General features: G+C 71.9%; 54 protein-coding genes, 3 tRNA genes and 1 pseudogene (2 of these 58 cut by a window edge). 27 read left to right on the forward strand and 31 right to left on the reverse strand.

Features of this window, described 5'->3' with window-relative positions:
- On the reverse strand, positions 1–412 hold the 5' end (the start) of the coding sequence (locus tag AB0A74_RS12085) for an amino acid deaminase/aldolase (RefSeq protein ID WP_358248843.1). Its footprint begins 776 nt before the window's first position; 412 of the gene's 1,188 nt are visible here — the first part of the coding sequence; its start codon is at positions 410–412; its stop codon lies off the left edge, out of view.
- A gap of 72 nt (positions 413–484) precedes the next feature.
- Between AB0A74_RS12085 and AB0A74_RS12090 the strand changes: the two genes are divergently transcribed.
- Positions 485–1,765: a D-arabinono-1,4-lactone oxidase gene (locus tag AB0A74_RS12090; RefSeq protein ID WP_358248844.1), complete on the forward strand. Its 1,281-nt coding sequence runs from the start codon at positions 485–487 to the stop codon at positions 1,763–1,765.
- Here AB0A74_RS12090 and AB0A74_RS12095 read toward each other — a convergent pair.
- Entirely contained in the window at positions 1,762–2,394 is a 633-nt protein-coding gene (locus tag AB0A74_RS12095) for an NAD(P)H-binding protein (RefSeq protein ID WP_358248845.1), read from the reverse strand. The genes AB0A74_RS12090 and AB0A74_RS12095 overlap by 4 nt on opposite strands.
- 15 nt (positions 2,395–2,409) lie before the next feature.
- Complete coding sequence (locus AB0A74_RS12100) at positions 2,410–3,039, reverse strand: hypothetical protein (RefSeq protein WP_343933759.1); 630 nt, start codon at positions 3,037–3,039, stop codon at positions 2,410–2,412.
- A 960-nt stretch (positions 3,040–3,999) separates the two neighbouring features.
- Between AB0A74_RS12100 and AB0A74_RS12105 the strand changes: the two genes are divergently transcribed.
- Both AB0A74_RS12105 and AB0A74_RS12110 read left to right on the forward strand, forming a co-directional pair.
- The gene (locus AB0A74_RS12105) at positions 4,000–4,974 is read left to right on the forward strand and encodes a nucleoside hydrolase (protein WP_358248846.1); all 975 of its coding nucleotides are present in this window, start codon (positions 4,000–4,002) and stop codon (positions 4,972–4,974) included.
- A complete protein-coding gene (locus AB0A74_RS12110; RefSeq protein ID WP_358248847.1) occupies positions 4,971–6,260 on the forward strand; it encodes a cytosine permease in 1,290 nt (429 codons plus the stop codon). Before AB0A74_RS12105 ends, AB0A74_RS12110 begins: the two co-directional genes overlap by 4 nt.
- Here AB0A74_RS12110 and AB0A74_RS12115 read toward each other — a convergent pair.
- The 3 genes from AB0A74_RS12115 to AB0A74_RS12125 all read right to left on the reverse strand — a co-directional run bounded on the left by AB0A74_RS12115 (position 6,241) and on the right by AB0A74_RS12125 (position 9,291).
- The gene (locus AB0A74_RS12115; RefSeq protein ID WP_358248848.1) at positions 6,241–8,334 is read right to left on the reverse strand and encodes an AAA family ATPase; all 2,094 of its coding nucleotides are present in this window, start codon (positions 8,332–8,334) and stop codon (positions 6,241–6,243) included. The genes AB0A74_RS12110 and AB0A74_RS12115 overlap by 20 nt on opposite strands.
- A complete protein-coding gene (locus AB0A74_RS12120; RefSeq protein ID WP_358248849.1) occupies positions 8,328–9,026 on the reverse strand; it encodes an SAM-dependent methyltransferase in 699 nt (232 codons plus the stop codon). Before AB0A74_RS12120 ends, AB0A74_RS12115 begins: the two co-directional genes overlap by 7 nt.
- A 182-nt stretch (positions 9,027–9,208) precedes the next feature.
- A tRNA-Leu gene (locus tag AB0A74_RS12125) sits at positions 9,209–9,291 on the reverse strand.
- A 116-nt stretch (positions 9,292–9,407) separates the two neighbouring features.
- Here AB0A74_RS12125 and AB0A74_RS12130 point away from each other — a divergent pair.
- The 7 genes from AB0A74_RS12130 (at position 9,408) to pknB (ending at position 18,878) form a co-directional block, all read left to right on the forward strand.
- The gene (locus AB0A74_RS12130) at positions 9,408–10,556 is read left to right on the forward strand and encodes a DUF3662 and FHA domain-containing protein (protein WP_358248850.1); all 1,149 of its coding nucleotides are present in this window, start codon (positions 9,408–9,410) and stop codon (positions 10,554–10,556) included.
- Positions 10,557–10,606: 50 nt separating this feature from the next.
- Positions 10,607–11,068: an FHA domain-containing protein gene (locus tag AB0A74_RS12135; RefSeq protein ID WP_309110043.1), complete on the forward strand. Its 462-nt coding sequence runs from the start codon at positions 10,607–10,609 to the stop codon at positions 11,066–11,068.
- The gene (locus tag AB0A74_RS12140; protein WP_358248851.1) at positions 11,065–12,450 is read left to right on the forward strand and encodes a protein phosphatase 2C domain-containing protein; all 1,386 of its coding nucleotides are present in this window, start codon (positions 11,065–11,067) and stop codon (positions 12,448–12,450) included. The genes AB0A74_RS12135 and AB0A74_RS12140 overlap by 4 nt, the downstream gene beginning before the upstream one ends.
- A gap of 4 nt (positions 12,451–12,454) precedes the next feature.
- Complete coding sequence (locus AB0A74_RS12145; RefSeq protein ID WP_358248852.1) at positions 12,455–13,918, forward strand: FtsW/RodA/SpoVE family cell cycle protein; 1,464 nt, start codon at positions 12,455–12,457, stop codon at positions 13,916–13,918.
- Positions 13,915–15,381, forward strand: coding sequence for a penicillin-binding protein 2 (locus tag AB0A74_RS12150; protein WP_358248853.1), 1,467 nt, complete (start codon positions 13,915–13,917; stop codon positions 15,379–15,381). The genes AB0A74_RS12145 and AB0A74_RS12150 overlap by 4 nt, the downstream gene beginning before the upstream one ends.
- Positions 15,381–16,820, forward strand: coding sequence for a serine/threonine-protein kinase (locus tag AB0A74_RS12155; RefSeq protein ID WP_358248854.1), 1,440 nt, complete (start codon positions 15,381–15,383; stop codon positions 16,818–16,820). Before AB0A74_RS12150 ends, AB0A74_RS12155 begins: the two co-directional genes overlap by 1 nt.
- Positions 16,821–16,889: 69 nt before the next feature.
- Entirely contained in the window at positions 16,890–18,878 is a 1,989-nt protein-coding gene (pknB, locus tag AB0A74_RS12160) for a Stk1 family PASTA domain-containing Ser/Thr kinase (RefSeq protein ID WP_358248855.1), read from the forward strand.
- Between the two features lie 98 nt (positions 18,879–18,976).
- Here the strand turns inward: pknB and AB0A74_RS12165 are convergent, their stop codons facing one another.
- Positions 18,977–19,621, reverse strand: coding sequence for an aminodeoxychorismate/anthranilate synthase component II (locus AB0A74_RS12165; protein WP_358248856.1), 645 nt, complete (start codon positions 19,619–19,621; stop codon positions 18,977–18,979).
- A gap of 66 nt (positions 19,622–19,687) precedes the next feature.
- Between AB0A74_RS12165 and AB0A74_RS12170 the strand changes: the two genes are divergently transcribed.
- Positions 19,688–21,037 (forward strand): FAD-dependent oxidoreductase, encoded by a 1,350-nt coding sequence (locus AB0A74_RS12170; RefSeq protein ID WP_358248857.1) that lies wholly within the window; start codon positions 19,688–19,690, stop codon positions 21,035–21,037.
- 194 nt (positions 21,038–21,231) lie between these two features.
- Here AB0A74_RS12170 and AB0A74_RS12175 read toward each other — a convergent pair whose 3' ends face one another.
- Together AB0A74_RS12175 and AB0A74_RS12180 are read right to left on the reverse strand one after the other, a co-directional pair.
- Positions 21,232–21,390: a hypothetical protein gene (locus AB0A74_RS12175; RefSeq protein ID WP_343933772.1), complete on the reverse strand. Its 159-nt coding sequence runs from the start codon at positions 21,388–21,390 to the stop codon at positions 21,232–21,234.
- Positions 21,390–23,153 carry a class E sortase gene (locus AB0A74_RS12180; protein ID WP_358248858.1) on the reverse strand — a complete coding sequence of 588 codons (1,764 nt, stop codon included), beginning with the start codon at positions 23,151–23,153 and terminating at the stop codon, positions 21,390–21,392. The genes AB0A74_RS12175 and AB0A74_RS12180 overlap by 1 nt, the downstream gene beginning before the upstream one ends.
- 137 nt (positions 23,154–23,290) lie before the next feature.
- On the opposite strand from AB0A74_RS12180, the gene crgA reads away from it, so the two are divergent.
- On the forward strand, positions 23,291–23,557 hold the full coding sequence (gene crgA, locus AB0A74_RS12185) for a cell division protein CrgA (protein ID WP_121223886.1): 267 nt from the start codon (positions 23,291–23,293) through the stop codon (positions 23,555–23,557).
- Positions 23,558–23,771: 214 nt separating this feature from the next.
- Positions 23,772–24,185 (forward strand): PH domain-containing protein, encoded by a 414-nt coding sequence (locus tag AB0A74_RS12190; protein ID WP_358248859.1) that lies wholly within the window; start codon positions 23,772–23,774, stop codon positions 24,183–24,185.
- Here the strand turns inward: AB0A74_RS12190 and AB0A74_RS12195 are convergent.
- Positions 24,182–25,045 carry a rhomboid family intramembrane serine protease gene (locus tag AB0A74_RS12195; RefSeq protein WP_358248860.1) on the reverse strand — a complete coding sequence of 288 codons (864 nt, stop codon included), beginning with the start codon at positions 25,043–25,045 and terminating at the stop codon, positions 24,182–24,184. The two genes, AB0A74_RS12190 and AB0A74_RS12195, sit on opposite strands and share 4 nt — an antisense overlap.
- A 9-nt stretch (positions 25,046–25,054) precedes the next feature.
- On the reverse strand, positions 25,055–25,612 hold the full coding sequence (locus tag AB0A74_RS12200) for a peptidylprolyl isomerase (RefSeq protein ID WP_343933776.1): 558 nt from the start codon (positions 25,610–25,612) through the stop codon (positions 25,055–25,057).
- A gap of 86 nt (positions 25,613–25,698) precedes the next feature.
- On the opposite strand from AB0A74_RS12200, the gene AB0A74_RS12205 reads away from it, so the two are divergent.
- On the forward strand, positions 25,699–26,331 hold the full coding sequence (locus AB0A74_RS12205; RefSeq protein ID WP_358248861.1) for a hypothetical protein: 633 nt from the start codon (positions 25,699–25,701) through the stop codon (positions 26,329–26,331).
- A gap of 51 nt (positions 26,332–26,382) precedes the next feature.
- Here AB0A74_RS12205 and AB0A74_RS12210 read toward each other — a convergent pair whose 3' ends face one another.
- Positions 26,383–26,925 carry a DUF2020 domain-containing protein gene (locus tag AB0A74_RS12210; protein ID WP_358248862.1) on the reverse strand — a complete coding sequence of 181 codons (543 nt, stop codon included), beginning with the start codon at positions 26,923–26,925 and terminating at the stop codon, positions 26,383–26,385.
- A 144-nt stretch (positions 26,926–27,069) separates the two neighbouring features.
- On the opposite strand from AB0A74_RS12210, the gene AB0A74_RS12215 reads away from it, so the two are divergent.
- Positions 27,070–27,492 carry a DoxX family protein gene (locus AB0A74_RS12215; RefSeq protein WP_358248863.1) on the forward strand — a complete coding sequence of 141 codons (423 nt, stop codon included), beginning with the start codon at positions 27,070–27,072 and terminating at the stop codon, positions 27,490–27,492.
- Between the two features lie 36 nt (positions 27,493–27,528).
- Here AB0A74_RS12215 and AB0A74_RS12220 read toward each other — a convergent pair whose 3' ends face one another.
- From AB0A74_RS12220 to dnaA, 12 genes and pseudogenes are all read right to left on the reverse strand, one after another.
- Complete coding sequence (locus tag AB0A74_RS12220; protein WP_343933780.1) at positions 27,529–28,122, reverse strand: dihydrofolate reductase family protein; 594 nt, start codon at positions 28,120–28,122, stop codon at positions 27,529–27,531.
- A 61-nt stretch (positions 28,123–28,183) separates the two neighbouring features.
- Positions 28,184–28,256 (reverse strand) — tRNA-Ala (locus tag AB0A74_RS12225).
- 35 nt (positions 28,257–28,291) lie between these two features.
- A pseudogene (locus tag AB0A74_RS12230) lies at positions 28,292–28,408 on the reverse strand (DLW-39 family protein); the annotation flags it as partial.
- A 35-nt stretch (positions 28,409–28,443) separates the two neighbouring features.
- A tRNA-Ile gene (locus AB0A74_RS12235) sits at positions 28,444–28,517 on the reverse strand.
- A gap of 57 nt (positions 28,518–28,574) precedes the next feature.
- Positions 28,575–29,360: a DUF3566 domain-containing protein gene (locus AB0A74_RS12240; protein ID WP_358248864.1), complete on the reverse strand. Its 786-nt coding sequence runs from the start codon at positions 29,358–29,360 to the stop codon at positions 28,575–28,577.
- A gap of 26 nt (positions 29,361–29,386) precedes the next feature.
- The gene (gyrA, locus tag AB0A74_RS12245; protein WP_358248865.1) at positions 29,387–31,903 is read right to left on the reverse strand and encodes a DNA gyrase subunit A; all 2,517 of its coding nucleotides are present in this window, start codon (positions 31,901–31,903) and stop codon (positions 29,387–29,389) included.
- A gap of 46 nt (positions 31,904–31,949) precedes the next feature.
- Positions 31,950–33,920: a DNA topoisomerase (ATP-hydrolyzing) subunit B gene (gene gyrB / locus AB0A74_RS12250; protein ID WP_358248866.1), complete on the reverse strand. Its 1,971-nt coding sequence runs from the start codon at positions 33,918–33,920 to the stop codon at positions 31,950–31,952.
- Between the two features lie 237 nt (positions 33,921–34,157).
- Positions 34,158–34,658, reverse strand: coding sequence for a DciA family protein (locus AB0A74_RS12255; RefSeq protein ID WP_343933784.1), 501 nt, complete (start codon positions 34,656–34,658; stop codon positions 34,158–34,160).
- Positions 34,659–34,776: 118 nt separating this feature from the next.
- The gene (gene recF / locus AB0A74_RS12260) at positions 34,777–35,913 is read right to left on the reverse strand and encodes a DNA replication/repair protein RecF (protein WP_358248867.1); all 1,137 of its coding nucleotides are present in this window, start codon (positions 35,911–35,913) and stop codon (positions 34,777–34,779) included.
- 1 nt (position 35,914) lies between these two features.
- Positions 35,915–36,829: a phosphogluconate dehydrogenase (NAD(+)-dependent, decarboxylating) gene (gene gnd / locus AB0A74_RS12265; protein ID WP_358248868.1), complete on the reverse strand. Its 915-nt coding sequence runs from the start codon at positions 36,827–36,829 to the stop codon at positions 35,915–35,917.
- A gap of 29 nt (positions 36,830–36,858) precedes the next feature.
- Positions 36,859–37,995 (reverse strand): DNA polymerase III subunit beta, encoded by a 1,137-nt coding sequence (dnaN, locus tag AB0A74_RS12270; protein ID WP_358248869.1) that lies wholly within the window; start codon positions 37,993–37,995, stop codon positions 36,859–36,861.
- 1,215 nt (positions 37,996–39,210) lie between these two features.
- Positions 39,211–40,776, reverse strand: a complete 1,566-nt coding sequence (dnaA, locus tag AB0A74_RS12275; RefSeq protein WP_358248870.1) for a chromosomal replication initiator protein DnaA — start codon at positions 40,774–40,776, stop codon at positions 39,211–39,213.
- A gap of 469 nt (positions 40,777–41,245) precedes the next feature.
- Here dnaA and rpmH point away from each other — a divergent pair, with 469 nt between their 5' ends.
- The 5 genes from rpmH to AB0A74_RS12300 are packed head-to-tail and all read left to right on the forward strand — an operon-like array spanning position 41,246 to position 43,654.
- Complete coding sequence (gene rpmH, locus AB0A74_RS12280; RefSeq protein ID WP_033428178.1) at positions 41,246–41,389, forward strand: 50S ribosomal protein L34; 144 nt, start codon at positions 41,246–41,248, stop codon at positions 41,387–41,389.
- 13 nt (positions 41,390–41,402) lie between these two features.
- Positions 41,403–41,813, forward strand: a complete 411-nt coding sequence (gene rnpA, locus AB0A74_RS12285) for a ribonuclease P protein component (protein ID WP_358248871.1) — start codon at positions 41,403–41,405, stop codon at positions 41,811–41,813.
- A complete protein-coding gene (gene yidD / locus AB0A74_RS12290; RefSeq protein WP_309110015.1) occupies positions 41,810–42,082 on the forward strand; it encodes a membrane protein insertion efficiency factor YidD in 273 nt (90 codons plus the stop codon). The genes rnpA and yidD overlap by 4 nt, the downstream gene beginning before the upstream one ends.
- 3 nt (positions 42,083–42,085) lie before the next feature.
- A complete protein-coding gene (gene yidC, locus AB0A74_RS12295; protein WP_358248872.1) occupies positions 42,086–43,090 on the forward strand; it encodes a membrane protein insertase YidC in 1,005 nt (334 codons plus the stop codon).
- An 18-nt stretch (positions 43,091–43,108) separates the two neighbouring features.
- Positions 43,109–43,654, forward strand: a complete 546-nt coding sequence (locus AB0A74_RS12300; protein ID WP_309110013.1) for a R3H domain-containing nucleic acid-binding protein — start codon at positions 43,109–43,111, stop codon at positions 43,652–43,654.
- A 49-nt stretch (positions 43,655–43,703) separates the two neighbouring features.
- On the opposite strand, the gene AB0A74_RS12305 is transcribed toward AB0A74_RS12300, so the two are convergent.
- Complete coding sequence (locus AB0A74_RS12305) at positions 43,704–44,690, reverse strand: methyltransferase domain-containing protein (RefSeq protein ID WP_358248873.1); 987 nt, start codon at positions 44,688–44,690, stop codon at positions 43,704–43,706.
- A 45-nt stretch (positions 44,691–44,735) separates the two neighbouring features.
- On the opposite strand from AB0A74_RS12305, the gene AB0A74_RS12310 reads away from it, so the two are divergent.
- From AB0A74_RS12310 to AB0A74_RS12325, 4 genes are all read left to right on the forward strand, one after another.
- Positions 44,736–45,194 carry an NUDIX hydrolase gene (locus AB0A74_RS12310; RefSeq protein ID WP_358248874.1) on the forward strand — a complete coding sequence of 153 codons (459 nt, stop codon included), beginning with the start codon at positions 44,736–44,738 and terminating at the stop codon, positions 45,192–45,194.
- A gap of 161 nt (positions 45,195–45,355) precedes the next feature.
- A complete protein-coding gene (gene rsmG / locus AB0A74_RS12315) occupies positions 45,356–46,051 on the forward strand; it encodes a 16S rRNA (guanine(527)-N(7))-methyltransferase RsmG (RefSeq protein WP_358248875.1) in 696 nt (231 codons plus the stop codon).
- A 116-nt stretch (positions 46,052–46,167) separates the two neighbouring features.
- Positions 46,168–47,067, forward strand: a complete 900-nt coding sequence (locus AB0A74_RS12320; protein WP_358248898.1) for a ParA family protein — start codon at positions 46,168–46,170, stop codon at positions 47,065–47,067.
- Entirely contained in the window at positions 47,064–48,041 is a 978-nt protein-coding gene (locus AB0A74_RS12325) for a ParB/RepB/Spo0J family partition protein (protein ID WP_343933795.1), read from the forward strand. The genes AB0A74_RS12320 and AB0A74_RS12325 overlap by 4 nt, the downstream gene beginning before the upstream one ends.
- Before the next feature lie 82 nt (positions 48,042–48,123).
- On the opposite strand, the gene AB0A74_RS12330 is transcribed toward AB0A74_RS12325, so the two are convergent.
- Both AB0A74_RS12330 and AB0A74_RS12335 read right to left on the reverse strand, forming a co-directional pair.
- Complete coding sequence (locus AB0A74_RS12330; RefSeq protein WP_358248876.1) at positions 48,124–49,068, reverse strand: D-alanine--D-alanine ligase; 945 nt, start codon at positions 49,066–49,068, stop codon at positions 48,124–48,126.
- Positions 49,069–49,080: 12 nt separating this feature from the next.
- A complete protein-coding gene (locus tag AB0A74_RS12335) occupies positions 49,081–50,397 on the reverse strand; it encodes a PLP-dependent aminotransferase family protein (protein WP_343933797.1) in 1,317 nt (438 codons plus the stop codon).
- A gap of 145 nt (positions 50,398–50,542) precedes the next feature.
- Here AB0A74_RS12335 and AB0A74_RS12340 point away from each other — a divergent pair, with 145 nt between their 5' ends.
- The 3 genes from AB0A74_RS12340 to AB0A74_RS12350 all read left to right on the forward strand — a co-directional run bounded on the left by AB0A74_RS12340 (position 50,543) and on the right by AB0A74_RS12350 (position 53,012).
- Positions 50,543–51,175 carry a GNAT family N-acetyltransferase gene (locus tag AB0A74_RS12340; RefSeq protein ID WP_343933798.1) on the forward strand — a complete coding sequence of 211 codons (633 nt, stop codon included), beginning with the start codon at positions 50,543–50,545 and terminating at the stop codon, positions 51,173–51,175.
- A gap of 73 nt (positions 51,176–51,248) precedes the next feature.
- The gene (locus tag AB0A74_RS12345) at positions 51,249–51,995 is read left to right on the forward strand and encodes a metalloregulator ArsR/SmtB family transcription factor (protein ID WP_358248877.1); all 747 of its coding nucleotides are present in this window, start codon (positions 51,249–51,251) and stop codon (positions 51,993–51,995) included.
- Positions 51,996–52,019: 24 nt separating this feature from the next.
- Positions 52,020–53,012, forward strand: a complete 993-nt coding sequence (locus AB0A74_RS12350; RefSeq protein WP_358248878.1) for an ElyC/SanA/YdcF family protein — start codon at positions 52,020–52,022, stop codon at positions 53,010–53,012.
- On the opposite strand, the gene AB0A74_RS12355 is transcribed toward AB0A74_RS12350, so the two are convergent.
- From AB0A74_RS12355 to AB0A74_RS12370, 4 genes are all read right to left on the reverse strand, one after another.
- Entirely contained in the window at positions 53,009–54,157 is a 1,149-nt protein-coding gene (locus tag AB0A74_RS12355; RefSeq protein WP_358248879.1) for an N-acetylmuramoyl-L-alanine amidase, read from the reverse strand. The two genes, AB0A74_RS12350 and AB0A74_RS12355, sit on opposite strands and share 4 nt — an antisense overlap.
- Before the next feature lie 171 nt (positions 54,158–54,328).
- Positions 54,329–54,658 carry a thioredoxin gene (trxA, locus tag AB0A74_RS12360; protein ID WP_343933802.1) on the reverse strand — a complete coding sequence of 110 codons (330 nt, stop codon included), beginning with the start codon at positions 54,656–54,658 and terminating at the stop codon, positions 54,329–54,331.
- A 43-nt stretch (positions 54,659–54,701) separates the two neighbouring features.
- Positions 54,702–55,691, reverse strand: coding sequence for a thioredoxin-disulfide reductase (gene trxB, locus AB0A74_RS12365; RefSeq protein WP_358248880.1), 990 nt, complete (start codon positions 55,689–55,691; stop codon positions 54,702–54,704).
- A gap of 113 nt (positions 55,692–55,804) precedes the next feature.
- Positions 55,805–56,440: the 3' portion of a hypothetical protein gene (locus AB0A74_RS12370; RefSeq protein ID WP_358248881.1), read on the reverse strand. It continues 117 nt past the right edge of the window; only the last 636 of its 753 coding nucleotides appear in the window; its start codon lies beyond the right edge, outside the window; its stop codon occupies positions 55,805–55,807.

Here is a 56,440-nt window from a genome sequence, read left to right on the forward strand (position 1 = left end):
CCCGGATCGGCGGGTGGTTCCCGCCCAGGGCGTCCTCGACCAGGTCCAGGTGCTGCGCGGAGTCCACCATGATCGTGGTCCGCGCGCGGGCCTTGTCGTCCGCGGCGAGCCGGCGCAGCGCGCCGTGGTCGGCGGTCGGGTAGGCGACGAGCAGGTCCTCGGACAGGTCGTGCCCGGACAGCCAGAGGGCTTCGGCCAGCGAGTAGCACATCACCCCGGCGTATCCCGGGCGGGCGAGCACTCGTTCGAGCAACCAGCGGACCCGCACGGACTTGCTCGCCACGCGCACCGGCTTGCCGCCGGCCCGGCGGACGAGGTCGGCCGCGTTGTGGTCGAACGCGTCCAGGTCGACGATCGCGAAGGGCGCGTCGAGCGCTTTGGTCGCGGCGTCGAGGCGGCTGCGTGGCTGCATGCGCTCACCGTACTTGAAAGGTGAAAGCTTTTCACCTACGGTGCGTGCAACAGGTCACACCGGAGGTGGGCGTTGGGTACCCCGTGGACGAACTGGGCGCGCACGGCGACGGCCAACCCGCACCGCGTCGAGCACCCGGCCACGGCCGAGGAGCTGGCCGAGGTGGTCGCGGGCGCCCACGCGATCCGGCCCCGCGGCAGCGGCCACTCGTTCACCGACATCGCCGCCGCGCCCGCCGTCGCGCTGGACCTCGACCGGTACACGGGCATCACGGAGATGTCCGGCCCGCTCGTCACGGTGCGCGCCGGCACCACGCTCCGGCAGTTGAACGCCCTGCTGGACCGCCTCGGCCTGGCCCTGGCGAACCTCGGCGACATCGACGCCCAGACCGTCGCCGGCGCCATCTCGACCGGCACGCACGGCACGGGCGCCCAGCTCGGTGGCCTGTCCACGCAGGTCACGGCGCTGGAACTGGTGCTGGCGACCGGTGAGACCGTCCGCTGCTCCGCGTCGGAACGCCCGGACCTGTTCCACGCGGCCCGCGTCGGGCTCGGCGCGCTGGGCGTGATCAGCACGGTGACGCTGCGCTGCGTCCCCGCGTTCGTGCTGCACGCGCGCGAGTCGCCGGAGCGGCTGGACCGGGTGCTGGAGGAGTTCGACCACCTGACGGCCGTCGAGGACCACGTGGAGTTCCACTGGTTCCCGCACAGCGACAACGTGATCCTCAAGCGCAACAACCGGACCGACGAACCTGCCGCGCCCTTGTCGAGGTTGCGCCAGTTCTACGAATACGAGGTCATGGAGAACGGGGCGTTCGGCTTGGTGTGCCGGGTGGCGCGCGCCTTGCCGAGCACGACTCGCGGCCTGAACCGGGTGTGCGGGAACCTGATCTCCGAACGCGTCTACCGCGACGCCTCCCACCGCGTCTTCGTCACGCCGCGCCGGGTCAGGTTCGTGGAATCGGAATACGCCATCCCCCGCACCGCCCTGCACGACGTGCTGGAGGAACTCCGCGCGGCGATCGCCCGCCTGGACCACGGGGTGATCGTGCCGATCGAGGTCCGCGTGGCCCAGGGCGACGACATCTGGCTGTCCACCGCCCACGGCCGGGACACGGCGTACATCGCGGTGCACCAGTACCTCGGCATGCCCTACCGCCGGTACTTCGACGCCTTCGAGGAGATCGCGGGCGCGGTGGGCGGGCGTCCGCACTGGGGCAAGATGCACAGCCTCACCGCGCCGGACCTGACCGCCCGGTACCCGCACTTCGCCGATTTCACGGCCCTGCGGGACACCCTCGACCCGGCCCGGAAGTTCACGAACTCCTACCTGGACCGGGTGCTGGGCTCCTAGAGGGCATCCTCGATCGGCGTGGAGCCCGAGACCAGCTCGTAGGTGCGGCCGGCCGTGGAGGGGGTGTCGAGGAGCTTGACCACCACCGCCGCCACGTCCGCGCGGGGAACGTCGCCGCGGCGCACGGTGTCGGCCAGTTCGACCTGGCCGGTGCCGGGGTCGTCGGTGAGCCGTCCGGGGCGGAGGATCGTCCAGTCCAGCGGGCGCGCCTTGAGGTCGTCCTCGGCTTCGCCCTTGGCCTTCAGGTAGGCGTCGAAGACCTCGTCGCCCGTGGTGCGGCCGATCCCCGTGGTGCTGATCTGCACGAAGCGGGTCACGCCGGCCTGTTCGGCGGCCGACGCGAACAGCGCCGAGGCCGCCCGGTCCACCGTGTCCTTGCGGGCGACCCCGCTGCCGGGACCCGCGCCCGCGGCGAAGAGGGCCGCGTCCGCGCCCTCCAGGTGTTCGGCGACCGAGGCCCGGTCCGCCGCCTCCAGGTCGCAGAGGACCGGGGTGCCGCCGGCGTCCCGGACGTCCGGGAAGTGGTCCGGGTTGCGGACCAGGGAGACGACCTCGTCCCCGCGTCGCGCCAACAGCTCCGTCGTCAACAGTGCGATCTTGCCGTGCCCACCCGCGATCACCACACGCATGACCGCCAACCTAGATCAGGCGACCGGGTCCGGCACCGTGGCGAGGACCTGCTCGTAGACCAGCTCGTTGACCCAGCGGGTGGTGGCGGTGTCCTCGACGGGCACCGTCTCGTTGCGACCGGCCACGTCCACCGACAGGGCCGACTCCTCGTCCGCCAGCAGGACCGAGACGCCGTAGCGGCGCACGCGGGGCAGGCAGTTCGACAGGTAGTCGTGGGTCAGCGCCACCGACGACGGCAGCACGGCCGCCGCGTTGCCGAACCGCGCGAACGGCACGGCGGAGGCGAGCGCGGTCCGCCAGTGGCGGGCCACCGCGAGGACGCCGATGATGCGGACCGCGGCGGGCGGCACGCGGCCGTCCATCTCCGGCCACACCCAGGTGGACACGGTGGTGCGGTCGGTCTCCGGGCCGGCGCCCAGGCACACGCGCTCGGCGTGCGCGTCGGCGAGCAGCTCCGCGACGACGATGACCTTGCGGCCCATGAGGACCATCTCCGGCAGGACCACGCCGTGCCAGCCGAGGCGCACCGCCGCCGCCGCGGCGAGGTCCGCCGCGTCACCGGGCAGTTCGGGAACCGGGATCGCCGTGGCCGACAGCGCCCGTGCGTCGCCGGTGTCCGCGATCCGTGCTGGGGTGCTGCTCACGCCAGGGCCTCCTCGGCAACCACGGCGGGAGGACCGCCGCGTTTCGACTCGTGCTCTGCATAAGGCCTACCACCCGGGCACCCCGCCGTTCCCCGGCTCGCGGGGCCCCTGCGATCGACGGCGTCGAGCGGTCGGTAACCGGTCGAAACCCCGGACCGCGAGTTCGGCCCGGCGGTGCTGCCGTCCGGGTGACGTCGAGCGGGCGGAGCAGGCGAAAAACGTGCTCAGCGTGCACACCCCACGCACGCGCCGGCCCCGGAAGTGACGGCGCTCACCACACACCCCACCCCCCGACCGACCGCTCACCGATCAAAACCGACCGACCGCCCACCGCTCGTCGGCCCACGCGACCGGGAGGACGAAATCCGCGGGCGCTGGGCGGCGGGAAGGCGGGAGGAAGCGGCGGCGCGGGCGGAGTTCCGGTGGCCCGCGGGAGATCCGAGCACTGCGGGTGGGTGCCGGCGGAGCCGGGCGAGGTGGCGGGCCGCCTGCCGCGCGGAGGACGCGAGCCGGGCTGGCGGGCAGCTCGCAACCAGCGCACCCGGCGCACCCGCACCCCCTCGCGGCCGGCGCGCGGCGGGGGCGGCGCGGCTGGCGGGGGCGGCGCGGCTGGCGGGGGCGGCGCGGCTGGCGGGAGGCGGCGGGGGCGGGGCGGCTGGCGGGGGCGGCGGGGGCGGCGGGGGGCAGGCGGCGGCGCGGCCGGCAGGGGGCGGGGTGTCGGTCGGTTGAGGCCGGCGGGCCCGGCGGGACCTGCCGCCGGGCACCACCGCCGCGACCCGGGTGGGAGAGGTCCCCGGTCGCCTCGCCGGTGACCCGTCAACACCCCCATGATGACGGTCCGGCTCGACCCCGACTATGCCGCTCCCGCCGCCGTACCGGCAGGTCGTGGGCGTGGTCAGATGTGGTCAACCCGCTCGGCGCGCGTGAACGGGCACCTCGCCACCGATCACCATCCACCGCATGGAATCCCCGATCGTCGTGCACACCGACCCCGGCTTGGACGACGCGCTCGCCCTGCTCTACCTGTTCGCCGCGGGAGCCGACGTCGTCGCCGTCGGCAGCGTGCACGGCAACCTGCCCGCCGAGCCGGCCGCCCACAACGCGCTCCGGGTGCTCGAACTGGCGGGCCGCGGGGACGTCCCGGTCGCGGTCGGCGCGGACCGGTTGCGGGACGGCTCCTCCCCGCCGCCCGAGCTGAGCGGTCTGGTCGTGCACGGTCCCGACGGGCTGGGTGGGCGGTGCGGTCCTCCCCCGCTGCGCCGGCCGGTCGACGGGTCGGCCGCCGAGCAGCTGGTCCGGCTGGCCCGGGCGCGCCCCGGTGGACTCACCGTGCTCGAACTCGGTCCCCTGACCAACCTCGCCCTGGCGCTGGACCTCGAACCCCGGCTCCCCGACCTGCTGCGGCGCGTGGTGTGGATGGGCGGTTGCCTCGCCGCCCCCGGCGACGTCACGCCGTTCGCCGACGCCAACGCCTTCCACGACCCGGAGGCCGCCGAGCACGTGCTGGCCGCCGGGTTCCCGCTCACCGTCGTCCCAGTCGACGCCACCGCGCCGGCCACCGCCGACGAGCGCTGGCTGACCGCCGTCGAGACCGCGCCCGGCCCGGTCGCCCGGCGGGTCACCGCGTGGATGGGCCACTACGTACACACCCAGACCTCGGAGGACGGCGAGCGCCGGTGCCGCCTGGACGACGTGGTGGCCGCCGCGATCGCCCTCGAACCGGACCTGGCCCTGGTCACCGAACGCCTGGAGGTGACCTGCGAGACCACCGGCCACTGCCGGGGCCGCCTGCTCACCGACCGGCGCGCGATCCGGTTCGGCGTGACCCTGCCCCCGAGACGACCCGTGGACGTGGTCCTCGCCGCCCGCACCGACGTGGTGCTGGACCGGCTGCTGCGCGCGGTCGTGGGAGGTCCGGCAAGATCCTCGGCGTGAGGTGGACCGTGGAGCGGACCGGTGTCGACGTCGTCGCCGAGGCCGACCGCCGGGGCACCCCGCGCGGCCAGTTCTGGCCGTGGTTCGCGGCCAACGTGAGCGTCTACGGCGTCACCACCGGCGTCTACGTGGTCGCCGGCGGCCTGGGGTGGTGGCAGGCGCTGGTCGCGATCGTCCTCGGCGTGGCGCTGTCGTACCCGTTGCTGGGCCTGGTGGCGGTGGCCGGCGCCCGCGGCGGCGCGCCCACGATGGTCCTGTCGCGGGCGGCGTTCGGCGTGCACGGCAACCTCCTCCCCGGGGTGGCCAACTACCTCGCGCTGGTCGGCTGGGAGACCCTCGCGGTGACGCTCGGCGCGCTGTCCGCCCGGACCGTCCTGACCCGCCTCGGCGTCGCTCCCGGACCCGCGCTGGTGATCGGGTTCCTGCTGGTCGCGGGCCTGTCGATCGTGCTCGGCGTGTACGGCTACGACGTGATCATGCGGGTGCACCGGTGGATCAGCGTGGCCCTCGGCGTGGCCACGGTCGGGTACCTGGCGTTCGCGCTGCCCGGCCTCGGCCTCCCGGCGAGCGGCGGCACGGCCGGCATCGCGCACGGGGCCGCGCTGGTGGCCGCGGCGACCGGACTCGGCTGGGTGACCGGCGGCGCGGACTACAGCCGGTACCTGCCCCGCACGTCGCCGCCGCGGGCCGTCGCCGGGTGGACCGCGCTGGGCGGCGCGCTGCCGCCGCTGGTCCTGATGGCCGCGGGCGTCCTGCTCACCGCCGACCCGGACCTCGCCGCCGCCGCGGCCGTCGACCCGATCGGCGCGCTCGCCGCCCGCCTGCCGACGTGGTTCCTGCTGCCGTTCCTCGGCGCGGTCCTGCTCAGCCTGGTCGCCTCGGGGACGCTCGGCGTCTACTCGTCCGGCCTGACCCTCCAGGCGCTGGGCGTGCGGATCAGGCGACCGGTGACGGTGCTGGTCGACGGGGCGCTGGTGGTGGCGTTCGGCGGGTACGTGGTGTTCGGCGCGCCGGACTTCCTCGGGCCGTGGCAGACCTTCCTCACCGCGCTGGGCGTGATGGCCGCCGCGTGGGTCGGGGTGTTCGCCACGGACCTGCTGCTGCACCGCCGCGCCGGGTACGCGACCGTCGAGCTGGACGACCCGCGCGGCCGGTACGGGCGGGTCAACCCGGCCGGGGTCGGCGCGCTGGTCCTCGGCGCGGCGGCGGGGTTCGCGCTCGGCCCGGCGGTCGCGTTCGCGCTGGCCGCGGGGCTGTACGCGGCGCTCACCGCATCCGCTGGATGATCTCGTCGGCGCGCGGGTCGGAGAGCAGGTCGTAGAGCTCCCAGGCCGCCTCGCGCTCGCGGTTGCCGGGCAGGCCGGCCGCCTCCCGCAGGTCGGCCAGGCGCAGCAACGCGTCCGCCTCGCCCCGCCGGTCCCCGCCGCGCCGGAACGCCCGCACCGCCCGTTCGACGGCGTCCCGGTCACCGCCGCGCAGCGCCGCCAGCCGCAGCCACGCCCGCCCCTGGCCGTCGTGGATCTCCAGCTCCTCGAACAGCCGCAGCGCGGTCCGCGCCTCGTCCTCGGTCCCGGCGCGGGCGAGCAGCACCTCGGCCGTGCCCTCCCGGTCGCCGACCTCGGCGAAGATCCGCAGCGCCTCCTCCGCCGGCGCCGCCGCCGGGTCGCCCTCCTCCACCGCCAGGAACACCAGGCCGGCCAACGTCCACGCCTGCCCGTACCGGTCGCCGCGCCGCCTGCGGACCTTCAGCGCGTACTCCAGCCGGGCGCGGCTCGCCGCGAAGCACCGCTGCTCCTTGAACGCCATCGCGAGGTTCGTGGACACCCACGCGTCGGCCTCCGCGTCCAGCGCCCGGCGCGCCGCCCGCAACGCGGCCTCGTGCGTCTCCACCCACACCGACAGCGGTCGGCGCACCTGGAGCCAGTCCCACAGGACCACCGCCAACTGCCACGCCGGCGCCCACAGGCCGTGCCGGTGCGCGAGCCGGATCACCGGCGCGAAGTTCTCCGCCTCGGCGTCGCACCAGGCCAGCGCCTCCTCGTAGCCGGTGAACCGCAGCGGGGTGATGCCGGCCGCCTTCGGCGGGGTGAACGGGACGGCCCGGGTCGGCGCGAGCACCCGGCCCGCCGCCCGCGCGGTGTGGACGTACCACTCGGCCAACCTCCGGGCCGCCTCCACCTCGTCCGGTTCGGGCCGCTCCGCCGCGTACGCCCGGAGCAGGTCGTGCAGCCGGTACCGGCCGTCGGCGTGCTCGACCAGGTGCCCGGCGGCCAGGTCCTCCAGCAGGTCCGCCGCGTCGGTCCCGGCGAGCGCGGTCGCCGCGGCCACGCCGATGTGCGCGCCCCGGTACCGGCCGAGCAGCCGGAACAGCCGCGCCGCCGGGCCGGGCAGCTCGCGGTAGGACCAGCCGATGACCGCCCGCAGCGCGGTGGACTCGTCGCCGGTGTCCAGGCTGTCCAGCCGCCGCCGCTCGTCGGCCAGGCGGGCAGCGAGGTCGCGGCCGGGGTGCCGGGCCAGCCACTCACCCGCGATGCGCAGCGCCAGCGGCAACCCGCCGCACTGCCGCACGAGCACGTCGTCGGGCCGGCTGCCGGTGACGCTCGCCACCAGCTCCGCCGACTCCCCGGCGGTCATCGGGTGCACGGTGACGCGGGTGACGCCGGTCCGGACGGCGAGCCCGGTCAGCTCGCGGCGGCTGGTGACCAGGACCGCGCACGTCGCGGAACCGGGCAGCAGCGGCGTGAGCTGGTCGAGGCGGGCGGCGTTGTCCAGGACGAGCAGCACCCGGCGGCCGTCGAGCACCGACCGGAACAGGGTGGCGCGCTCGGACAGGCCGGCCGGGACGTCGCGCATGCCGAGGGCGGTGAGGAACTCCTCCAGCACGTCCGCCGGGTGCGCCGGGGCCTGGGCGGGCGAGAAGCCGTGCAGGTCGGCGAAGAGCTGGCCGTCCGGGTAGCGGTCCTTCACGTCGTGCGCGACGCGCAGCGCGAGGCTGGACTTGCCCACGCCCGGCGGACCCTCGACCACCACGACGCGCGGCGACCCGTCGGCCCGTTCGCCGTCCAGCGCGGCGCGGATGCGGCGCACCTCGTCCGCGCGCCCGACGAACGGGCTGACCACGGCGGACAGCTGCGCGGGGCGGCGGCGCAGCGCGGCGATCAACCGCCCGCCGGCGCCCAGCGCCCGGTCCACCTGCTCGGCGAGGTCGAGCTTGGGCGCGCGGCGACCGCGTTCGACGCCGGCGAGGTGGCTCGGGTCGTAGTTGGTGCTCTCGGCGAGCGCGCGGAAGGAACGCCCCTGCTCCTCGCGCAGCTGCTTCATGAGCTTGCGGAAGGTGTCGTGCTCGGGCGCGCTCAGCACCGCACCACCGCCGCGTAGTACGGGTACCGGTCACCGGGACCGGAGTCGTCGGCGAACAGGCACGGGACCGGGACGACCGGCGTGCCGGCCGGCAGCAGGGCGGCGACCTCGGCGCGGGTGCGCAGGGTCGGGCGGCCGGGCAGCAACGCCGCCACGGCGTGCAGTTCGGGGGCGGTGTCGGCGCTCGGGTGGCTCAGGACCAGGACGCTGCCCGGCGCGAGCCGCGCCAAGTAGTCGGCCACGAGTTCGGCGGGTCCGTCGGCGTCGGGCAGGTGCTGCAGCACCGACAGCATCAGCACCCCCACCGGTCGGGTGACGTCCACCAGGCCCAGGACCACTTCGGGGTCCCGCACGTCCGCTCGCAGGACGGCGACGTCGTCACGCCCCTCCGCCGCCAGCGTCGTGTGCGCGACCACGTCCGGGTCCACGTCCACGCAGGCCACGGGGCAGTCCACCAGCTCGAACACCGAGTCGTCCCGGGGCGCGCCGCACCCCAGGTCCAGCACCTGGCCGACCGCCGCCACCCGCGCCGCCGCCCGGCGGACGAACGCCCGGTGCTCCCGCTCCAGCCGGACCGGCAGCGGGGACCGCGCGGCCACCTCCTCGACCAGCCGCCGGTCGGGGTCGTAGTTCGCGATCCCGCCGAGGAGACCGTCGTGGACCCCGGCCATGGTCGGCTCGTCCAGTGTCACGGGCCCACCGTAGAGGGAGCGCCAAACGGTGCGACGAAGATCACTACGGCGGGCTACCGCACGACGAACGGACGCGGCCATCCGAGTGACGCAGATCACCGCCGGAACGGGTGGCGGGGGGACTCCCGCACAACGAGAAATCCCCCGCCTCCGAACTCGGAAGCGGGGGATTCCCGTTGCTGTGGGCGAGGGGGGAGTTGAACCCCCACGTCCTTTCGGACACACGGACCTGAACCGTGCGCGTCTGCCATTCCGCCACTCGCCCGGAGCGACGTGGAGAACACTAGCACGGCCTCCGTCCGGGTTACCAATTGCCCCGTGTACCGGCACGTCACCCCGGATACGATCGGTGCCAGAAGTCGACCGAGTCGGAGGGTTGCCGTGGGCCTCGTGGAGCGCTTTGAGCGCCGTCTCGAAGGCATCGTGGGCAACACCTTCGCGCGTGTGTTCGGCGGGAACGTCGTCCAGGAGGAAGTGATCCCCGCGCTCCAGCGCGAGGCGGAGGTCAACATCCGCGAACTGGCGGGCGGCCGGCTCCTCGCCCCGAACCACTACATGGTCCTGCTGGGTCCCCAGGACCACGATCGGCTTGCCGGTGACGGCCAGGATGAACTACGCATCACCCGTGCACTGGGGGACTCCATCCGGGAGTACCTGGAGGAGAGCGGATGGGATACCTATGGTGACGTCGTAGTCTCCTTGGAGCGCTCCGACGCGCTGCACACCGGACAGTTCCGAACCAGCTCGTCCGTCGACCCCGACGTGAAAGTTGCCAGCCGACGGTCAGCACCACCTCGCACAGGAGACGGATCGATGAGCCAGCCTCCCGGCTACGGACAACAGGGCCAGCCCGGCTACGACCCCTACGCGCAGGGCGGCTACGGCCAGCAGGGCTACGACCAGGGCTACGGCCAGCAGCAACCGGGTTACGACCAGGGCTACGGCCAACAGCAGCAGGGCTACGACCAGGGCTACGGCCAGCAGCCCGGCTACGGCGGCCAGCAGGGCTACGACCAGGGCTACGGCCAGCAGGGGTACGACCAGGGCTACGGGCAGCAGGGCTACGACCAGGGCTACGGCCAGCAGCCGGGTTACGGCCAGCAGGGCTACGACCAGGGTTACGGCCAGCAGGGGTACGACCAGGGCTACGGCCAGCAGCCCGGCTACGGCCAGGCGCCCGGCGGCTACCCGGACCCGTCCCAGGGCTACGCCCCGCCCGCCGTGCAGTCCGGCCCGCGCCAGCTCAACGCGACGCTGCACCTGGACGACGGTTCGAACCGCACCTACAACCTCAAGCAGGGCGGCAACGTCGTGGGTCGCGGCCAGGAGGCGGACTTCCGCCTGCCCGACACCGGCGTGTCCAGGAGGCACCTGGAGATCACCTGGGACGGGCACAGTGCCATGCTCGCTGATCTCGGTTCGACAAACGGCACCACGGTGAACGGCACTCCAGTGCAGACTTGGCAGCTCGCGGAAGGCGACGTCGTCCGCATCGGCCACTCCTCGCTGGTCTTCCGCACCCAGGGCTAGGGGTCGAAGCGGGCGGGTGACGGCGGAAGAGTCAGGAGCGGTTACAACCGGTGCCAGAGCTGGTGATGCAGCTGACCAGAGCGGGTTTCCTCGTCCTGCTCTGGTTGTTCGTGTTGGCTGCGCTGAGAGTGGTCCGCTCCGACCTGTACGCGGCGTCGGGACTGCGCGTTCCGACGCCCGGTCTGCGGAGAGGGACCGGCAAGGCCGGTAAGGGCGGCAAGGCGCCCCGGCAGCTCGTCGTGACGCACGGCGCGCTGGCGGGCACCCGCATCTCCCTGGACGGCAGGCCGATCCTGATCGGCCGCGCCGACGACTCGACGCTCGTGCTGGACGACGACTTCGCGTCGACCCGGCACGCGCGCCTGTCGCTGCGCGGCACCGACTGGTACGTGGAGGACCTGGGCTCCACGAACGGCACCTACCTCGACCGGGCGAAGGTCACGGCCCCACTCCGGGTCCCGCTCGGCACCCCGATCCGTATCGGCAAAACGGTGATCGAGCTGCGCACATGACCCTCGTCCTTCGATACGCGGCCCGCAGCGACCGGGGCCTGGTCCGCTCCAACAACCAGGACTCCGTGTACGCGGGCCCCCGCCTGCTCGCGCTCGCCGACGGCATGGGTGGCCACGCCGCGGGCGAGGTCGCCAGCAAGGTGGTCATCGCCGCCCTGGCCCCGCTCGACGACGACGAGCCGGGCGACGACCTGCTGGGCCAGCTCCGCGACGCGGTCATCGCGGGCAACGGCGCGATCTCCGAGCTGGTGCAGTCCGACCCCGACCTGGACGGCATGGGCACGACGCTCACCGCTGTCCTGTTCGCGGGCACCCGCCTCGGCATGGTGCACATCGGCGACTCGCGCGCCTACATGATGCGCAACGGCACGTTCACGCAGATCACGCACGACGACACGTTCGTCCAGTCGCTGATCGACGAGGGCCGGATCACCGAGGAGGAGGCCGCGACGCACCCGCAGCGGTCGCTGCTGCTGCGCGCCCTCACCGGGCACGAGGTGGAGCCGCGGCTGATGGTGCGCGAGGCCCGGCCCGGCGACCGGTACCTGCTGTGCTCCGACGGCCTGTCCGGCGTGGTCAGCATGGAGACCCTGGAAGAGGCCATCCGCATCCCGGACCCGCAGGCGTGCGCGGACCGGATGATCGAGCTGGCGCTCAAGGGCGGCGGACCGGACAACGTGACGGTCGTGGTCGCCGACGTGGTGGACATCGACTTCGGGGAGGACGCCCCGATAGTGGGCGGCGCGGCCGGTGACGGCAGCGAAGACCCACCACCCCCCGACTCGCCCGCCTCGCGGGCGAGTTCGATAACGGGGCCCCGACCGGTCCCGCAGCGCGTCGAGCCGCCGCAGCCGCCCCCGCGGCGGTCGCGCGGCGGGAAGGTCAAGGCGCTGCTGCTGGTCGTGTTCGTGCTCCTGCTGCTGGTCGCGGCCGGTCTGGGCACCCGCTGGTACGTGCTGCGCCAGTACTACGTGGGCGCCGCGCCGGACGGCCAGGTGTCGATCTTCCGCGGGGTCACCGGCAGCATCTTCGGCTTCGACCTGCACAGCCTGGTCGAGGGCTCGTGCCCGCCGGGCGCGCAGGCGTGCGAGCCGATCACCGTGGACGACCTGAAGGTGGCCACGCGGGACGTGGTGCGCAACGGCATCACCGACGTGGACGGCCTGGAGGGCGCGCGCGAGGCGATCCGCCGCCTGCGCACCGAGCAGACGCTGCCGCTGTGCCCGAAGGAGCAGCCGACCACCACCACGACGACCGCACCCCAGCCGGGTCTGGACCCGTCCGCAACCACCGCGGCGCCGCCGACGTCCACCACTCAGGAGGGCACGCCGCTGCCCACGCCCGTGCAGAAGCCGGGCACGGACTGCCGGAAGGGTCAGTAGACGCATGGGTTCGCCGGTCCCCGGCGCGGAGGGCACGCCGCTCTCGGCGGCGAGCAGCACCTCGCCGGGTCTGAAGCCGCCCACGCGGCGGAGCAGCGAACTCTTCCTGCTCGCGTTCGCGGCGGGCCTGGTGACGATCGCGCTGATCCTGGTCGAGGCGAACCAGGAGCAGGAGCTCACCATGCGCATCGTGTGGTTGGGCCTGGCCTACCTGGGCGTGCTCACCGTCGCGCACCTCGCGGTGCGCAAGTGGGCGCCTTACGCCGACCCGGTGATCCTGCCGTGCGTGGCCCTGCTCAACGGCCTGGGCCTGGTCATGATCCACCGCATCGACCTGGCCAAGGAGGGCGACACGCTGCCCGGCGGCGGCGTCTGGTCGCCCGCCGCGCCCAAGCAGGTGCTGTGGACGGCGATCGCGCTGGTGCTGTTCTGCATCGTGCTCGCGGTGCTGTCCGACCACCGCACGCTGGCCCGCTACGGCTACACGTTCGGGTTCCTCGGCCTGGTCGCGCTGGTGCTGCCCGGTGTGCTGCCCAGCTTCATCGCGCCGGAGATCAACGGCGCGAAGATCTGGTTGAGCTTCGGCGCGTTCTCCATCCAACCGGGTGAGTTCGCGAAGATCCTGCTGATGGTGTTCTTCGCCGCGTTCCTGGTGTCCAAGCGCGAGCTGTTCACCGCCGCCGGGCGCCGGGTGCTGGGCCTGGACCTGCCGCGCGCCCGCGACCTCGGGCCGCTGGTCGCCGCGTGGGCGGTCGGCGTGAGCATCATGGTCCTCCAGAAGGACCTCGGGTCGTCGCTGCTCTTCTTCGGCATCGTGCTCGTACTCCTGTACGTGGCGACCGAACGCGCGGCGTGGGTGGTGCTCGGCGTGGGCATGTTCTGCGTCGGCGCGGTGGTGGCGTGGCGGCTGTTCGGCCACGTGCAGATCCGCGTGCAGAACTGGCTGGACCCGTTCGCCGACCCGTCGGGCAAGGGCTACCAGATCCTGCAGTCGCTGTTCGGCCTGGGCACCGGCAACATGTTCGGCGCCGGCCTGGGCGGCGGGCGGCCGGACGAGATCCCCGAGGCCAACACCGACTTCATCACCGCCGTGATCGGCGAGGAGCTGGGCTTCGTCGGCCTGTCCGCGGTGCTGGTGCTCTACACGGTGCTGGCGCTGCGCGGCATGCGCAACGCGCTGGCCGTGCGCGACACGTTCGGCAAGCTGCTCGGCGGCGGCCTGTCGTTCGCGATCGCCTTCCAGATCTTCATCGTCGTCGGCGGCGTGACCAAGCTGATCCCGATGACCGGCATCACCGCGCCGTTCCTGTCCTACGGCGGCTCGTCGCTGCTGGCCAACTACATGCTGGTCGCGTTGCTGCTGCGGATCTCGGACGCGGCGCGCGCGCCGAAGACGACGCCGAAACCGCGCCCGCAGCAACCCGCGATCGCCGACCAGTTCACTGTCATGGTGGAGCGTCCCAAATGAACACACCGCTCCGCCGCGTCGGCCTCGCCATGATGGTGATGATGTTGCTGCTCCTGGGCAACGCCACCTACGTGCAGGTCATCAAGGCCGACGACTACCGCAAGAACCCGCTGAACCGGCGCGTGCTGCTCGACCAGTACTCGCGGGAGCGCGGGCAGATCATCGCCGCCGACGGCACGCCGATCGCGACCGTGGAGAAGACCACGGACCGGCTGCGGTACCTGCGCAAGTACGCCAACGGCCCGGCGTTCGCGCCGGTGACCGGCTTCTTCTCCACCACCTACGGCACGTTCGGCCTGGAGCGGGTCGAGGACGACCTGCTCAACGGCTCGGACGACCGGCTGTTCGCGCGCCGCGTGTCCGCCCTGATCACGGGCCGGGACCCGAAGGGCGGCAGCCTCCAGCTCACCATCAACGCGGCGCTGCAGCAGGTCGCCTACGAGAAGCTGCAGGGCGTGACCGGCTCGGTGGTGGCGATCCGGCCGCAGACCGGCGAGATCCTCGCCATGGTGTCCACGCCGTCCTACGACCCGAACCTCCTGGCCAGCCACGACGTGGACGAGCAGGAGAAGGCGTGGCTGGAGTACACCGCCGCGGACGGCCCGCAGCCCACCCGCAACCGGTCGGTGGCCGAGATCTACCCGCCCGGGTCGACGTTCAAGCTGATCGTGGCCGCCGCCGCCCTGGAAGAGGGCGCGAACAAGGAGACCCAGGTCGACGGCCGCCCGGTGATCACCCTGCCGGGCACCGAGCAGCCGCTGCCCAACTTCAACGACACGACGTGCGGCAACGGCGTCACCGCCACCCTCCAGGAGGCGCTGGCCAAGTCGTGCAACACGGCGTTCGCTGTGCTCGCCGACCAGCTCGGCCCGGAGAAGCTGCGCAAGAAGGCCCGCGAGTTCGGGTTCGACGACGCCGAGCTGACCGTCCCGCTGTCGGTGGCCACCTCGACGATGGGCCCGATGCCGGACAAGCCGTCGGTGTACCAGAGCGGCATCGGCCAGCGGGACGTGCGGGTGACCCCGCTGCAGAACGCGATGATGGCCGCCACCATCGCCAACGGCGGCGCGCGCATGAAGCCGCACTTCGTGCAGAAGATCCTCGCCCCCGACCTGTCGGTGATCAGCGAGACCAAGCCCGACGAGCTCGACGAGGCGATGGACCCCGACGAGGCGGCGCTCCTGCGCGACATGATGGTCGAGTCGGAGAAGAACACCGGCGGCACCGGCAAGCTGTCCGGGGTGACCATCGCGTCGAAGACCGGCACCGCCGAGCACGGCGCGAAGGTCAGCGAGAACAACCCGCACGCCTGGTACGTGGCGTTCGCGCCGGCCGACAAGCCGGAGATCGCGATCGCCGTGATCGTCGAGAACGGCGGTCAGCAGGGCCTGTCCGCGACCGGCGGCCGGGTGGCCGCGCCGATCGGCCGCGCGGTCATCGGCGCGTACCTCGGGAGCCGCTGATGCTGACCTCCGGCCAGTTGCTCGCCGAGCGGTACCGCCTGTCCCGGCGGATCGCGGTCGGCGGCATGGGCGAGGTCTGGGAGGCCGCGGACACCCGGCTGGACCGCAAGGTGGCGGTCAAGGTGCTCAAGGCGGAGCTGTCCGGGGACTCGGAGTTCCTCAACCGGTTCCGCATCGAGGCGCGCACGACCGCGTCGCTGAACCACCCGGGCATCGCCGCGGTGCACGACTACGGCGAGACCGCGTCGATCCCGGACGGGCCGGAGGACACCGCGTACCTGGTGATGGAACTGGTCGAGGGCGAGCCGCTGGCGGCGATCATCGCCCGCGGCCGGCTCGGCGCGGACCGCACCCTGGACCTGCTGGAGCAGGCGGGCAACGCGTTGCAGGCCGCGCACGAGCGGGGCCTGGTGCACCGGGACGTGAAGCCCGGCAACATCCTGGTCACCCCGACCGGCAAGGTGAAGATCACCGACTTCGGCATCGCCAAGGCCGCCGACGCCGCGCCGGTCACGCACACCGGCATGGTGATGGGCACCGCGCACTACATCGCGCCGGAGCAGGCCCTGGGCCACGCCGCCGAACCGGCGAGCGACGTCTACGCGCTGGGCGTGTGCGGCTACGAGTGCCTGACCGGGCACCGGCCGTTCCTGTCCGAGAACGCGGTGACCGTCGCGATGATGCACATCCGGGACGTCGCGCCGCCGCTGCCGCCGGACGTGCCGCCGGGGCCGCGCGCGCTGATCGAGGCGACCCTGGTCAAGGACCCGCGGCAGCGCTACCGCAACGGCGGCGAGTTCGCGGCGGCGGTCAGCGCGGTGCGCAACGGCCAGCCGCTGCCGGTGCCGACGGGCCTGGCCATGGCGGTGGCGCCACCGCCGCCGGCGTTCACCGGCGCGCAGGTGACCCACCCGGGCATCCCGGTCACCCACCCCGGCTCGCGGCCGGGCATGCAGCCCGTGCCGCCGGTCAACACTCCGCGCACGGGCGCTTTCGGTCCGTTGCCGCCGCCCCCGCGACCACCGGGGCGCAACCGCGCGCTGCTGTGGGTTATGGTCGCTGTGCTGGTGGCCGTGCTGCTGGTGCTCGGCGTGGTCCTCCTGCGCGCGATGGGTGACGACGAAGTGCCGAGCGGCACGGGCACGACCCCCTCCAGCGGGACGAACCAGGTGGGCGCCACGAGTGCCCGCACCTCGCCGCAGGACTCGACCGACCGGATCCCCGGCACCCCGAAGGTCACGATCACCGAGTCCGACTTCGTCGGCAGGCCTGCCGACGAGGTGGTGAGGAAGCTCGACGGGTACGGCCTGGAGCCCGAGGTGCACGCCGACCAGGGCGGTGCGCCGCGGGACGCGAAGCGGTGCCTGGTGTCGGACGTGAGCCCGACCGGTGAGGTTGCGATCGGCTCACGGGTGACGGTGACGTGTGTACCGACGTGACGGCGGAACGGTACGAAGGCGGACGGAAGCGATGGCAGGACCGTTGACGAGGAGCGGGACGAAGCACTGATGAGCACTCCGCGACTGCTCTCCAACCGCTACGAGCTGGGTGAGACCCTCGGATACGGCGGCATGTCGGAGGTGCACAAGGGCCGCGACGTCCGGCTCGGCCGGGACGTGGCGATCAAGGTGCTGCGCGCCGACCTCGCCCGCGACGCCCAGTTCCAGGAGCGGTTCCGCAGGGAGGCGCAGAACTCCGCGGCGCTGAACCACCCCGCCATCGTCGCGGTCTACGACACCGGTGAGACCAACACCGAGTACGGGCCGCTGCCGTACATCGTGATGGAGTACGTGGACGGCCGCACGCTGCGCGACATCGTCAAGACGCAGGGCCCCATGTCGGGCAAGCGCGCGATGGAGATCATGGCGGACGTCTCGGCGGCGCTGGACTTCAGCCACCGGCACGGGATCGTGCACCGGGACGTGAAGCCCGCCAACGTGATGATCACCAGATCCGGCGCGGTGAAGGTGATGGACTTCGGCATCGCCCGGGCCGTGCACGACGGCCAGGCGGCGGTGACCCAGACGGCGGCCGTCATCGGCACCGCCCAGTACCTGTCACCGGAGCAGGCGCGCGGCGAGGCGGTGGACGCCCGGTCGGACGTGTACGCGTCGGGCTGCGTGCTGTTCGAGCTGCTGACCGGCGAGCCGCCGTTCACCGGCGACTCGCCCGTGGCGGTGGCCTACCAGCACGTGCGGGAGGACCCGAAGCCGCCGTCGGCGCTGAACCCGAAGGTGACGCCGGCGCTGGACGCCATCGTGCTCAAGGCGATGGCCAAGGGCCCCGCGAACCGCTACCAGTCGGCCGCCGAGATGCGCGCGGACCTGGTGCGCGTGCTGTCCGGGCAGCGCCCGTCCGCGCCCGCGGTGATGACGCCCGAGGACCGGACCGCGGTGCTCAACCAGTCGCCGCGCACCGAGGTCGCGTCGACCGGCGGCCGGCACCGGCCGTCGGCGCTGCGCGAGGAGCCCGCCGAGTACGACCCGCTCGCGGACGAGGAGGAGGAGCGGCGCGCCCGGCGCAAGAAGACGATCATGATCACGCTGGTCGTCCTCCTGTGCGTCGCGGTGCTCGGCCTCGCCGCCTGGATCACCAAGTCGCTGCTCGACGGCGACGACGGCGGCGGTGGCACGACGAAGATCGAGGTACCGCCGCTGAAGGGCCAGACCCAGTCGGCGGCCAGCGCGGAGCTGAGCCGGCTCGGGTTCAACCCGACGGTCAAGAACGTGCCGTGCCAGCCGGGCTCGCAGCCGGCGTGCACCGCCGAGGAGATCGGCAAGGTGATCGACACCGAGCCGGGCGCGGGCACGAAGCTGGACAAGTTCGCCAACGTGACGATCCTGGTGGGCGCGGCGCCCGAGGCGGTCGAGGTGCCGGACGTGCGCGGCCTCAGCGCCGCCGACGCGCAGAAGAAGCTCCAGGAAGCCGGGTGGGCGTTCAAGCAGGACTCGGCGACGGTCGAGGTCGAGGACCCGAAGCTGATCGACAAGGTGGCGAACCAGAACCCGTCGCCGGGCACCAAGGCGCCCAAGGGCAGCACGATCACCGTGACCCTGGGCAAGGGCCCGGACACCGCGCAGCTCCCGGACGTGACCGGCCAGTCCTTCTCCAACGCCAAGGCGACGTTGGAGGGCAACGGCTTCCGGGTGCAGTCCAAGGAGGTCGACAGCCCGGAGGACCAGGGCGAGGTGGTGGCTCAAAACCCCGGCCCCGGCCGCGTGGAGAAGGGCTCGCTGATCACGCTGAGCGTCTCCAGGGGCAACCAGATCCTGATGCCCGACCTGACCGGGCTGACCGAGAGCCAGGCGCGCAACAAGCTGAGCCAGCTCGGGTGGACCGGTGACCTGAACGTGTCCTCGAAGTCGCCGACCAACGACATCACGCAGGACAAGAAGATCATCGACCAGGAGATCAAGCCGAACGCGGCGATCGCCAAGAACGGCCGCGTGAACGTGGTCCTGGCGGAGTTCAAGGTCGGCTCGACGACCACCAGGTAGCGCGCTAGAAGCGAGAAGGCCCCCGGCTGCGCGCCGGGGGCCTTTCGTTTGTCCACAGGGTTGCCCACAGCGGTGGACAACTCGAACGGGTGTTCGATTCAGGCGCGCTGAGCTGCGGCGGCGAGCTGGCGCATGCCGTTCTCCAGGCGGGCCACGGTGGCCTCGGGGACCTCGAAGCCGCACACCGCGAGCCAGTTGGCGAGCATCCGGTGGCCGCCGTCGGTCAGCACGGACTCGGGGTGGAACTGGACGCCCTCGACCGGCAGCTCGCGGTGCCGCATGGCCATCACCACACCGGACTCGGTCCGCCCGGTGACCTCAAACTCGGCGGGGATCGTGTTCGGCAGCACGGTCAGCGAGTGGTAGCGGGTCGCGGTGAACGGGTTCGGCACGCCGGCCAGGACGCCCGCGCCGGTGTGGTGCACGACGCTGGTCTTGCCGTGCAGCAGCTCGGGCGCGAGGTCCACGGTGCCGCCCCACACCGCGCCGATGGCCTGGTGGCCGAGGCACACGCCGAACACCGGGACGCCGGTGTCCGCGCAGCGGCGGATGACGTCCATGCTCTTGCCGGCCTTGTCGGGCGTGCTGGGCCCGGGGCTGACGAGCACGCCGCCGACCTCGTCGACCTCGTCCGGCTCGACGGCGTCGTTGCGCCGGACGACGCACTCCACACCGAGCTGGGCGAGGTACTGGACGAGGTTGTAGACGAAGCTGTCGTAGTTGTCGACCACGAGCACGCGCATGTCCGCCAGCGTAGCCGTGACCAACCTCTCGTCAGAAGTGAGCTTAGGCTCACCTAACCTTGAGTTATGACACGTTCCCTGCGCGTCGCCGTCGTCGGCGCGGGCCCCGCGGGCATCTACGCCGCCGACACGCTGGTCAAGTCGGAGGCCGACGTCCGCATCGACCTGTTCGAGCGGATGCCCGCGCCGTACGGCCTGATCAGGTACGGCGTCGCCCCGGACCACCCGCGCATCAAGGGCATCGTCAACGCCCTGCAGCGCGTGCTGGACCGGCCGGAGGTCCGGTTCTTCGGCAACGTCGAGTACGGCATCGACGTCAAGCTGGACGACCTGCGCCAGTTCTACGACGCGGTCGTCTTCTCCACCGGCGCCGAGAAGGACCGCCCGCTCGACGTGCCCGGCATCGACCTCGACGGCTCGTACGGCGCGGCCGACTTCGTGTCCTGGTACGACGGCCACCCGGACGTGCCCCGCACCTGGCCGTTGCACGCCTCGCGGGTCGCCGTGCTCGGCGTCGGCAACGTGGCCCTGGACGTCGCCCGCATCCTCGCCAAGACCGCCGACGAGCTGCTGACCACGGAGATCCCGGACAACGTCTACGAGGGCCTGAAGGCCAGCCCGGTCACCGACGTCCACGTCTTCGGCCGCCGCGGCCCGGCCCAGGCCAAGTTCACCCCGCTGGAGCTGCGCGAACTCGACCACTCGCCGAACGTCGAGGTGATCGTGCACCCGGAGGGCATCGACTTCGACGCGGCCAGCATGGCGGCGATCCGGTCGAACAAGCAGGTCGAGATGGTCGTCAAGACCCTCCAGGAGTGGGCGATCCGCGACACCGGCGACCGCCCGCGCCGCCTGCACCTGCACTTCCTCGAAGCGCCCGTCGAGGTGCTCGGCGAGGACGGCCGCGTGGTCGGCCTGCGCACCGAGCGGATGGAGCTGACCGGCGACGGCGGCGTGCGCGGCACCGGCGAGCACACCGACTGGCCGGTGCAGGCGGTGTACCGGGCCGTCGGCTACCTGTCCTCGCACCTGCCGGACGTGCCGTTCGACCACCAGTCGGGCACCGTGCCGCACCAGGCGGGCCGCGTGCTGGACCTGGACGACCAGGCCATCCCGGGCGTGTACGTGACGGGCTGGATCAAGCGCGGCCCGATCGGCCTCATCGGCCACACGAAGGGCGACGCGCTGGAGACCGTGACCAGCCTGCTCGCCGACGCCCCCTTGCTGCCGGAACCGCCGGTCGCGGACCCGGACGCGGTGGTCCGGTTCCTGGAACAGCGGGCCGTGCCGTTCACGACCAACGAGGGCTGGCTCAAGCTGGACGCCCACGAGATCGCACTGGGCCGGGCACGAGGCCGCGACCGCATCAAGGTGGTGGACCGCACCGAGATGACCAACGCCTGCCACGGCAACTGACCCACAGGCCCGCCGCTGCCGCCACCCGCCAACCCGCCGCGGCACCGGCCGGCCAACCCGCCAACCGGCTCACCCGGCCGTTCGTCGGTGCCAACGGCCGCCCGCCCGTCGTTCGCCGGGCCGGGCGGCCGTTGGTGCGCGTCGGATTGTCGGTGGCGCGTGGGACGATCGAAGCGGGGGCCGGAGGCCGCGGGCTACTGCGGCGTCGTCACGTTGTTGAACGGCAGTTTCGGCTCGATCCACGGGAAGACCACGAAGAGCAGCAACGCCACCACGCCGGCCACCAGCACGGTCGCCTCCAGGATGCGCACCGGCAGCGGGCCGGGGAGGTGGCGCCAGATCCAGCCGTACATCACTGCTCCTTGAACTCTTCGGGCACGAACCCCTCCGCCTTCGGGTAGCCCTGCGTCAGCACGGCGTGCACGATGAGCCGCTGCTTGTCGGAGAACCGCGGGTGGCACGTGGTCAGGGTGAGCAGCGCGACCTGCTGGGCCTGGGGCACCTCACCGGCGAAGTGCGGCACGGGGTCGATGACCTCGCCCTGGGTCGGCAGCACGATCTCCTGGCCCACCGTCTTGTCGTACGGCGCGCCCAGCGGCGAGACCTTGCCGCACTTCGGGTCCTTGGCCTTGTCGCTCTGCGCCCACCCGGCGACCTCGCTCGCCTTGGGCAGCATGCGGTAGACGAACCACTCCGCCTTCGTCTCGACGATGATCGCGTCGCACGCGCCGAGCAGGTCGAGGTCGTTGAACGGCGCGCCCTTGCCGACCCGGTGACCCGCGACCGCGAAGTTGCCGGGCGCGCCGGGCAGCGCCGTGTTCACGTAGTGGCCGGGGCCGATCTCCAGGTGCTTGTCGCTGGTCCCCTCGACCACGGAGAACTTGTAGTCCGGGCCGAACGCCGGGATGTACATCTTGGCGAAGGCTTCGCCCTCGACCAGGTCGTACTGCACCTGCCGCTGCGGGTCCGCGCCCTGGACGGTGTTCGCGCCCCACTTGTCGTCCAGCGCGGAGGTGGCGTCGTCCTGCTTGCCCGCGGAGATGAGGTCGGTGATGTAGACCTCGTAGACCACGAAGAGCAGGATCACCAGGCCCAGCGTGATGAGCAGCTCGCCGACCGTGCGGACGGTCTTGCGGGCGGCGCTGTCCGGCGGGGGCGGTGGCGGCTCGTCGTCCTCGTAGTCGTCGTCTTCGTAGTAGTCGTCGTCGTACTCGTCTTCGTAGTCGTCGTAGTCGTCGTCGACCGGCTTGATGATCTCGGTCGGCGGGTCCACCGGCCGCGGGCGCGGGGGACGCGGCGGGCGCGCGGGGCCGGCCGGCGGCAGGCTGCCGGAGAACGCGCTGGTGTACCGGGTGGCGTCGGCCGGGGGCGGGCCGGGGTGCGGGCGGCGGCCGGGGGTCTGCGGTTCGGGGTCGCCGTTCAGGCGACGGCCCAGCGCCCCGCCGGGCGGGGTGCCACCGGGAGGGGTGCCCGGACCACGCGACCCCGGCATCCCGCCGGGTGGGGTGGCCGGACCACGCGCGATGCCGCCGGGCGGGGTGCCCGGCCCGCGGGAGACGCCTCCGGGCGGGGTGGCCGGCCCGCGCGGGATCCCGCCGGGCGGCGTGCCCGTGCTCGGACCGCGCGGCGGCAGCGGCTCCGGGGCGCGGCGGCGGCCACCCGGCTCGGGGACGTCTTCTGGCGCGCGGCGGCGTCCACCGGGTTCGAGGGCGTCCTCAGGTGCGCGGCGGCGGCCACCGGGCTCGGGGACGTCCTCAGGTGCGCGGCGGCGGCCACCCGGCTCGGGAGCGTTCTCGGGTGCGTGGCGCCGGCCGGTCGGCTGGTACCCGCCGGGCAGCGGTTCCGCGGGAGCGTGCCTGCGGCCACCCGGCTCGATGTGCCCGCCCAGGCTCGGCTCGTCGTCCTCGCGCAGTCGCCGCCGGCCGCCGGGCTCGGGGGTGAGGTGGCCCGAACGGGTCTCCGGGTCGTACCCGCGCGGTCCCGGCGCGGGGTCGTCCCAGCCGGGTGCGAACCGCGTGGCCTCCTCCGGCCCCGGGGGCGGGACCGGGGGGTGCGGCCGGGGGCGTGGCGGCGGGCCCGACGGGCCGCCTCGCGGCGGGGGCGGGTCGTAGCTCACCGAAAAACCTCCCGGGCCGAACGTTCCAGAACTACGCGGTGCTTCAGGGACCTGCTCGGTTACGTTAACGTGTTCATCCAGCAGTGGACGTAAACTCGCGCCACTGGAGGCTCATCCACCCGTCAGGCGAGGACAGAATGCCCAAGTCCAAGGTCCGCAAGAAGGCCGTCTACACGGCGCCGGCCGATCGCCGCACCCCGGTGAAGGTCAAGGCGGCGGGACCGTCGCACCCCGTCTACATCGCCGTGATGCTCGGCATGATGCTGCTCGGTCTGGCGTGGCTGGTGGTCAACTACATCGCGGGCGACAAGGTGCCGGTGATGATGGACCTCGGGAGCTGGAACTTCGGTATCGGGTTCGCCCTGATGATCATCGGTCTGCTCATGACCATGCGGTGGCGCTGACGACCTCGCTACGCCACGTGGCGGACGGCCCGGACGATCACACGTCCGGGCCGTCGTGCGTTAGCCGTTCGTTCACCCCGTTCACCGGCGGGTCACCGAAGCACAGAGATGTAAGTCATCCCCAATGGGGACAACTCCTGTGGACAACTTTGCGCCAATTTGCACAAGCGCCGGTAGAGCCCCTCAGTTGTCCACATGCGGAACACTCGACAGCGTGACGCCCCACCGTTCCTGGTCCCCCAGACCCGCCGCCGTGGCCCTCCTGTGGGTCCTGACCGCGGTCGCCCTCCTGCTCACCGTGCTGGGCCCCGACGCCGCCACGCGCCTGTTCATGGGCACCGGAACGGCCCTGGTCCTCGCCCTGGCGGCCTACGGGACGTTCGTGCGCCCCCGGCTCACCGCGGACGACACCGGCCTGACCGTCCGCACCCTCACCGGCCCGCGCCACCTGCCCTGGCACGAGGTCCACGTGAAGCTCGCCCACACCCGCCGCCTGGGCCGCGAGGTGGCCACCCTCGAACTGGACTGGCACCGCGGCGAGGACGAGCAGCTCTACGTGCTCACCCCGACCGACCTGGGCGCCGACCCGCGCGAGGTCGCGGACGTCCTGCACGCCCTGCGCCCCTAGGCCAGCTGCCCCGTCCGCACGGCCACCACCACCACGAACAGCACCAAGCCGGCCGCGACGACCGCCGCCTGGTACCACTCGCGCTTCTCCCGGGGCGCGAACACCAGCCCGGCGGTCACCGCCGCGCCCGCCACGAAACCGCCGGCGTGCCCGATGAGCGAAGCACCCGGCAGGGTGAAACTGGACACCACGTTGAGCACGAACACCGGCAGCACGACGCCGGGGTTGAACCCCATCGGCCGCATGGCCACCAGCACCGCGCCCATCAGCCCGTAGACCAGGCCGGACGCGCCCGCGCCGATCGATCCCGGGTTGCCGAACAGGTACACCGCCGCGCCGCAGCCGAGGATGGACAGCACCGACACCGCGAGGAACCGGGCCGTCCCGAACGCGGGCTCCAGCAGCCAGCCCAGGATGGCCAGCCACACCATGTTCAGCGCCAGGTGCAGGAACCCGAAGTGCGTGAACGCGTTGGTAACGAACCGCCACCATTCGCCGTCCACCACGACCGCCCACGGCCACAGGCCGAAGTCGCCGAACAGCGGCGCCCGCTCGACGTCGAGGGGGTTGCCCGCCTGGACCGCCAGCACCACGAACACCAGCAGGTTCAGCCCGACCAGCGCCGGGGTGGCGAGCAGCCGCCCACGCCCCTCCGTGCCCATGAAGTTGCGGGCGCGGCGGACCGTGCGGCGGCCCTCGTCCACGCAGTCGACGCAGTGGTAGCCCACCGGCGCGTCGCGCAGGCACTCGGGGCACGCCGGCCGGTCGCACCGGCTGCAGCGCAACCCGGTGACCCGGCCGGGGTGCCGCACGCAGGCGACAGCGCCGACCGGGTCACCCGGCGCGACAGGACCGCTCATCGCGCGGGGTCAGGAACGCTCGATCGAGACCTTGTTGATCACCACGTCGGTGACCGGGCGGTCGCCGGCGCCGGTCGGCGCGTTGCCGATCGCGTTCACGACGTTGATCGACTCCTGGTCGGCGACCTCGCCGAAGATGGTGTGCTTGAAGTTCAGCCAGGTCGTCGGCGCGACCGTGATGAAGAACTGGGAGCCGTTGGTGTTGGGCCCGGCGTTCGCCATCGCCAGCAGGTACGGCTTGTTGAACTGCAGTTCCGGGTGGAACTCGTCGGCGAACTTGTAGCCCGGGCCGCCGCGGCCGGTGCCGGTCGGGTCGCCGCCCTGGAGCATGAAGCCCGCGATGACGCGGTGGAAGATCGCGCCGTCGTAGAACGGGCCGCTCTTCTCGCCGCGGGCGTTGGCCTCGCTGTAGTCCTTGGTCCCCTCCGCCAAACCGACGAAGTTCGCCACCGTCTTGGGAGCGTGGTCGGGGAAGAGGTTGATGCGGATGTCGCCCTGCGTGGTGTGCAGGGTCGCCGTCACCTTGGTCCCGACGAGCGAGTCGTTGCTGTCTGCCACGCACACCATCGTGCCATCCGCCGGGCGGGGTGGTTGGGGAAGGGGCAGGATGGGTATTGCCAAACCGTGACTGACCGACGTCTTGTGGAGCAGAAATGGATGAGGTAGCTGCCATGACCCGAGCCGGGGAGTCGGTTGGCAAGGCCGTGGGCACGGGTATCCGCGCGGTGCGCCGCGGTGCGGTCCGCGCCGGTCACGTCGGCGCCGAGACGGCTGCGACCTGGGCCGGACGGGCCGAGGAGCGGCTCGCCGAGCGGGGCGTGACGGCCGACCACATCCGCGGCATCGTCGCGGACCGCGCGGGGCTGCTGGTGGAGAAGGCGGAAGAGGTCGAGAAGTCGACCCGCAAGACCCGCAAGCAGCTCGCGAAGAAGGCCAAGGGCGTCCGCAAGGACCTGGCCAAGGCCGCCGAGCGCGCCCGCAAGGAGGCCAAGGTGCGCGCCAAGGACGTGCGCAAGGCGGCCAAGCAGGCCCGCAAGGAGATGGCCAGGGCGCAGCGGCCCGCGCCCCGCAGGTGGCCGTGGGTGCTGGGCATCCTCGTGGCCGGCGTCGTCGCCGGGTACGTGGCCCTGACCCGCCGGCCGCAGGAGGTCCACCTGGAAGAGGAGGAGGCCGTCGAGCCGACTCCGCGCAGTTCCACTTCCCAGGGTCCGACGCCGCCCACCGCGACGCCGTCGGACGCCGAGGAGCACGCGACCCGCAACGGCCGCGTCTCCGACCGGAGCTGACCCCCGGCACGTCGCGCCCGCTCACCCGGTGTGAGCGGGCGCGAAGCACGTCTAGAGGCCGAGGTTGGCCACGACGGTCTCGGCGACCCGCTTGGTCTTGATGCTCTGCTTCTGGTTGCTGGTCACGACGACCGCGTCGCCGTCCTTCGCCACCGCGTAGACCGCGCCCTCGGGCAGCACGAGCGACCCGCCCTTCCAGCCGTCGGGCGCGCTCGCCGGGCTGGACTTGTCCACCGGCACGGCCCGGTCGACCACGGCCTTCGCCGTCGCCGGGTCGCCGTGGAACACCCACACGGACAACTGCACGTCGGTGGCGTTCGCGTAGAAGAAGCACGCCGGGTCCGGCCGGTCGGCGGAAAGCCGAACCTTCCGGACGAGCTGACCGTTGGCCTCCGCGACGTACGACGACTCCAGGTACGGGCACTCGCCGTCGACGGTGGGCTCCGGCTCCGGCGGCGGTCCGGCGGGCGCGGTCGTGGTCGGCTCGGCCGGCACCGGGGCGTTGGTCGCCACGGGCGCGGGCTGGGCGGTGCACGCGGCCAGGGCGCCGAGGGCGAGCAGGCTGGGCAGGGCGGTTCGCAGCACTCGGTTCATAGGGCCGAGAGTCAATCAGACGAGCGATCCGGTCGAACGACCGACAGGTGATCGACAGGGTGACCACCTAGGCACGCACCGTGTCCGGCGCTAGCTTTGAACCACCCTGCCAGGCCGCCCCTGCAATGTGAGGACTGACTCGTTATGAACGTGTTGGACCGCGGCCGAGATCACGCGTTGGCGCTGTTCAGGATCGTCGTCGGAGTGTTGTTCGTGTGCCACGGCGCACAGAAGCTGTTCGGGGTGCTCGGCTCGAAGGGCGCGGTGTCCATCACGTCCTGGCCGTCCGGCCCCGCCGGCGTCATCGAGCTCGTCGGCGGCGCGTTGATCGTGCTCGGCCTGGGGACGCGGGTCGCCGCGCTCGTCTCGTCGGGCGCGATGGCCTACGCGTACTTCGTGGTGCACCAGCCCAAGGGGCTGTTGCCGATCGAGAACCACGGCGAGCTGGCCGCCGTGTACTCGTGGGTGTTCCTCCTGCTGGTGTTCACCGGGCCGGGCGCGTGGGCGCTCGACCGGGTGATCGCCTCGCGGAAGGAAACCGGTTCGACGAGGCCCGCGCACGTTTAGGGGCACGGGGTGGGGCGTCCCGCGGGGCGCCCCACCTCACCGGCGCACGCGGTACCTGGTGTGCGTGACCAGGTCGGTGCCCCGGCTCTCCACGGGCTCCAGGTCCAGCCGGCCGACCCCGTCGAACAGCCGCGCGCCCGCGCCGAGCGTGATGGGCGCGACGTGCAGCCACAGCTCGTCCACCAGGCCGGCCGCGAGGCACTGGTCGACCACCGAAGCGCCGCCCGCGATCGCGACGTCCCGGTCACCGGCCGCCTCGCGGGCCCGGGCCACCGCCGCCTCGACGCCGTCGGTGACGAAGTGGAACGTGGTGCCGCCGAGCATCTCGACCGGCTCGCGCGGGTGGTGGGTCAGCACGAACACCGGCGCGTGGTACGGCGGGTCGTCGCCCCACCAGCCGCGCCAATCGCCCGCCCACTCGCCGCGCACGGGGCCGAACATGTTGCGGCCCATCACGAACGCGCCCGCGCCGGTGATCGCGGCCAGCTCCGCCCGGTGCAGGTCGGGCTGCTCGAACATCCAGCGGTGCAGCAGCTCGCCGTCCACGCCCAGCGGGTCCTCGACGCTCTGGTCCGGTCCGGCGACGAACCCGTCCACCGAGACCGTGATCCCGCACGTGACGATGCCCACACCGCTCCCCCCGACCGCGGAAACGCCAAAAGGCCCGCGAGTGTTCGCGAGCCTTCAAACGTGGAGACGAGGGGAATCGAACCCCTAACCCCCGCCTTGCAAAGGCGGTGCTCTGCCAATTGAGCTACGTCCCCCTCACGAGGGGCGGCAGCACCGCCCTCGCGGGTCAGTCGGTGGGGGCGGTGGCCTCGCGCCACAGGTCAGCGTCGGCCTTGGCCGAGCGGCTGCGCTTGACGAAGAACAGAACCGCACCGGCGACGGCGACAAGTGCGATGATCTTCTTCACAGCAGTTCCCCTCTGCAATCCTGTGAAACTTCCGGTGGGCCTAGGAGGACTTGAACCTCCGACCTCTTCATTATCAGTGAAGCGCTCTAACCGCCTGAGCTATAGGCCCTCGGGGCAACGACGGCAACAGTACACGATCGCCCGTCGCCGCCCCAAATCGCCGGTGTCACTCGCGCTCGGACAGGGTCACTTCCAGTCCGCCCGCGAGGTCCGCCGACACGTTGTAGACGAACGCGCCGACCGTCGCCAGCGCCGTGAACAGCACGATGTTGACCGCGCCGACGATCGCCGCCACGCCGAACACGCGCCCGGCGCTGATCAACGGGTCGCCGGAGGCCTCGTTGCCCTGGAGCAGGTCGTTGGCCGTGTTGTTGATCTTGTCCCACACGCCCATGCCGTTCAGCACGCCGTACAGAACACCGACCGCGACCAGCCACACGAAGAACAGCGCCACGCTGAGCACCAGGGCCAGCTTGAGCACCGACCACGGATCGACCCGCTTGACCTGGAGGCTCGCCCGGCGCGGGCCCCGGCCGGGCCGGCGCGCGGACGTCGCCGACGCGGCCGGACGGCCGTTGGCCGCGCCCAGGTTCACCGAGGTGCGCGCGGCGCCCTGCGGCGCGGCGGTGCCCGTGATCACCGGTCGCGCCACGGCGACGGTGTCCGGGTCCTGCGCCGGGTACGCCGGCTGCGCGCCCTCCTCGGCGGGCTGCTCGGGCGGCGGGTCGCCGGGCCCGACCTGCTTGGCCTCGGCGTACTGCGCGTCGCTGGTCACCCGCGCCCACGGCGGGGGTGTGGCCGGCGCCTCCTGCTCGGCGGGCGCCGGCGTGTCACCACCCGACGAGCCCTGGCCAGACGACGTCTGCACCGTCGGCTCGTCGCCCGGTGTCTTCTCGGCACCGGGCCGGGTGATCACCGCGGTCTTGTCCTCTGGCTTCTCGGGTGAGCTCACGAGCAGTCCTCAACCTCTCGTCCGCGCTAGTTGGCAGGCTCCGCCTGGTCGGTCTCGGCGCCGTCACCAGTGGTGACGTCTCCGGCCTCGTCGGCGTTGCGTGCCACCGCGATGAGAGTGGTCCCTTCGCCGAGGTTCATCAACCGGACGCCCTTCGTCTGCCTGCCCGCTTTGCGCACCTCCGCGGCGCTGGTGCGGATCACACCGCCCGCGGACGTGATCGCGTACAGCTCGTCGTCGACGTCGACGATGAGCGCGCCGACAAGCCTCCCACGGCGCCGGTCGTGCTGGATGGTCAGCACACCCTTCCCACCGCGTCCCTGCACCGGGTAGTCCTCGATCGGCGTGCGCTTGGCGTACCCACCGTCGGTGGCCACCAAAACAAACAGACCCTCTTGGACGACACCCATGGACAGCAGCTCGTCCCCGGTGTTGAACCGCATGCCCTGGACGCCGGAGGTCGCGCGGCCCATCGGGCGCAGCGCCTCGTCGTTCGCGTGGAACCGGATGGACTGGCCGTCCTTGGACACCAGCAGCAGGTCGTCGTCGGCCGAGCAGAGCACGGCGCCGACCAGCTCGTCGTCCTCGCGCAGGTTGATGCCGATGAGACCACCCGATCGGTTGGAGTCGAAGTCGGACAGCTTCGACTTCTTCACCAGGCCCTTGCGGGTGGCCAGCACCAGGTACGGCGCGACCTCGTAGTTCTTGATCTGGATGACCTGGGCGATCTCCTCGTCCGGCTGGAACGCGAGGAGGTTGGCCACGTGCTGGCCGCGCGCGTTCCGGTTGGCCTCGGGCAGCTCGTACGCCTTGGCGCGGTACACCCGGCCCTTGTTGGTGAAGAACAGGATCCAGTCGTGCGTGGAGCACACGAAGAAGTGCGCCACGATGTCGTCCTGCTTGAGCTGCGCGCCCTGCACGCCCTTGCCGCCGCGCTTCTGCGAGCGGTACAGGTCGGTCTTGGTGCGCTTCGCGTAACCCGTCCGGGTGATCGTGACGACGACGTCCTCGACCGCGATGAGGTCTTCCATCGACACGTCGCCGTCGAACGGCACGATCTTGGTGCGCCGGTCGTCGCCATGCTTCTCCACGATCGCCATCAGCTCCTCGCGCACGATGGCGCGCTGCCGCTCCGGCTTGTCGAGGATGTCCTTCAGGTCGGCGATCTCGACCTCGATCTCGGCCAGCTGGTCGATGATCTTCTGCCGCTCCAGGGCCGCCAGGCGGCGCAGCTGCATCTCCAGGATCGCGTTGGCCTGGATCTCGTCGACGTCGAGCAGCTCCATCAGGCCGGTGCGCGCCACCTCGGGCGTCTCCGACCGGCGGATCAGGGCGATCACGGCGTCGAGCTGGTCGAGCGCCTTGACCAGGCCGCGCAGGATGTGGGCCCGCTCCTCGGCCTTGCGCAGCCGGAAGCGGGTGCGCCGGACGATGACCTCGATCTGGTGCTTCACGTAGTGCCGGATCATCTGGTCCAGGCGCAGCGTGCGCGGCACGCCGTCGACCAGGGCCAGCATGTTCACGCCGAACGAGTACTGCAGCTGGGTGTGCTTGTAGAGGTTGTTCAGCACGACCTTGGCGACCGCGTCCCGCTTGAGCGTGACCACGATCCGCATGCCCGAGCGCTTGTTGGACTCGTCGGCGATGTTCGCGATGCCGGTGAGCTTCTGGTCGCGGACCAGGGCGGCGATGTTCTCCACCAGGTTGTCCGGGTTGACCTGGTAGGGCAGCTCGGTGACGACCAGGATGGTGCGGCCCTTGGCGTCCTCGTCGATCTCGACGACGGCGCGCATCTTCACCGAGCCGCGGCCGGTGCGGTAGGCCTCCTGGATGCCGGAGGTGCCGAGGATCTGGCCGTAGGTCGGGAAGTCGGGGCCCTTGATCCGCTCGATCATGGCCTCCAGGGTCTCCTCGTCGGAGGCCTCGGGGTTGTCCAGCGCCCACACCACGCCGTCCGCGACCTCGCGGAGGTTGTGCGGCGGGATGTTGGTGGCCATGCCGACCGCGATGCCGGACGAGCCGTTGATCAGCAGGTTCGGGATGCGCGACGGGAGGACCGTCGGCTCCTGGATGCGGCCGTCGTAGTTGTCGCGGAAGTCGACGGTCTCTTCCTCGATGTCCGCGAGCATGTGCATGGCCAGCGGCGTGAGCCGGCACTCCGTGTACCGCATGGCGGCGGCGGGGTCGTTGCCCTGGGAGCCGAAGTTGCCCTGGCCGTCGATCAACGGGTAGCGCAACGCCCACGGCTGGGCGAGGCGGACCAGCGCGTCGTAGATCGCCGAGTCGCCGTGCGGGTGGTAGTTGCCCATGACGTCGCCGACGACGCGGGCGCACTTGTTGTAGCTGCGGTCCGGGCGGAACCCCGAGTCGAACATGGAGTACAGCACCCGGATGTGCACCGGCTTGAGGCCGTCGCGCACGTCCGGGAGCGCGCGGCCCACGATCACGCTCATCGCGTAGTCGATGTAGGAGCGCTGCATCTCCTGCTGGATGTCGACCGGCTCGGTGCGGTCGACATCCGGGGGCAGGGTCGTCTCGGTCACGGTCCTTCTTCCTCTTCGACTTCCGGCCTACGGGTGGTGGAGGGGCTCACACGTCCAGGAAGCGGACGTCCTTGGCGTTGCGCGTGATGAAGCTGCGCCGCGCCTCGACGTCCTCGCCCATGAGCACGCTGAACAGCTCGTCGGCGGTGGCCGCGTCGTCCATCGTGACCTGGAGCAGCACCCGGTTGGCCGGGTCCATCGTCGTCTCCCACAGCTCCTCGGCGTTCATCTCGCCGAGGCCCTTGTAGCGCTGGATGTTGTCGTCCTTGCCGATCTTCTTGCCCGCCGCCAGGCCGCGCTCGATCAGGCCGTCGCGCTCCTTGTCGGAGTAGGCGAACTCCGGCTCGGCGCGCTGCCACTTGATCTTGTAGAGCGGCGGCGACGCGAGGTACACGTGGCCGTGCTCGATCAGCGGGCGCATGAACCGGAACAGCAGCGTGAGCAGCAGCGTGCGGATGTGCTGGCCGTCGACGTCGGCGTCGGCCATCAGCACGATCTTGTGGTAGCGCAGCTTGGCGAGGTCGAAGTCCTCGTGGATGCCGGTGCCCAGCGCGGTGATCAGCGACTGGACCTCGTTGTTCTTCAGCACGCGGTCGATGCGCGCCTTCTCCACGTTGATGATCTTGCCCCGGATCGGCAGGATCGCCTGGAACATGGAGTCCCGGCCCTCCTTGGCCGAGCCGCCCGCGGAGTCGCCCTCCACGATGTAGATCTCGCACTCCTCCGGGTTGGTGGAGCGGCAGTCCTTGAGCTTGCCGGGCAGGCCGCCGATGTCCAGCGCGCCCTTGCGGCGGACCAGCTCGCGGGCCTTGCGGGCGGCGATGCGGGCCTGCGCCGACGACACCGCCTTGGTGACGATCGTCTTGGCCTCGTTCGGGTGGCGCTCGAACCAGTCGGCCAGGTGCTCGTTGGTCGACTTCTGCACGAACGACTTGGCCTCGCTGTTGCCCAGCTTGGTCTTGGTCTGGCCCTCGAACTGGGGCTCCTTGAGCTTGACCGAGATGATCGCGGCCAAGCCCTCGCGGATGTCGTCGCCGGTGAGGTTGCTGTCCTTCTCCTTGAGCAGCTTCTTGTCGCGCGCGTACTCGTTGACCACGCGGGTCAGCGCGGCGCGGAAGCCCTCCTCGTGGGTGCCGCCCTCGTGCGTGTTGATCGTGTTGGCGAAGGTGTAGACCGACGGCGTGTAGCCGGTGTTCCACTGCATCGCCACCTCGACCTCCAGCTCATCGCTCTTGGCCTCGAACGCGATGACCTTCTGGTGCACGGCCTCGCGGGTGTGGTTGATGTGGCGGACGAAGTCCTCCAGGCCGCCGGGGTAGTGGAACGTGCGCTCGCGCACGCGCGCGACGTGACCCTCGGCGTCGGCCTCCTCGTCCTCGGCGCGCACGCGCTCGTCGCGCAGGACGATGGTGAGGCCCTTGTTGAGGAACGCCATCTCCTGGAGCCGCCGGGAGATGGTCTCCAGGTTGTACTCGGTGGTCTCGAAGATCTCCGGGTCCGCCCAGAACGTGACGGTCGTGCCGGTCTCCTCGGTGGCCTCGCCCTTGCGCAGCTCGTGCGCGGGCTTGCTGGCCTCGAAGCGCTGGTTCCACGTGAAACCGTCGCGCTTGACCTCGACGTCGACCGCCGTCGACAGCGCGTTGACCACGGAGATGCCGACGCCGTGCAGACCGCCGGAGACCGCGTAGGAGTCGCTGTCGAACTTGCCGCCCGCGTGCAGGACGGTCAGCACGACCTCCAGCGTCGGCCGCTTCTCGACCGGGTGCATGTCGACCGGGATGCCGCGGCCGTCGTCCACGACCCGGACGCCGCCGTCGGCCAGCAGGGTCACCTCGACCTTGCTCGCGTAACCGGCCATCGCCTCGTCGACCGAGTTGTCCACCACCTCCTGGATCAGGTGGTGCAGACCGCGCTCGCCGGTGGACCCGATGTACATGCCGGGCCGCTTGCGGACCGCCTCCAGGCCCTCCAGGACGGTGATCGAGGACGCGCTGTACTCATTCTTCTTGGCTGCCACGGGCCTGGTGTCTCCTCGGACTACGGGGCGACTCGCCACGGAAGGTGTGACGCTGGAGTCACGCTACCCCCCGATTCTACCGGGCGAGGCGCGCAGAAACCCATCAAGGACACCCCTGGTTCGCTCACAGACGGGCCGAAGTGAACGCGGATGGGTCCGGACGGCCGTTGACGGGGTGCGAAACGGCTGGTGAGCGCTCACCGCGCCACAGGATCGCCGCTGAGCCCCTCGCGTGGCTCACCCGTAGGTGTCACGTGGTCCGCGCCCGGGAACGTGCAGCGGGCCGTAGCGCCAACTCGGCGCCGCCGGGCCCTGCACCTTCAACCGCAGGACGACGCCGTTGCCGACGCCCGCCGCGATCTTCTTGAGCAGCTCGCGCTGGAGCAGCCGCAGCTGCGTGGCCCACGCCGTCGAGTCGGCCTGGACGGTCAGCTCGCCGTCACTGAACGCGACCGGGCGCGCGTGCTCGGCTACGTCCTCGCCGACCAACTTCCCCCACCGCGCGAAGACCTGGCCGCCCGCGAGGCGCTCGGTCCAGCCGCGGTCGGCGGCGATCCGGGAGGCGATCCGACCCAGCGGCTGGGGGTCGCGGTCGTCGGGCCCGGGACCGGACCACGAACGCCGCCGGCGGCGGGCGCCGGCACCGCCGCGACCGCCCTTCCGGACGCGCGCGCCGCGCTCCTTCGCCGACGCGCGGGCCGCGTCGAGGGCCGCGCGAGCCAGGTCCGAGCCGCGCAAACCACCCTCTGGTGTGACTTCAGGTGTGGACAAGTCCCTGTCTGTGCCGGAGTTATCCACACCATCCACAGGGTTGTCCCCAGATGTGCCGTCGATCACACCCTTTTGGGGCAGTGCGTCAGACACGGCGCACCTCCCCGTGGCCGACCTCGAACCGGGCGCCGTCCAACTCCTCCGGCACGTCCTCCGCGACCGCCGCGGTGATCAGCACCTGCTCCGCGCCGGCCGCCACCTTCGCGAGCTGCCGCCGCCGGCCGCGGTCGAGTTCGGCGAACACGTCGTCCAGCACGAGCACCGGTTCGGCGCCCTCCGCGCGCAGCAGCTCGTACCCGCCGAGCCGCAGGGCGAGCGCGAACGACCACGACTCTCCGTGACTGGCGTAGCCCTTGGCGGGCAGGTCGCCCAACGCCAGCTCCAGGTCGTCGCGGTGCGGGCCGACCAGGCACACGCCCCGCTCGACCTCCTGCGACCGCACCCGGCGCAGCTCCGCCAGCAACGACTCCTCCAGCGCGTCCCGATCATGCGTTCCCGGGAAAGCATCGCCCAGGCTCGACCGGTACGCGATCCGAGCGGGCCGCGACTGTCGCTCGTCCCCCAGCCCACCCCCGGCGACCTCGGCGTAGGCCTGCGCCACGTGCGGCGCGATGTCCGCCACCAGGTCCAGCCGGCCCGCCAGCAGCTCCGCGCCGTGCCGCGCCAAGTGCCCGTCCCACACGTCCAGCGTCGAGATGTCCGCCGACCGCGTCGCCTTCACGCTCTTCAGCAACGCGCCGCGCTGCTTGAGGACGCGCTCGTAGTCCGACCGCACCCCGGCGTACCGCGGCGACCGGGTGGTGAGCAGCTCGTCCAGGAACCGCCGCCGCTCGCCGGGGTCGCCGCGCACCAGCGCCAGGTCCTCCGGCGCGAACAGCACCGTCCGCAGGATGCCCAGCACGTCGCGCGGGCGCGGCACCGGGCCGCGGTTGATCCGCGCCCGGTTCGCCTTGCCCGCCGTGATCTCCAGCTCGACCAGCAGCTCGCGGCCCTCGTTGACCACGGCCGCCCGCACCACCGCGCGCGGCGCGCCGTGCCGGATCAGCGGCGCGTCCGTCGCCACCCGGTGCGAGCCGAGGGTCGCCACGTAGCCGAGCGCCTCGACCAGGTTGGTCTTGCCCTGGCCGTTGCGCCCGACGAGGACGCTCACCCCCGGCTCGAACGCCAGGTCCGCCTGCTCCCAGGACCGGAAGTCGGTCACCTGGAGGTGTCTGACGTACAACTCAGCTCTGCGTGGTTCCGGTGCCCGACGACGGACCGGCCGACACCACCGCGTGCCCGCCGAACTGGTTGCGCAGCGCCGCCACCGCCCGCATCGCCGGCGAGTCGTCCTGGCGCGAGGCGAACCGGGCGAACAGCGCGGCGGAGATCACCGGCGCGGGCACCGCGTGGTTGATCGCCTCCTCGACCGTCCACCGGCCCTCGCCGGAGTCCTCGACGTGACCGCGCAGGTCGTCCAGCTCCGGGTCCGACTCCAGCGCGCGGACCAGCAGGTCCAGCAGCCAGGACCGGACGACGGTGCCGCGCTGCCACGCCTTGATCGTGGCCGGCACGTCCTCGACGACCTTCGAGGCCTCCAGCAGCTCGAAGCCCTCGGCGTAGGCCTGCATCAGGCCGTACTCGATGCCGTTGTGCACCATCTTCGCGAAGTGGCCCGCGCCCACCCGGCCGGCGTGCGCGAAGCCCTCCTCGCGCGGACCCTCCGGGCGCAGCGCGTCGAAGATCGGCATGGCGCGCTCGACGTGCTCGGGCTCGCCGCCGACCATCAGGCCGTAGCCGTTCTCCAGGCCCCACACGCCACCGGACACACCGCAGTCCAGGTAACCGATGCCCTTGGCGCCCAGCGCCTCGGCGTTCTCGGCGTCGTCGGTGAACCGGGAGTTGCCGCCTTCGATCACGAGGTCGCCCTCGGACAGCAGCTCGCCGAGTTCGGCGATCGTCTGCCGGGTGATGTCACCGGCGGGCACCATCACCCACACGACGCGCGGCGACTCCAGCTTCGCCACCATGTCGGCCAGCGAGTCGGCGTCGGTCACGTCCGGGTTCCGGTCGTAGCCCACCACCTCGTGGCCCGCGCGGCGAATCCGCTCGCGCATGTTGAACCCCATCTTGCCGAGGCCGACGAGTCCGAGCTGCACGGTGGTTCCTCTCCCCTGGAAGTTCTTGATCAGCCGGGCAGGCGCACGGGCATGAGCAGGTAGAGGTAGCCCGGCGCCACGTTCCCATCCTCGTCCACCGGCTTGAGCAGTGCCGGGCGGCTCGGTGTGGTGAAGGACAAGTGGGCGCGCGGCGTCCGCACCGCCTGCAGCCCTTCGAGGAGGTAGGTCGGGTTGAACGCGATGGTCACCGCCTCGCCGGTGTACTCGACCGGCAGCTCCTCCTCCGCGCTGCCCTCGTCGTCGCCGCCGGCCGACAGGCGCAGCACCGAGTCGACGAACTCCAGCCGCACCTGGGTGCCGCGCTCGGCGACCAGCGACACGCGCTTGATCGCCTGCACCAGCGTGTCCACCTCGATGACCGCGGCGGCCGAGTGCTCGGTCGGCAGCAGCTGGCGGTACTTGGGGAAGTCGGCGTCGAGCAGGCGGGTGGTGGTGCGGCGGCCGGTGCCCGACAGGCCCAGCAGCCCGTCGTTGGCCGCGAGCGACAGCTCGACCTTCGCGCCGGACGCCCCGAGCGTCTTGGCGGAGTCGTTGAGCGTCTTGGCCGGCACGAGCACGGCGACCTCGCCGAGCTCCGCGTTGGGCGCCCACTCGAACTCGCGCATCGCGAGCCGGAACCGGTCGGTGGCCACGAGGGTCAGCTTGCCCTCGCCGATCTCCAGCCGCACGCCGGTCAGCATCGGCAAGGTGTCGTCCTTGCCCGCCGCGACGGCGACCTGGTTGACCGCCTCGCCGAACACCTCGCCCGGCAGCTCGCCGACGAGCTGCGGCATGGACGGCAGTTGCGGGTAGTCCTCGACCGGCATGGTAGGCAGGCTGAACCGGGCGCTGCCGCAGCTGATCGTCATGCGCGCGCCGTCCACCGCGATCTCGACGGGGTGGTTGGGCAGCGCCTTGGTGATGTCGGCCAGCAGCCGGCCGCTGACCAGCGCCTTGCCGCCGTCCGCGATCGTCGCCGGGACGCCGCACTGGGCGGAGACCTCGTAGTCGAACCCGGAGACGGTGAGCGCGTCGCCCGACCCGTCCTCGGCCCCGGCATCGAGCAGCACGCCGCCGAGCACCGGGACCGGCGGCCGGGACGGCAGGCTGCGCGCGACCCAGGCGACGGCGTCGGCCAGGCCGTCGCGCTCGACGCGGATCTTCATGAGGCGTCCTTTCTCAAGTTCCTCAAGTCGGCATGACCCACAGCAGCAAGCGTTGCGGTGGGGGTTCGGGGAGCCGCGTCCCTCGCCGGAGAGCTCCGACCCTCGGCGCGGAGGCTCCACCGTAGAGCTTCCTCGGGGACTTCGTCACCTCGGGGCGGCCCCGGGTGTCGCCCCGGGTGCGAGCCCTGTCCCCGGGTGTCCACGCCGGCTGTTTTTTCTTTGTTCATCTCTTCAAGGGAAGACAACAGCAACAGCAGTAAGGGCTGTGGACAGTGTGGACAACGTCCGTTCCCGCAGCTCGTCGCCCGGTTGGAGGTGTGGACGAACACGGGTCGTCACCCGGGGACAGATCGCCGCCCCCGGGGAGAACTACGGCGGTGGTCCGTTCGGTCCACAGATCGGCCGAGTTGTCCCCGGGTGCATCCCCGGGTGTGGGTCGAGTTCTCCCCGGGTGCTGCACAGGGTGATCGTGGCCTGGATCTCCCCCGATCGGCGAGTTCCCTGGGCTTTGTGGACAACTTTTCCCGCGGGTTCACCCGCCCGCACCCGGGGTCGAGCGGCCCTGGTGGCGGTCGCGGGCACCTCCGGGACCCGTTCCGCGACCTCCACGGCCACCCCACGACGACACCTCGCCCGCCCCCGGGCGCGGCCACCGCGGCGCTCCCGCCACACCCGGGGACGCGTCTCCCGCCCCCGGGCGCGCGCCCATCCCGCACCCCGGCCCCCGGGTGCGGGCCCGCCCCGGGGACGCACCTCGCCCCCGGACGCGAACCCGCCCCGGACGCGAACCCGCCCCAGGGACGAACCCGCCCCGGGGGTGCCCCGCTTCCGAACCGGCACCCGCCCCGGCGCGTCCCGAGGCGGGTGCCGGTCCGGAAGCGGGGCGGTGCCGGTCGGGAAGGTCGTCCGCTCAGCCGGCGCGGCAGCGACTCGGCGGGTCCGCCCCGGACCACCGCCAGACCGACCAGCGCCGTCGAGCACCGCGACCCGATGCAGACCACGGCCGGCCACCGCGGGAACACAGCCACGCCCCGGCCACCGCGAGCAGTGGTCGAGGGGGTGCCCGATGACGGGTAGGCGCGGTGGCCGGAGAGGTAGGTGTGCGCGTGCGCCAGTGCCGGAACGTCGGTGGCGCCGGTCCGCGCGCCCTACCGGCGCGTCTTCAACCCGCGCGGCTCACGGCGCGGATCGGCGGGGCGCTGGCGGGTGGGAGGGTCAGGGGGTGTGGCGGGCCCGCTGCTTGATGCGGGAGGTCAGCTCCTGCACCTGCTCGTACACCCGCCGCCGCTCGGCCATCTCCTTGCGGATCTTCTTGTCCGCGTGCATGACCGTCGTGTGGTCGCGACCGCCGAACGTCTGGCCGATCTTCGGCAGCGACAGGTCGGTCAGCTCGCGGCACAGGTACATGGAGATCTGCCGCGCCTGCGCCAGCACCTTCGTCTTGCCGGGGCCGCACAGGTCGTCGATCGTGACGCCGAAGAACTCCGCCGTCACCGCCATGATCGTCGGGGCGGTGATCTCCGGCGCGTGGGAGTCCGGGATGAGGTCGCGCAGCACTATCTCGGCCAGCTGCACGTCCACCGGTTGCCGGTTGAGCGACGCGAACGCCGTCACCCGGATCAGGGCGCCCTCCAGCTCGCGGATGTTCCGCTCGATCCGGGCCGCGATGAACTCCAGCACCTCGGCCGGGGCCGCGAGCCGGTCCTGGGCCGCCTTCTTGCGCAGGATCGCGATCCGGGTCTCCAGCTCGGGCGGCTGGATGTCGGTGATCAGGCCCCACTCGAACCGCGTGCGCAGCCGGTCCTCCAGGGTCTCCAGCCGCTTGGGCGGCCGGTCGGAGGACACCACGATCTGCTTGTTCGAGTTGTGCAGCGTGTTGAACGTGTGGAAGAACTCCTCCTGCGTGCCTTCCTTGCCCTCCAGGAACTGGATGTCGTCCACCAGGAGCACGTCGATGTCCCGGTAGCGGCGCTGGAAGGCGACCTTGCGGTCGTCGCGCAGGGAGTTGATGAAGTCGTTGGTGAACTCCTCCGTGGACACGTACCGCACCCGCATCCCGGGGAACAGCCGCTGCGCGTAGTGGCCCACGGCGTGCAGCAGGTGGGTCTTGCCCAGACCCGACTCGCCCCAGATGAACAGCGGGTTGTACGCGCGCGCCGGCGCCTCGGCGACCGCGACCGCCGCCGCGTGGGCGAAGCGGTTCGACGCGCCGATCACGAAGGTGTCGAAGTTGTACTTCTCGTTCAGCCGGGTCTGCGAGGACGCCGGGTTCGCGGGCCGCGTGAACGGCATCCCGCTCGGCGCGCCGCCACCGCCGCCGAACGTCGGCCAGATCTCGGTGACCGTGGCGAGGGCGTCGCCCTCCTCGTCCACCTCTTCGTCGGTCTCGGTCTCCTCGCCGACGACGAGCCCGCCCCCCGGGACGGGCGGCAGGTCCGGCGGGACCACCCCGTTGGTGGGTACCCCGTTCGGGGGTACGGGCACGGGGATGGGCGTGGTCGGCGGGCCGTTGACCGGCTCCGGCGAGTCGACCTTCACCGCCAGCGACACGGCCCGGCCGAGGCGGCGGGACAGGGCGGCGGTGATCGGGTCGCGCAGCGCCCGCTCGATGGCTTCCTTGGCGAACTCGGACGGCGCGGCGAGCAGCGCGGTGCCGTCGAGCAGGCCGATGGGACGGGTCACGCGCATCCAGGCGCGTTGCTGCGGTGAGAGCGTGCTGGCAGCCAGTTCCTGCACGACCTGTTCCCACACGAGACCCAGATCGGCCTGGTGGTCGGACACCTCCGCGCTCCCCTCCCCTCGGTGTGACTCCCCCGCGGTCAGCCCCCGGGGACCGCCACGACGTGGACACGGAGAATAGAGGCATCCACAGAGTTATCCACAACTGTGCACGAACGCGCGTCGGAGTGCAGCGGTTCCCCCCGTTGCTTTCCCGACACCGGTGCGGTCCGTGCGACGCTGCGTCGGCCACGGCTACCCGCGAAGGCAGCACGCTAACAAGGAGCGGGCTCTGCCACAAGACGTCGGTCGTCGCAAGCGTTTTACGTGCCGGATGCGTCGCGGTCGGTGGTCGGCGGGAGCGTCCGCCGCGCCCTCGATGATCGCCGGACCCGCCTGCCCCGGACCCCGATTTGGGTCCCGCCCCCGGGGACGCGTACCCTGGACCGGTCTCCGATTGCGAGGCGTGCTCTTCGCGCGCCCTATGAACGGCCGGGGACCACCACAGACGTTAAGCATCGGGAGTCCGACCGTGAGCAAGGGTAAGCGCACCTTCCAGCCCAACAACCGCCGCCGCGCGAAGACGCACGGCTTCCGGCTGCGTATGCGCACCCGTGCCGGTCGCGCCATCCTGGCCGCGCGCCGCAGCAAGGGCCGCAAGCAGCTCTCCGCCTGATCGCCGCAGCGCCGTGCTTCCCGCGGCCAACCGGCTGACCCGCAGCCAGGACTTCGGCCTGGTGGTCCGCCGAGGCCGCCGGGCCGGCCGGCCCCGGCTGGTCGTGCACGCCCTCGTGCCGACCCCGGCGGGTGTTCCAGCAGGCACCCCGGTCGCGGCGGAGGACGTCGCGACCGGTCGAACGTCGGCGCAGCCCACCTCGGACGTGCAGTCCAAGGTGGGCTTCGTCGTGAGCAAGGCCGTGGGCAACTCCGTGGTCCGGCACCGGGTGAGCCGCCGGCTCCGCCACGTGGTGCGGGACCGGTTGCCCGGCCTGCCCCCCGGCTCGTCGCTGGTCGTGCGGGCGCTGGCCCCGGCGGCGACGGCGAGCAGCGCCGACCTGGCCGCCGACTTCGACGCGGCGCTGCGCAGGTTGCTGCGATGACCGGGACCCGAGTGAGCCCCGTGACGCGGGCGCTGTTGCTGCCGATCCACTTCTACCGGCGGTTCATCTCCCCCGCGTTGCCCCCGACCTGCCGTTTCCACCCGAGTTGCAGCACGTACGCGGTGGAGGCGCTGACCGTCCACGGTCCGTTGCGCGGCTCCTGGCTGGCCCTGCGCCGGCTGCTGCGCTGCGGACCCTGGCACCCTGGTGGCCTGGACCCCGTTCCGCCGAGGCGAACCACGGTCCCCGACGTTTCTGCCGAGGAGTAGCAAGTGCTCAACTTCATCTACTACCCGGTGTCCTTCATCCTGTGGTGTTGGCACTGGGTGTTCGGACACGTCTTCGGCGAGTCGAGCGGGTTCGCGTGGGCGCTGGCCGTGGTGTTCCTCGTCTTCACGCTGCGCGCGCTGCTGTTCAAGCCGTTCGTCGGCCAGGTGCGCTCGATGCGGAAGATGCAGGAGTTCGCGCCCGAGATCCAGAAGATCAAGAAGAAGTACCCGAACGACAAGCAGCGCCAGGCCCAGGAGATGCAGAAGCTCCAGGCCGAGCACGGCGTGAACCCGCTCGGCGGCTGCCTGCCGATGCTGGTGCAGATCCCGGTGTTCATCGGCCTGTTCCACGTGCTGCGCTCGTTCAAGCCCGGCTGGGGCGAGGTGTACTTCTTCGACGCGCAGGGCGTCGAGTCGTTCGTCAACGCCAAGCTGTTCGGCGTCAACCTCTCGACCTTCATCACGATGCCCGCCAACGAGCTGGAGCAGTTCGCGACCGAGCGGACGTCCGTGCTCTACGTCGCGATCCCGCTGATGATCGTCGCGTCGATCGCCACGCACTTCACCGCGCGGCACTCGGTGGCCCGCCAGACGCAGGCCGCCGCCGAGAACCCGCAGACGGCGATCATGAACAAGCTGACGCTCTACATCTTCCCGCTGGGCGTGCTCGTCGGTGGCCTCTTCTTCCCCATCGCGATCCTGCTCTACTGGCTGAGCAACAACATGTGGACCCTCGGCCAGCAGTACGTCGTGTACCACCGCATCGACCGCGAGGAAGCCGCGAAGAAGGAAGCGGTCGTCGAGAAGCGCCAGGCGCTCGCGCCGCGGCCCGGTGCGAAGCCGAAGCCGGGCGCCAAGCCCGGCGCCACGGCCGCGAAGAAGCCCGCCGCGCAGGACACGCCGCCGTCGGACGAGCAGACCGGCAACGGCAAGCCGTCCACCGAGATCCCCGGTCTGAGCCCAGACCGATCCCCGGGCAAGAAGCAGGGCAACAAGAAGCGTCGTTGACCCTGGAGAGGAGACATCGTGTCGGAGACGTTGCAGGCGACCGACGTGGACGCGGCGCCGGAGGCCGACGAGGCCCCGCCGGCGCGGTCGGGGAGTTCGGAGGACCTGCTCGTCCAGGAGGGCGACATCGCGGGGGACTACCTCGAAAGGCTGCTCGACCTGCTCGACTACGACGGTGACATCGACCTCGACGTCGAGGCCGGTCGGGCGATCGTCAGCATCGACGGCGGTGACGACCTGGAGAAGCTGGTCGGCCCCCGCGGCACCGTGCTGGAGTCCCTGCAGGAGCTGACCCGGCTCGCCGTGCAGCAGGAGACCGGCGTCCGCAGCCGGCTCATGCTGGACATCGCGGGCTGGCGGGCGAACCGGCGGGCCGAGCTGGCCGAGCTGGGTCGCACGACGGCGGAGAAGGTGGCGGCGTCGGGCGAGAAGGTCCGGCTGCACCCGATGACGCCGTTCGAGCGGAAGGTCGTGCACGACGCCGTCGCCGCGGTGGCGGGCGTGCACAGCGAGAGCGAGGGCGAGGAGCCGCAGCGCCGGGTCGTGGTGCTGCCCAAGCCCTGAGTGGTGCCGGGAACGGCCCTCGGTTTCACGTGAAACCGAGGGCCGTTTTCTATGCCGTCACGAGGTACCGCTCGTCGCCGATCGGACCGCCCCACAACGCCGGGTCGGTCAGGGGCCGGACGTCCACCCGGCTCCGGTGCCGCCGGACGAGCGCCTCGGTCTCGGCGGCGGTGAGACCCGCGCCGGTGTGCCAGCGGCCTTCCACGAGGAGCAGCCGCCCGCCCGGCTTGAGCAACCGCACCCACCGCGCGAGCGCGGCCTCGGGATCGGGCAGCGCCCACAGCACGTGCCGGGCGAGCACCACGTCCGCCGAGCCGTCGGCGTAGGGCGGGTGCGCGGCGTCCCCCCGCTCGAAGACCGCCCCGCTGCCCTTGGCCCGCGCCCGCTCGACCATCCGCCCGGACAGGTCGAGCCCGCGCACGTCGTGCCCCGCCTCCGCCAGCAGCACGCTCAAGCTCCCCGTGCCGCAGCCGAGGTCGATCACCGCCGACCGTTCGGGGACGAGCGGCAGGAGCAGGCTCGCCCACGCCCGCCGCGTGTCCGGGTCACGCAGACCGTGATCGGGTTCGTCGTCGAACCCCTCCGCCTGCGCGTCCCAGAAGTGCCGCGTCGCGAAGGTGTCGAGCCAGGCGCGTTGTTCGGCGGTCTCCGGAACGTCCCGTCCGCGTGCCTCCGCGATCGCCTGCCACGCCGCCGCCGGGGACGCGCCGTCGAGGACGAGGAGTGCCGCCGCCAGGAGGGACGAGCGGCCGATGCCGCCCCAGCAGTGGACCAGGACGTGCCGGCCCGCGCGGATGTCCTCGGCCAGGCGGTGGAGTTCGTGGTCGAGGTCGGTGGGCACGCCGAAGTCCGGGATGGGGAGGTGCCGGTGGTCGCGCGCCGCGTCGGGGGCGTCCGCCAGGTCCAGTTCGGCGATCTCCTGGTCGGTCAGCGCGCACACGACGATGTCGACGCCGGCGGCGGTCCAGCGTTCCACTTCCGCGACGCCCTCGGGGTGGCCGGATGTGCTGAGGCGGCCGGGGCGGATGGTGTGCATCGAAAGCTCTTCCCCTCGTCGTGTTTCACGTGAAACGGTCCCCGCATGACTGAGATCATCCGGAAGCTCCGCGTCGCCGCGTACGCCGTCATCGTCCGGGACGACCAGATCCTCCTGTCGCGGTGGCTGGGGCCGGAGCGACCGATGTGGATCCTGCCCGGCGGCGGGGTGGACCACGGTGAGGACCCGTACGACGCCGTCATCCGCGAGGTGTTCGAGGAGACCGGCTACAAGGCGGAGGTGCGCCGACTGCTCGGCATCCAGAACGTCCACGGGCCGCTCAACCGGGACGGCGTGGACATGGACTACCACCGCATCCGGATCCTCTACGAGGCGGAGGTGGTGGGCGGCGAACTGACCTTCGAGGTGGGTGGCTCGACCGACCAGGCGGGGTGGTTCCCGCTCGCCGTGGTCCCCGGGCTCGACCACGTCGAGTCGGTCGATGTCGGGCTCGCGATGTTCCGGAACCGCCCCGAGGACGGCCGAATCGCTCGTTTCACGTGAAACACGGTCGTTCTGGTCACGTCGATTTGGCGTGTCGGCGGGGTGATCCGTCATAGTGGTCGTCGGCACATTTGCGGGGCGCGTGACGCCCCCGTGGGCGCCTCCCATCCACCCACCCGGCTCGACACCCGCCGTGTGGTTTCACGTGAAACGACGGAGACATGGCCGGAGAGTTGGAAGACCGCGCGAAGCAGGTCTTCGGTGACCACTACCCCAAGGCGGTCGCCTTCACGGAGATGCTCACGGAGCAGGGCGTCGAGCGCGGCCTCATCGGACCGCGCGAGGTGGACCGGCTCTGGGAGCGCCACGTGCTCAACTCGGCCGTCGTGGCGGAGCTTTTCCCGGCCGGCAGCCGCGTCGTGGACGTAGGCTCGGGCGCGGGCCTGCCGGGCATCCCCCTGGCGATCGCGCGACCGGACCTCGACCTCACCCTCCTCGAACCGATGGCTCGACGGGTGACGTGGCTGACCGAGGTCGTGGTGGCGCTCAGCCTGGACGTCGAGGTGGTGCGCGGGCGAGCCGAGGAGGGGCCGGTGCGGGAGCGGCTGGCCGGTAGCGACGCCGTGACCGCCCGCGCGGTCGCGCCGCTGGAACGCCTCGCCCGGTGGTGCCTGCCGCTGCTGCGGCCCGGTGGGCGGCTGGTGGCGCTCAAGGGTGAGAGTGCCGCCGAAGAACTCGAACGTGACGCCGAGGCGGTGCGGAGGGCCGGGGGCGTCCGGCCCTCCGTGACCACCTGCGGCGGTGATGTCCTCGAAGTGCCGACGACCGTCGTGCTGGTGGAGCGCGACGAGGCGAGCCGCCGGGCCGGGGCGCGCCGACCGGTGAAGGCTGCAACCAGACCACGGAAGGATCGGTGACCGTGTACCCCGACCCCCTGCAACCGGTGTTCCAAGCGGCCGGTGTTTCACGTGGAACAGAACAGGGCGCGGTGGGTTCGGGCGAGGTCCTGCGCCCCACCCCGACCGAGCCGACCGTGAGCGACAACGCAGGAGACAGCACCGTGTGGACCCCGATCGCGGAAGAGGCGGCACGCGCCACGCGCGTCCTCCACCCCGACTCCCTCCAGCTCCCCCGCCCGACGCACCGCCGCGTCCTCACCGTCGCCAACCAGAAGGGCGGCGTCGGCAAGACGACCAGCACGGTGAACCTGGCCGCCGCGCTCGCCATCCACGGCCTCAAGGTCCTCGTGATCGACCTCGACCCGCAGGGCAACGCGAGCACCGCCCTGGCCGTCGAGCACCGCTCCGGCACGCCGTCGGTCTACGAGGTGCTGATCGGCGAGATGTCCGTCGCCGAGGCCGCTCAGGTCAGCAACCAGTCCCCCAACCTGTACTGCGTGCCGGCCACGATCGACCTCGCCGGCGCGGAGATCGAACTCGTCTCGATGGTGGCCCGCGAGTCCCGCCTCAAGGAGGCCCTGAGCCCCGAGGCGCTGGACCCGATCCGCCCGGACTACGTCTTCATCGACTGCCCGCCGTCGCTGGGCCTGCTGACCGTCAACGCGATGGTCGCCGCCCAGGAGGTCCTGATCCCGATCCAGTGCGAGTACTACGCGCTGGAGGGCCTGGGGCAGCTGCTGCGCAACATCGAACTCGTCCAGGCGCACCTGAACCCGACGCTCAACGTGTCCACCATCCTGCTCACCATGTACGACGGCCGCACCAAGCTGGCCGACCAGGTGACCAGCGAGGTCCGCGGCCACTTCGGCGACACGGTCCTCAAAACGGTGATCCCGCGCAGCGTGAAGGTCTCCGAGGCACCAGGATTCGGTCAGACGGTGCTCACCTACGATCCCGGCTCACGGGGCGCGATGAGCTACCTGGACGCAGCGAGGGAGATCGCCGAGCGCGGCGCGGAGATGGAGTCGGCATGACGGAGCAGCGCAAGGGTGGACTCGGCCGCGGGCTCGCGGCCCTGATCCCGAGCGGACCCCCGGTGGGTGCGCCGACCCCGATCCGGGCCGTCCCGAACGGCGCCACCCCTGCGCCCTCCCCCGCCCCGTCGGCGTCGGGCGAGGTGGCGGGCGCGGTGTACCAGGAGCTGCCGGTCACCTCGATCCGCACCAACCCGAAGCAGCCGCGCCAGGTCTTCGACGAGGACGCGCTGCGCGAGCTGGAGCACTCGATCCGCGAGTTCGGGCTGATGCAGCCGATCGTCGTGCGGTCGATCGGCCCGGACTCCTACGAGCTGGTGATGGGCGAGCGCCGGTGGCGCGCGACCCAGCTGGCGGGGCTGAAGACGATCCCGGCGATCGTGCGGCAGACCGCCGACGACGTGATGCTGCGCGACGCGCTCCTGGAGAACATCCACCGCGTCCAGCTCAACCCGCTGGAAGAGGCGGCGGCGTACCAGCAGTTGCTGCAGGAGTTCGGCGTCACCCACGAGGAGCTGGCCGACCGCATCGGCCGCAGCCGCCCGGTCGTCACCAACACGATCCGCTTGCTCAAGCTGCCCCTCCCCGTGCAGCGGCGGGTGGCGGCGGGCGTGCTGTCCGCCGGCCACGCGCGGGCGCTGCTCGGCCTGGACGACCCGGGCGCGCAGGAGGAGCTGGCGACCCGGATCGTGGCCGAGGGCATGTCGGTCCGCGCGACCGAGGAGGCGGTGACGCTCGCGAAGTCGGCGGAGCCCGCCAAGGCCAAGCAGGCGCGGCGCAAGCCGATCCAGGCGCCGGGGCTGCAGGAGCTGGCGGAGCGGCTGTCGGACAACTTCGACACCCGCGTGAAGGTCGAACTGGGTCAGCGGAAGGGCCGGATCGTGGTCGAGTTCGGCTCGGTGGACGACCTCGAACGGATCATCACGCTCATGGCGCCGGAAGCGACAAATCGGACACGTTCGACGGACGTGTGATCACCCACGGCACTTACGTCACGGTGACGATGACGGCCCGCATCCGAATGGATACGGGCCGTCATCACGTTGCGGGGTCGGTTCAGCGGTTGACCGCGCGCTCCACCAGTTCCGCGTAGATCTCGCCCAGCGACTGGCCGGCCGCCTCCACCGCCATCGGCAGCAGCGACGTCTCGGTGAGGCCCGGCGACACGTTCACCTCAAGGAAGTACACGGTCCCGTCGGCCGCCACGATCGCGTCCGTCCGCGACACGTCCCGCAGACCCAACAGCCGGTGCGCCGCCACGGCCAACTCGCCGACCGCCTGGGCCGACTTGTCGTCCAACCGCGCCGGGGCGTGGAAGTCGGTCAGGCCGGCCGTGTACCGCGCGGTGTAGTCGTAGACGCCGTTCTCCGGCACGATCTCGACCGGCGGCAGGGCGCGGGGACCGTCCGGGCCGTCCACGACCGCGACGGCCACCTCGACGCCCTCCACGTACCGCTCCGCGAGCACGGTGTCCCCGTACGCCAGGCAGCCCACCATCGCCGCGGGCAGTTCCGCCGCCTCGCGCACCACCCGGGCACCCAGTGCCGAGCCGCCCTGGTCGGGCTTGAGCATCAGCGGCAGGCCGAGCTTCTCGACCATCGCGTCCAGGACCGGCTGCGCGCCCAGCTCGCGGAACGTCGCGTGCGGAAGCACGGTCCACTCCGGCGTCGCCAGGCCCGCACGGGCGAGTTCGGCCTTCGCGGTCGGCTTGTCCCACGCCCGGCGGCACGCGCGGGAGTCCGTGCCGACGAACGGCACGTCCAGCATCTCCAGGACGGTCTGCACCGACCCGTTCTCGCCCTCACCGCCGTGCAGCGCCACCACGACGGCGTCCGGCCGGTGCTCGCGCAACCGCGTGAGGAGCTGGGCGTCGGCGTCCCACTCCTCCACGACGAGACCGGCCGAACGCAGCGCGGCGGACAGCCTGCGACCGGATCGCAGGGACACCTCCCGCTCGTGCGACAGGCCCCCGGACAGCACTGCGACCCAGTGGTCGGACAACTTCTCTCCTAATCAGGCGGTGTCGGGCGAGGGGGTCTGCGGACCGGAGACCGGGCGGGGCGTCGACGGCCCGAACGTCTCGTGCAGCTCCAGCTCGTCCTTGATCACGTTCGCCAGCCGCCGCACGCCCTCGCGGATGCGCTCGGGCGTCGGGTAGCAGTACGAGATGCGCAGCTGACGGCTGCCCAGCCCGTCCGCGTAGAACCCGGTGCCGGACGCGTACGCGACCCGCTGGGTGATGGCCCGCGGCAGCATGGCCTTGGTGTCGATGCCCTCGGGCACGGTCAGCCACACGTAGAACCCGCCGTTGGGCTTGTTCCACGTGGAACCAAGCGGCATGTGCTGCTCCAGGGCCTCGATGGCCGCGTCGCGCCGCTCCCGGTAGGCCTCGCGGTAGGTCTTGATCTGGCCCTTCCAGTCGTGCGTCGACAGGTACCTCGACACGACGAGCTGGTTGAACGTGGGCGGGCACAGCGTGGCCGACTCGGCCGCCAGCACGAGCTTCTCGCGCACCGCGTGCGGGGCGAGCACCCAGCCCACGCGCAGGCCGGCGGCGAAGGTCTTGGAGAACGAGCCCAGGTAGACCACGTTGTCCGGGTCGGTGGACCGCAGCGCCGGGTACGTCACGCCGTCGAAGCCGAGCAACCCGTACGGGTTGTCCTCGACCACGAGGATGCCGTGCTCGCGGCAGATCTGGAGCACCTCGGCCCGGCGCTGGACGGCGAGCGTCACGCCGGCCGGGTTGTGGAAGTTCGGGATCGTGTAGAGGAACTTGACCCGCTGCCCGGCCCGCGCGACGGCGGCGATGGCCTCGCGCAGCGCCTCGGGCACCAGGCCGTCGGCGTCCATGGCCACGTGCACGACGTTGGCCTGGTAGGCGGAGAACGAGCCGAGCGCGCCCACGTACGACGGGCCCTCGGCCAGCACGACGTCACCCGGGTCGCAGAAGATCCGGGTCACCATGTCCAGGCCCATCTGGGAGCCGACGGTGACCACGACGTCGTCCGGGTGGGCGTTGATGCCCTCCAGGGCCATGACCTCGCAGATCTGCTCGCGCAGCTCCGGGATGCCCTGGGCCGAGCCGTACTGCAGCGCCACCAGGCCGTCGGTGGCGACCACGTCGGCGACCTCGGCGGACAGCGAGTCGAGGGGCAGTGCCGCCAGGTGGGGCATCCCTCCCGCCAGGGACACCACCTCGGGCCGACTCGCCACCGCGAACAGCGCCCGGATCTCCGAGGCCGTCATCCCCGCCGTGCGCGCCGCGTACCGGCGCAGGTGGGGATCGAGGCTTCTGGCACCCTGCTTCGGGGGCTGTCCGGGTAGGTTCACGGGGAACTCCGAGGTAGTAGTGGTTACCGGCGGGTTCGTTCCCGGCTGAGTGTAACCGCCGTCCCGTTCGGGGCATGTGCCTTCCGGGCGGGGGTCACATCCGCCTATCCTCGTAGGGGTTGCATTCGGGGGTTGGGAGGTCGGGGTGTCGCGACGCGTCGTGGGCGTGACTCTCGACAACCTGGAGCACCTCTCCAAGCACAGCCGGACCTGCGTGTTCTGGGAGCTGGCGCCCCACCTGAAAGAGCAGGCCGAGGAGTTCGGCGACACCGAGTTCGAGAAGGAAGCCTGGGTGTCCAGCGTCCTGCTCGAATGGGGTTCGTGCGGTCGGATCATCTACTGCGACGGGATTCCCGCCGGCTCCGTGTTCTACGCGCCGCCCGCGGCGGTGCCTCGCTCGTTGGCCTTCCCCACCTCCCCCGCCAGCCCGGACGCCGTGCTGATGACGGGCCTGGAGGTGCTGCCGGAGTTCCGCGGCGGCGGGCTCGGGCGCGTGCTGGTGCAGACCGTGGCGAAGGACCTGACCCGCCGCGGCGTGAAGGCGATCGAGGCCTTCGGCGACGCCCAGCCGATCGAGGACGAGCGGACGTGCGTGACGCCCGCCGACTTCCTGACCAGCGTCGGCTTCAAGACCGTGCGCCCCCACCCGCGCTGGCCGCGGCTGCGGCTGGAGCTGCGCAGCGCGTCCTCGTGGAAGGAAGACGTGGAGGCGGCGCTGGAGCGGCTGCTCAGCTCCGTGACCGTGTCGACGGCCGAACCGAGCTTCCGTCCCGTCTGATCTCACCGCCCTGACCTGCGGTTTCTTTCGCACGGGTTGACATGCAGGTTTTGGCCTGCATAACGTTTACGGCGTGGACAAGGTCTTCAAGGCCCTCGCCGACCCGACCCGGCGCTACCTGCTGGACCGGCTCCACGAGGAGAACGGCCAGACGCTGGGCGAGCTGTGCGCGCGGGTGGGCATGACGCGCCAGTCCGCCACCCAGCACCTGGCCGTCCTGGAGGCCGCGAACCTGGTCAGCACCGTCCGCCGGGGGCGGGAGAAGTTGCACTACCTCAACCCGGTGCCGCTGCACGAGGTCCAGGAGCGGTGGATCGACAAGTTCGAGCGCCCCCGGCTGCGGGTGCTCGCCGAGGTCAAACGACGAGCGGAGAACGCGATGAAACCCGAGTTCGTGTACGTCACGTACATCGAGAGCACGCCGGAGAAGGTCTGGGAGGCCCTCACCGACCCGGACCTGACGGCGGCCTACTGGGGGCACCGCAACGTCTCCGACTGGCAGGTCGGCTCGACGTGGGCGCACCGCCGGGTCGACTCGGACGTGGACGACGTGGTGGGCGAGGTGCTGGAGAGCGACCCGCCGCACCGCCTGGTGACCACGTGGCGGGACCCGGAGGACCCGCGGGAGGCCTCGACCGCCACCTTCCTCATCCAGCCGTACAAGGGCATCGTGCGGCTCACCGTGACCCACGAGGGCCTGGCCGACGACGCCGAGCGCGCCCAGGCGGCGGCCGGGTGGGCGGCCGTGCTGTCCAACCTCAAGTCGTTGCTGGAGACCGGCCGGGTGCTGTCCGGCATCCCGTGGGAGATGCCCGAGTGACCCGCGCGGTCTAGGTTTCACCCCGTGGTGTTCGCGATCTTCGGCCTGGTGTCGGCCGTGTTCTTCGTCCTGGGCGTGCGCCGCGACCGGCGGCGGGTGGCCAACGCCGTGTGGCTGGGCCTGACCCTGGTGGCCGCCCTGCTGTGGCTGCTGACCAAGGACGACCTGCCGTGGTGGCTGGACGACCTGCTGGGGTGGGCGGTCGCGATCGCCGTCCTGGGGTGCGGGCTGGTGCTGCCGGTCGCGCTCGTGGTGAACGGGCTGCTGATGGTGCGGCGCGAGGGGCGCAGCCTGGGGAACCTGTTGTCACTGCTCGCGGGCCTGGCGATCGTCGGGCTGGTGGTGGTGTTCCTGCTGGCCCTGGACGACCCGCGGACGTGGGTGCACGCCGTGGTCGGCTCGCTGGTGATCGTCTCGGCGTACCTGGCGTTCCTGTTCGTCAGCCTGCTGCTGTACTCGGTGCTCTACGGCAAGACCGGTCGCCGGACGGGCTTCGACGCCGTCGTCGTGCTCGGCTCGGGCCTGCTCGGCGACCGCGTCCCGCCCCTGCTGGCGTCCCGCCTGGACCGGGCCGTGCAGCTGTACCGGCGGGAGGTGGCGGCGGGCGGCGCGCCGGTGATCGTCGTGTCCGGTGGCCAGGGGGCCGACGAGAAGGTGTCCGAGGCCCAGGCGATGCGGCGGTACCTGGTCGAGGCGGGCGTGCCGGCTGACGCCGTCCTGCTGGAGGACCAGGCCACCACCACGGAGGAGAACCTGCGCTACAGCCGGGCCGTGCTGGACTCGGAGGGCCACAGCGGCCGGACGGTGGCGGTCACCAACAACTACCACGTGTTCCGCACGGCGGTGACCGCGCGGCGGCTGCGGCTGAAGATGGGCGTGATCGGGTCGCGGACGGCGTTCTACTTCCTGCCCAGCGCGTTCCTGCGCGAGTTCGTCGCCATCCTGACCCGCAACCCGGTGGCCCACACCCTGGCCTGCGGGTTGCTGGTCAGCCTCTACCTGCTGCTGCTGTTCTAGCCGGCCGAGCGCTGGCCGGTGGCCAGTTCGTGGCGCATGAGGTCGTCGAGGGTGAAGGTGCCGGTCGGCTGGTCGTCCTTGCCGAGCAGGTACAGGCGTTTCACGGCCACCAGGATGCCCTCGGCGACCACGTCCCGGAACGCGGGCGTGGCCAGGCGGGCGCGGTCCTGGTCGTTGGTCAGGTAGCCGACCTCGACGCGGACGGCCGTGCACTTGGTCATCCGCAGCATGTCCCACGTCTTGGGGTGGGTGCCGCAGTCCAGCATCCCCGTCCGGGCGACCAGTTCGCGCTGGATGAAGCCCGCCAGGGCCTCCCCGACGGTGGACGACGTGCCGTTGCCGGTGCCGTAGTGGAAGCTCGCCACGCCGTTGGCCAGCGGCGACTTGTTGCCGTCGCTGTGCAGCGACAGGATCAGGTCGGCGCCCGCCTCGTTGGCGAAGCGCGCCCGCTCGCTCTCGTCCGGGCAGTTGTGCGGCCCCCTGGTGAGCAGGGCTTCCATGCCGGTCGCGGCCATCTTGCCCTCCAGCAGGCGGGCCAGGTCCAGCATCACGTCGGCCTCGGACACGCCGCCGACCACGACGCCGCGGTCGGTGCCGCCGTGGCCCGGGTCGATGATGATCCGCTTGCCGGACAGCCGCGGCCCGGCCTTGCGGACGCGCTCCTGCTCGCGCAGGAACACCGGTCGGCCGCCGCGGACCTTCGGCTGGAGCTGGCGCAGCGCGCGGACGGTGTCCGGGCCGCACATGCCGTCCACGATCAGGCCGTAGTCGCGCTGGAAGCTGCGCAGCGCCTGCTCGGTCTGCTGCCCGAACTCGCCGTTGGGCCGACCGGCGTCGTAGCCCAGCTCCAACAGGCGCTCCTGCAGGGCGAACACGTCGTCGCCGGTCACCGGCTGGGACATCAGGTACGCGAGCGGCCGGTCGCCGAGGCGGAAGGTGGCGTCGCGCAGCGCGCGGTAGGTGGCGGGGCCGACGACGCCGTCGGTGATCAGACCCCGTTGCTGCTGGAACGCGCGCACGGCGTGCTCGACCGGCAGGTCGAACACCTGAGACGGCTGCGGATCGGACAGCAGGCCGAGCCGGGTCAGCGTGGCCCTCACCTCGGCGACGTCCGGGCCGAAATCCCCGCGGCGGAGTAGCAGCATGTACCCCTCGTTCACTAAGGCGTCGACGGCGCCGACGCTGAGGTTGACGCCCTATTGTGCCTTGCTCGGGCCGATGCTCCTCGTTGGGCTACTGCGAGTGGTTACCCGCCCACAAAAGAATGACCCGTCCGTCTCACCGTGAAGACGGACGGGTCACGCTCCGGGTTGCACTCAGGCGAGGACGTCGGCGAGGTCGTTGAGCAGCGCGGCCTTCGGCTTCGCGCCCACGATCTGCTTCACCGGGCGGCCACCCTGGAACAGGATCATGGTCGGGACGGACATGATCTGGTAGTCGCGGGCGATCGACGGGTTGGCGTCGATGTCCAGCTTCGCCACCGTGATCTTCTCGGCGTGCTCGGCGGCGATCTCCTCCAGCACGGGGGCGACCATCTTGCACGGGCCGCACCAGGTCGCCCAGAAGTCGACCAGGACCGGCTTGTCGCTCTGGAGCACGTTCTCGGTGAAGCTGTCGCTGGTCACAGCGACGGTGGCGCCTGCCATGTTCTCTCCTCTTCAGGCGGGGAAACGCGGGACTAGCTGGGGGTCAGTCGGCGGAGTCGCCGTAGCCGCCGCCCACGAACTCGGGCGTGAGGTTCGCCTCGGACTCGCCGTGCTCGGCCAGCCAGCGCTCCGCGTCGATCGCGGCGGAGCAGCCGGAGCCCGCTGCGGTGATCGCCTGGCGGTAGGTGTGGTCGACCAGGTCGCCGGCCGCGAACACGCCGTCGAGGTTGGTGTAGGTGCTCTGGCCCTTGACCTTCACGTAGCCGGCGTCGTCCACGTCGACCTGGCCGCGGACGAGGTCGCTGCGCGGGTCGTGGCCGATCGCCAGGAAGAAGCCGGTGAACGGGTGCTCGCTGATCTCACCCGTCCGGGTGTCACGCACCTTGAGGCCGGACATCGTGCCGCCCTCGCCGACGACCTCGACGGCCTCGGCGTTGAGCAGCCACTTGATCTTCTCGTTGGCGCGGGCGCGCTCCAGCATGATCTTCGACGCGCGGAACTCCTCGCGGCGGTGGATCAGCGTGACCGACCGGGCGAAGCGGGTGAGGAACGTGGCCTCCTCCATCGCCGAGTCGCCGCCGCCGACCACCGCGATGTCCTGGTCGCGGAAGAAGAAGCCGTCGCAGGTCGCGCACGCCGACACGCCACGGCCGAGCAGCTCCTGCTCGCCGGGGATGTGCAGGTAGCGGGCCGCCGCGCCCATCGCGAGGATGACGGCCTTGGCCGCGTAGCGGACGCCGTTGGCGGTGACGTGCTTGACGTCGCCCTCCAGCTCCAGCTGCTCCACGTCCTCGGCGCGCAGCTCGGCGCCGAAGCGCTTGGCCTGCTCGCGCATCTGCTCCATGAGGTCGGGCCCCATGATGCCGTCGCGGAAGCCGGGGTAGTTCTCGACTTCGGTCGTGGTCATCAGCGCCCCGCCGTACTGCGAGCCCTCGAACACCAGCGGTTCGAGCTGCGCGCGCGCCGCGTAGACCGCCGCGGTGTACCCGGCGGGCCCCGATCCCACGACGATCAGGTTCCGAACGTCCGACACCCTCGACCTCCGTTTGTCGTGACAGGCGTGGGCCTGCACTTCTGCTCAACGGATCGTAGGGTGCCGCAATTCCTGATCTGTCGGGTGAGGTGGACTACTGCCACTTGCCCCTGCTACGGCGTGATCTGGCTGGTGGCCAGGACGCCGTTGGGGTTGTCCGGGCCGCAGGTGTCCGGGTCCAGCACCACGATCTTGAACGCGCCCGGCTTGCCGCCCGGCAGGATCGCCATCACGGCGGCCCTGTCGTCCAGGGTGATCGGGCTGACGCCCAGCGGCTTGGCGCTCGCGATGTTCGCGCCCCGCAGGCAGCCGGCCAGCTTGTCCTGGTTCTCCAGCGGCCCGTAGTTCTGCGCCTTGAGCACGTCGCCGAAGACCGGGCCGAAGTCGTTGCCCTTCACCGCCAGCGGGCGCTGGGTGACCGGGGTGTTCGCCGAGGTCGGTCCGGCCACGTTGTCGCCGGGCTTGGACGTCGGGCTGCCCTGGGTGCCGACGACCACCACGCCGACCGCGACGGCCGCCGCGGCGAGCAGGCCCGCGCCCCACCCGAGCTGCTTCTTCCGCCGCCGGGCGGCGAGGTCCACCACCGGGGCGACGGGCCGCGCGGGCGAGGCGCCCGCGCGGCGGAACTCCTCGGCCAGCGCCGCGTCGATCCGGTCCGCGACCTCGCGCGGCATCGGGATCGGCGGCAGGTCGCGCAGGTCGGCGACGGTCGCGTCGAGGGCGGCCAGGACGTCCTGCGCCTCCGGGTC

The sequence above is a fragment of the Saccharothrix sp. NPDC042600 genome (genome assembly GCF_040647305.1).
Taxonomy (GTDB): Bacteria; Actinomycetota; Actinomycetes; order Mycobacteriales; family Pseudonocardiaceae; genus Actinosynnema; species Actinosynnema mutabilis.

Excerpts from the sequence above, each read along its gene's own strand:
- rsmG (WP_358248875.1), top strand. The coding sequence starts at position 45,356 with ATGGCCGGAGAGTTGGAAGACCGCGCGAAGCAGGTCTTCGGTGACCAC.
- AB0A74_RS12305 (WP_358248873.1), bottom strand. The coding sequence starts at position 44,690 with ATGCACACCATCCGCCCCGGCCGCCTCAGCACATCCGGCCACCCCGAG.
- AB0A74_RS12325 (WP_343933795.1), top strand. The coding sequence starts at position 47,064 with ATGACGGAGCAGCGCAAGGGTGGACTCGGCCGCGGGCTCGCGGCCCTG.
- AB0A74_RS12105 (WP_358248846.1), top strand. The coding sequence starts at position 4,000 with ATGGAATCCCCGATCGTCGTGCACACCGACCCCGGCTTGGACGACGCG.
- AB0A74_RS12095 (WP_358248845.1), bottom strand. The coding sequence starts at position 2,394 with ATGCGTGTGGTGATCGCGGGTGGGCACGGCAAGATCGCACTGTTGACG.
- pknB (WP_358248855.1), top strand. The coding sequence starts at position 16,890 with ATGAGCACTCCGCGACTGCTCTCCAACCGCTACGAGCTGGGTGAGACC.
- AB0A74_RS12140 (WP_358248851.1), top strand. The coding sequence starts at position 11,065 with ATGACCCTCGTCCTTCGATACGCGGCCCGCAGCGACCGGGGCCTGGTC.
- AB0A74_RS12165 (WP_358248856.1), bottom strand. The coding sequence starts at position 19,621 with ATGCGCGTGCTCGTGGTCGACAACTACGACAGCTTCGTCTACAACCTC.
- AB0A74_RS12170 (WP_358248857.1), top strand. The coding sequence starts at position 19,688 with ATGACACGTTCCCTGCGCGTCGCCGTCGTCGGCGCGGGCCCCGCGGGC.
- AB0A74_RS12205 (WP_358248861.1), top strand. The coding sequence starts at position 25,699 with ATGGATGAGGTAGCTGCCATGACCCGAGCCGGGGAGTCGGTTGGCAAG.
- AB0A74_RS12175 (WP_343933772.1), bottom strand. The coding sequence starts at position 21,390 with ATGTACGGCTGGATCTGGCGCCACCTCCCCGGCCCGCTGCCGGTGCGC.
- AB0A74_RS12145 (WP_358248852.1), top strand. The coding sequence starts at position 12,455 with ATGGGTTCGCCGGTCCCCGGCGCGGAGGGCACGCCGCTCTCGGCGGCG.
- yidD (WP_309110015.1), top strand. The coding sequence starts at position 41,810 with ATGACCGGGACCCGAGTGAGCCCCGTGACGCGGGCGCTGTTGCTGCCG.
- AB0A74_RS12210 (WP_358248862.1), bottom strand. The coding sequence starts at position 26,925 with ATGAACCGAGTGCTGCGAACCGCCCTGCCCAGCCTGCTCGCCCTCGGC.
- AB0A74_RS12195 (WP_358248860.1), bottom strand. The coding sequence starts at position 25,045 with ATGAGCGGTCCTGTCGCGCCGGGTGACCCGGTCGGCGCTGTCGCCTGC.
- AB0A74_RS12155 (WP_358248854.1), top strand. The coding sequence starts at position 15,381 with ATGCTGACCTCCGGCCAGTTGCTCGCCGAGCGGTACCGCCTGTCCCGG.
- AB0A74_RS12215 (WP_358248863.1), top strand. The coding sequence starts at position 27,070 with ATGAACGTGTTGGACCGCGGCCGAGATCACGCGTTGGCGCTGTTCAGG.
- AB0A74_RS12310 (WP_358248874.1), top strand. The coding sequence starts at position 44,736 with ATGACTGAGATCATCCGGAAGCTCCGCGTCGCCGCGTACGCCGTCATC.
- trxA (WP_343933802.1), bottom strand. The coding sequence starts at position 54,658 with ATGGCAGGCGCCACCGTCGCTGTGACCAGCGACAGCTTCACCGAGAAC.
- AB0A74_RS12200 (WP_343933776.1), bottom strand. The coding sequence starts at position 25,612 with ATGGTGTGCGTGGCAGACAGCAACGACTCGCTCGTCGGGACCAAGGTG.
- crgA (WP_121223886.1), top strand. The coding sequence starts at position 23,291 with ATGCCCAAGTCCAAGGTCCGCAAGAAGGCCGTCTACACGGCGCCGGCC.
- dnaN (WP_358248869.1), bottom strand. The coding sequence starts at position 37,995 with ATGAAGATCCGCGTCGAGCGCGACGGCCTGGCCGACGCCGTCGCCTGG.
- AB0A74_RS12150 (WP_358248853.1), top strand. The coding sequence starts at position 13,915 with ATGAACACACCGCTCCGCCGCGTCGGCCTCGCCATGATGGTGATGATG.
- AB0A74_RS12355 (WP_358248879.1), bottom strand. The coding sequence starts at position 54,157 with ATGCTGCTACTCCGCCGCGGGGATTTCGGCCCGGACGTCGCCGAGGTG.